48 protein-coding genes and 1 riboswitch (2 of these 49 cut by a window edge) are annotated in these 57,671 nt (G+C 56.9%); of the genes, 19 read left to right on the top strand and 29 right to left on the bottom strand.

Features of this window, described 5'->3' with window-relative positions; all coding sequences use genetic code 11:
- The 7 genes from aroB to QZ534_RS07960 form a co-directional block, all read right to left on the bottom strand.
- A protein-coding gene (aroB, locus tag QZ534_RS07990; RefSeq protein ID WP_296933466.1) for a 3-dehydroquinate synthase crosses the window boundary here: on the bottom strand, positions 1–386 show its beginning. Its footprint begins 703 nt before the window's first position; the window shows 386 of its 1,089 coding nt (coding positions 1–386); its start codon is at positions 384–386; its stop codon lies off the left edge, out of view.
- Entirely contained in the window at positions 379–945 is a 567-nt protein-coding gene (aroK, locus tag QZ534_RS07985; RefSeq protein WP_296933463.1) for a shikimate kinase AroK, read from the bottom strand. Before aroK ends, aroB begins: the two co-directional genes overlap by 8 nt.
- Positions 946–1,082: 137 nt before the next feature.
- On the bottom strand, positions 1,083–3,149 hold the full coding sequence (pilQ, locus tag QZ534_RS07980; protein ID WP_296933461.1) for a type IV pilus secretin PilQ: 2,067 nt from the start codon (positions 3,147–3,149) through the stop codon (positions 1,083–1,085).
- Positions 3,150–3,214: 65 nt separating this feature from the next.
- On the bottom strand, positions 3,215–3,763 hold the full coding sequence (locus QZ534_RS07975; protein ID WP_296933457.1) for a pilus assembly protein PilP: 549 nt from the start codon (positions 3,761–3,763) through the stop codon (positions 3,215–3,217).
- A 2-nt stretch (positions 3,764–3,765) separates the two neighbouring features.
- Complete coding sequence (gene pilO / locus QZ534_RS07970; protein ID WP_296933455.1) at positions 3,766–4,377, bottom strand: type 4a pilus biogenesis protein PilO; 612 nt, start codon at positions 4,375–4,377, stop codon at positions 3,766–3,768.
- A complete protein-coding gene (locus QZ534_RS07965) occupies positions 4,377–4,940 on the bottom strand; it encodes a PilN domain-containing protein (protein WP_296933453.1) in 564 nt (187 codons plus the stop codon). Before QZ534_RS07965 ends, pilO begins: the two co-directional genes overlap by 1 nt.
- Complete coding sequence (locus QZ534_RS07960; protein WP_008170799.1) at positions 4,940–6,001, bottom strand: pilus assembly protein PilM; 1,062 nt, start codon at positions 5,999–6,001, stop codon at positions 4,940–4,942. The genes QZ534_RS07965 and QZ534_RS07960 overlap by 1 nt, the downstream gene beginning before the upstream one ends.
- Positions 6,002–6,196: 195 nt before the next feature.
- Here QZ534_RS07960 and QZ534_RS07955 point away from each other — a divergent pair, with 195 nt between their 5' ends.
- On the top strand, positions 6,197–8,725 hold the full coding sequence (locus QZ534_RS07955; protein ID WP_296933449.1) for a penicillin-binding protein 1A: 2,529 nt from the start codon (positions 6,197–6,199) through the stop codon (positions 8,723–8,725).
- Between the two features lie 68 nt (positions 8,726–8,793).
- Here QZ534_RS07955 and QZ534_RS07950 read toward each other — a convergent pair whose 3' ends face one another.
- Positions 8,794–10,059 (bottom strand): malic enzyme-like NAD(P)-binding protein, encoded by a 1,266-nt coding sequence (locus QZ534_RS07950; protein ID WP_296933446.1) that lies wholly within the window; start codon positions 10,057–10,059, stop codon positions 8,794–8,796.
- A gap of 217 nt (positions 10,060–10,276) precedes the next feature.
- A complete protein-coding gene (gene rpmE, locus QZ534_RS07945; RefSeq protein WP_064230272.1) occupies positions 10,277–10,498 on the bottom strand; it encodes a 50S ribosomal protein L31 in 222 nt (73 codons plus the stop codon).
- 264 nt (positions 10,499–10,762) lie between these two features.
- On the opposite strand from rpmE, the gene QZ534_RS07940 reads away from it, so the two are divergent.
- The 6 genes from QZ534_RS07940 (at position 10,763) to hslU (ending at position 19,268) form a co-directional block, all read left to right on the top strand.
- Positions 10,763–12,937 (top strand): primosomal protein N', encoded by a 2,175-nt coding sequence (locus QZ534_RS07940; RefSeq protein ID WP_296933444.1) that lies wholly within the window; start codon positions 10,763–10,765, stop codon positions 12,935–12,937.
- 157 nt (positions 12,938–13,094) lie between these two features.
- Positions 13,095–14,840, top strand: a complete 1,746-nt coding sequence (locus tag QZ534_RS07935; protein ID WP_296933442.1) for an Ig-like domain-containing protein — start codon at positions 13,095–13,097, stop codon at positions 14,838–14,840.
- A gap of 136 nt (positions 14,841–14,976) precedes the next feature.
- The gene (gene argS / locus QZ534_RS07930) at positions 14,977–16,662 is read left to right on the top strand and encodes an arginine--tRNA ligase (protein ID WP_296933440.1); all 1,686 of its coding nucleotides are present in this window, start codon (positions 14,977–14,979) and stop codon (positions 16,660–16,662) included.
- Between the two features lie 5 nt (positions 16,663–16,667).
- Complete coding sequence (locus tag QZ534_RS07925; protein ID WP_296933438.1) at positions 16,668–17,306, top strand: SPOR domain-containing protein; 639 nt, start codon at positions 16,668–16,670, stop codon at positions 17,304–17,306.
- A gap of 90 nt (positions 17,307–17,396) precedes the next feature.
- The gene (hslV, locus tag QZ534_RS07920; RefSeq protein WP_048497819.1) at positions 17,397–17,927 is read left to right on the top strand and encodes an ATP-dependent protease subunit HslV; all 531 of its coding nucleotides are present in this window, start codon (positions 17,397–17,399) and stop codon (positions 17,925–17,927) included.
- A 12-nt stretch (positions 17,928–17,939) separates the two neighbouring features.
- The gene (gene hslU / locus QZ534_RS07915) at positions 17,940–19,268 is read left to right on the top strand and encodes an ATP-dependent protease ATPase subunit HslU (protein ID WP_296933436.1); all 1,329 of its coding nucleotides are present in this window, start codon (positions 17,940–17,942) and stop codon (positions 19,266–19,268) included.
- Positions 19,269–19,325: 57 nt separating this feature from the next.
- Here the strand turns inward: hslU and QZ534_RS07910 are convergent, their stop codons facing one another.
- From QZ534_RS07910 to QZ534_RS07900, 3 genes are all read right to left on the bottom strand, one after another.
- Positions 19,326–20,567 carry a patatin-like phospholipase family protein gene (locus tag QZ534_RS07910; protein ID WP_296933434.1) on the bottom strand — a complete coding sequence of 414 codons (1,242 nt, stop codon included), beginning with the start codon at positions 20,565–20,567 and terminating at the stop codon, positions 19,326–19,328.
- 121 nt (positions 20,568–20,688) lie between these two features.
- Positions 20,689–22,995, bottom strand: coding sequence for a phosphoenolpyruvate--protein phosphotransferase (ptsP, locus tag QZ534_RS07905; protein ID WP_296933432.1), 2,307 nt, complete (start codon positions 22,993–22,995; stop codon positions 20,689–20,691).
- A 15-nt stretch (positions 22,996–23,010) separates the two neighbouring features.
- Entirely contained in the window at positions 23,011–23,541 is a 531-nt protein-coding gene (locus QZ534_RS07900) for an RNA pyrophosphohydrolase (protein ID WP_104322434.1), read from the bottom strand.
- Between the two features lie 172 nt (positions 23,542–23,713).
- Here QZ534_RS07900 and QZ534_RS07895 point away from each other — a divergent pair, with 172 nt between their 5' ends.
- A complete protein-coding gene (locus QZ534_RS07895; RefSeq protein ID WP_296933429.1) occupies positions 23,714–24,370 on the top strand; it encodes an HAD family phosphatase in 657 nt (218 codons plus the stop codon).
- A 70-nt stretch (positions 24,371–24,440) separates the two neighbouring features.
- On the opposite strand, the gene QZ534_RS07890 is transcribed toward QZ534_RS07895, so the two are convergent.
- The 3 genes from QZ534_RS07890 to QZ534_RS07880 are packed head-to-tail and all read right to left on the bottom strand — an operon-like array spanning position 24,441 to position 26,998.
- The gene (locus tag QZ534_RS07890; RefSeq protein WP_296933427.1) at positions 24,441–25,637 is read right to left on the bottom strand and encodes a class I SAM-dependent rRNA methyltransferase; all 1,197 of its coding nucleotides are present in this window, start codon (positions 25,635–25,637) and stop codon (positions 24,441–24,443) included.
- Positions 25,638–25,668: 31 nt separating this feature from the next.
- Positions 25,669–26,061, bottom strand: coding sequence for a glycine cleavage system protein GcvH (gcvH, locus tag QZ534_RS07885; RefSeq protein ID WP_296933425.1), 393 nt, complete (start codon positions 26,059–26,061; stop codon positions 25,669–25,671).
- Between the two features lie 46 nt (positions 26,062–26,107).
- Positions 26,108–26,998 carry a LysR family transcriptional regulator gene (locus QZ534_RS07880; RefSeq protein ID WP_296933423.1) on the bottom strand — a complete coding sequence of 297 codons (891 nt, stop codon included), beginning with the start codon at positions 26,996–26,998 and terminating at the stop codon, positions 26,108–26,110.
- Between the two features lie 118 nt (positions 26,999–27,116).
- On the opposite strand from QZ534_RS07880, the gene metE reads away from it, so the two are divergent.
- Positions 27,117–29,396, top strand: a complete 2,280-nt coding sequence (gene metE, locus QZ534_RS07875) for a 5-methyltetrahydropteroyltriglutamate--homocysteine S-methyltransferase (RefSeq protein WP_296933422.1) — start codon at positions 27,117–27,119, stop codon at positions 29,394–29,396.
- Here the strand turns inward: metE and cpdA are convergent.
- From cpdA to thiC, 4 genes are all read right to left on the bottom strand, one after another.
- Positions 29,390–30,196, bottom strand: coding sequence for a 3',5'-cyclic-AMP phosphodiesterase (gene cpdA / locus QZ534_RS07870; RefSeq protein ID WP_296933420.1), 807 nt, complete (start codon positions 30,194–30,196; stop codon positions 29,390–29,392). The genes metE and cpdA overlap by 7 nt on opposite strands.
- A 191-nt stretch (positions 30,197–30,387) precedes the next feature.
- On the bottom strand, positions 30,388–30,873 hold the full coding sequence (locus tag QZ534_RS07865; protein ID WP_296933418.1) for a DUF1249 domain-containing protein: 486 nt from the start codon (positions 30,871–30,873) through the stop codon (positions 30,388–30,390).
- Positions 30,873–31,490, bottom strand: a complete 618-nt coding sequence (locus QZ534_RS07860) for an NUDIX domain-containing protein (RefSeq protein ID WP_296933416.1) — start codon at positions 31,488–31,490, stop codon at positions 30,873–30,875. The genes QZ534_RS07865 and QZ534_RS07860 overlap by 1 nt, the downstream gene beginning before the upstream one ends.
- Positions 31,491–31,551: 61 nt before the next feature.
- Entirely contained in the window at positions 31,552–33,429 is a 1,878-nt protein-coding gene (thiC, locus tag QZ534_RS07855; protein WP_296933414.1) for a phosphomethylpyrimidine synthase ThiC, read from the bottom strand.
- Positions 33,430–33,517: 88 nt separating this feature from the next.
- A riboswitch (TPP riboswitch) is annotated at positions 33,518–33,641 on the bottom strand.
- Positions 33,642–33,821: 180 nt separating this feature from the next.
- Between thiC and QZ534_RS07850 the strand changes: the two genes are divergently transcribed.
- Positions 33,822–35,204, top strand: a complete 1,383-nt coding sequence (locus QZ534_RS07850; RefSeq protein WP_296933412.1) for a TolC family outer membrane protein — start codon at positions 33,822–33,824, stop codon at positions 35,202–35,204.
- A 48-nt stretch (positions 35,205–35,252) separates the two neighbouring features.
- Here QZ534_RS07850 and waaA read toward each other — a convergent pair whose 3' ends face one another.
- Positions 35,253–36,506 carry a lipid IV(A) 3-deoxy-D-manno-octulosonic acid transferase gene (waaA, locus tag QZ534_RS07845; RefSeq protein WP_296933410.1) on the bottom strand — a complete coding sequence of 418 codons (1,254 nt, stop codon included), beginning with the start codon at positions 36,504–36,506 and terminating at the stop codon, positions 35,253–35,255.
- 121 nt (positions 36,507–36,627) lie between these two features.
- Between waaA and lpxL the strand changes: the two genes are divergently transcribed.
- From lpxL to QZ534_RS07825, 4 genes are read left to right on the top strand one after another with little or no spacing between them, the layout of a single operon-like run.
- Positions 36,628–37,575, top strand: a complete 948-nt coding sequence (lpxL, locus tag QZ534_RS07840) for an LpxL/LpxP family Kdo(2)-lipid IV(A) lauroyl/palmitoleoyl acyltransferase (RefSeq protein WP_296933408.1) — start codon at positions 36,628–36,630, stop codon at positions 37,573–37,575.
- A 47-nt stretch (positions 37,576–37,622) separates the two neighbouring features.
- Entirely contained in the window at positions 37,623–38,618 is a 996-nt protein-coding gene (locus QZ534_RS07835) for a mitochondrial fission ELM1 family protein (RefSeq protein WP_296933406.1), read from the top strand.
- The gene (locus tag QZ534_RS07830; RefSeq protein WP_296933405.1) at positions 38,615–39,730 is read left to right on the top strand and encodes a glycosyltransferase family 4 protein; all 1,116 of its coding nucleotides are present in this window, start codon (positions 38,615–38,617) and stop codon (positions 39,728–39,730) included. The genes QZ534_RS07835 and QZ534_RS07830 overlap by 4 nt, the downstream gene beginning before the upstream one ends.
- Positions 39,727–40,785 (top strand): glycosyltransferase, encoded by a 1,059-nt coding sequence (locus tag QZ534_RS07825; protein WP_296933403.1) that lies wholly within the window; start codon positions 39,727–39,729, stop codon positions 40,783–40,785. The genes QZ534_RS07830 and QZ534_RS07825 overlap by 4 nt, the downstream gene beginning before the upstream one ends.
- Positions 40,786–40,806: 21 nt before the next feature.
- On the opposite strand, the gene QZ534_RS07820 is transcribed toward QZ534_RS07825, so the two are convergent.
- Positions 40,807–41,601: a glycosyltransferase family 2 protein gene (locus tag QZ534_RS07820; protein ID WP_296933401.1), complete on the bottom strand. Its 795-nt coding sequence runs from the start codon at positions 41,599–41,601 to the stop codon at positions 40,807–40,809.
- A gap of 132 nt (positions 41,602–41,733) precedes the next feature.
- On the opposite strand from QZ534_RS07820, the gene QZ534_RS07815 reads away from it, so the two are divergent.
- From QZ534_RS07815 to QZ534_RS07805, 3 genes are read left to right on the top strand one after another with little or no spacing between them, the layout of a single operon-like run.
- Positions 41,734–43,155: a mannose-1-phosphate guanylyltransferase/mannose-6-phosphate isomerase gene (locus QZ534_RS07815; protein ID WP_296933399.1), complete on the top strand. Its 1,422-nt coding sequence runs from the start codon at positions 41,734–41,736 to the stop codon at positions 43,153–43,155.
- Positions 43,152–44,057: a lysophospholipid acyltransferase family protein gene (locus tag QZ534_RS07810; RefSeq protein ID WP_296933397.1), complete on the top strand. Its 906-nt coding sequence runs from the start codon at positions 43,152–43,154 to the stop codon at positions 44,055–44,057. Before QZ534_RS07815 ends, QZ534_RS07810 begins: the two co-directional genes overlap by 4 nt.
- Positions 44,051–46,060, top strand: a complete 2,010-nt coding sequence (locus QZ534_RS07805; protein WP_296933395.1) for an O-antigen ligase family protein — start codon at positions 44,051–44,053, stop codon at positions 46,058–46,060. Before QZ534_RS07810 ends, QZ534_RS07805 begins: the two co-directional genes overlap by 7 nt.
- Here QZ534_RS07805 and QZ534_RS07800 read toward each other — a convergent pair.
- Genes QZ534_RS07800 through QZ534_RS07785 form a run of 4 tightly spaced genes read right to left on the bottom strand, consistent with a single transcriptional unit; the run spans position 46,019 to position 50,011 of the window.
- On the bottom strand, positions 46,019–47,065 hold the full coding sequence (locus QZ534_RS07800) for a polysialyltransferase family glycosyltransferase (RefSeq protein WP_296933393.1): 1,047 nt from the start codon (positions 47,063–47,065) through the stop codon (positions 46,019–46,021). The genes QZ534_RS07805 and QZ534_RS07800 overlap by 42 nt on opposite strands.
- 34 nt (positions 47,066–47,099) lie before the next feature.
- On the bottom strand, positions 47,100–48,179 hold the full coding sequence (locus QZ534_RS07795; RefSeq protein ID WP_296933392.1) for a CDP-glycerol glycerophosphotransferase family protein: 1,080 nt from the start codon (positions 48,177–48,179) through the stop codon (positions 47,100–47,102).
- Complete coding sequence (locus QZ534_RS07790; RefSeq protein WP_296933390.1) at positions 48,180–49,298, bottom strand: glycosyltransferase family 4 protein; 1,119 nt, start codon at positions 49,296–49,298, stop codon at positions 48,180–48,182. It lies immediately after the preceding gene.
- Positions 49,295–50,011, bottom strand: a complete 717-nt coding sequence (locus QZ534_RS07785; protein ID WP_296933389.1) for a 3-deoxy-D-manno-octulosonic acid kinase — start codon at positions 50,009–50,011, stop codon at positions 49,295–49,297. Before QZ534_RS07785 ends, QZ534_RS07790 begins: the two co-directional genes overlap by 4 nt.
- A 157-nt stretch (positions 50,012–50,168) precedes the next feature.
- Here QZ534_RS07785 and QZ534_RS07780 point away from each other — a divergent pair, with 157 nt between their 5' ends.
- Positions 50,169–51,233, top strand: a complete 1,065-nt coding sequence (locus QZ534_RS07780) for a glycosyltransferase family 9 protein (RefSeq protein WP_296933386.1) — start codon at positions 50,169–50,171, stop codon at positions 51,231–51,233.
- A gap of 126 nt (positions 51,234–51,359) precedes the next feature.
- Here QZ534_RS07780 and QZ534_RS07775 read toward each other — a convergent pair whose 3' ends face one another.
- The 3 genes from QZ534_RS07775 to glnE form a co-directional block, all read right to left on the bottom strand.
- The gene (locus tag QZ534_RS07775) at positions 51,360–51,767 is read right to left on the bottom strand and encodes a DUF6165 family protein (protein ID WP_296933384.1); all 408 of its coding nucleotides are present in this window, start codon (positions 51,765–51,767) and stop codon (positions 51,360–51,362) included.
- 87 nt (positions 51,768–51,854) lie between these two features.
- Entirely contained in the window at positions 51,855–52,781 is a 927-nt protein-coding gene (locus QZ534_RS07770; RefSeq protein WP_296933382.1) for a branched-chain amino acid transaminase, read from the bottom strand.
- A 76-nt stretch (positions 52,782–52,857) separates the two neighbouring features.
- Positions 52,858–55,764 carry a bifunctional [glutamate--ammonia ligase]-adenylyl-L-tyrosine phosphorylase/[glutamate--ammonia-ligase] adenylyltransferase gene (glnE, locus tag QZ534_RS07765; protein ID WP_296933380.1) on the bottom strand — a complete coding sequence of 969 codons (2,907 nt, stop codon included), beginning with the start codon at positions 55,762–55,764 and terminating at the stop codon, positions 52,858–52,860.
- Between the two features lie 80 nt (positions 55,765–55,844).
- Here glnE and QZ534_RS07760 point away from each other — a divergent pair, with 80 nt between their 5' ends.
- Positions 55,845–57,023 (top strand): potassium channel family protein, encoded by a 1,179-nt coding sequence (locus QZ534_RS07760; RefSeq protein WP_296933378.1) that lies wholly within the window; start codon positions 55,845–55,847, stop codon positions 57,021–57,023.
- Between the two features lie 27 nt (positions 57,024–57,050).
- Here QZ534_RS07760 and QZ534_RS07755 read toward each other — a convergent pair whose 3' ends face one another.
- Positions 57,051–57,671, bottom strand: the 3' portion of a protein-coding gene (locus QZ534_RS07755) for a CYTH domain-containing protein (protein WP_296933377.1). Its footprint extends 243 nt past the window's final position; the window shows 621 of its 864 coding nt (coding positions 244–864); its start codon lies beyond the right edge, outside the window; the stop codon is at positions 57,051–57,053.

Here is a 57,671-nt window from a genome sequence, read left to right as displayed (position 1 = left end):
GGAATCTGGATGAACGGAACACCCCGCTGATAGCAAGCTGCTGCAAAACCGGCCATATCGCCAACAACACCGCCGCCGAGCGCGACCAGCGTGGTTTTACGGGAATGTCGCTGCTCGAGAAGACCGTCGAAGATGCTGTTAAGGGTCTGCCAGTCCTTGAACTTCTCACCATCCGGAAGGATGACGGTATCAATTCGTTTCCCCGGGAAGCAGCCCTTCGCCCGTTCAAGATAGAGCGGGGCTACTGTCTCGTTGGTGACGATCATGACCTGGACCCCTGACACATAGGCCGACAGATCCTGAGTGCCGAGAAGGTCCTCGCCGATAAAAATGGGATAGCTACGCTCACCGAGCTCTACCGAGAGTTCGCGATAACGATCAGACATGATTGCGACCTTCCTTCCGGATCTGCCTTTTATGACGGGGTGTTTTCGGATTGAGCCGGTTAACCAACTGGCGAACGACAAGCCTCGGGCTCTTCCTGTCTGTATACATAATGATGTCTGCCAGACTCGAATACAGTGGATCGCGGATCGAGAACAGCCTCCGCAAAACCGCCTCCGGATCATCGTTCTGAAGCAACGGCCGGTTCCGATCCTTGCGTGTTCGCTCTACCTGCTGCTCTATCGAGGTTTTCAGGTAGATCACCATCGCATCCCTTTTCAGGATCGGATGATTTTCCTGACGCATGACGGCCCCGCCCCCGGTGGCCAGCACGGTGTTATCCTCGCGGGACAGCTCATCCAGCATGGCCGTCTCCCGCGCACGAAAGCCATCTTCACCCTCAACGTCGAAAATCCACGGTATATTGGCCCCGCATCGCTCCTCAATGATGCGATCAGAATCGAGAAAACGATAGCCGAGCTCTTTGGCGAGCATCCGGCCAATCGTGCTTTTCCCTGCTCCCATTGGGCCAACTAGGACAACGCGTTTCGGCAAAGACATAACTTCCGCTCAGTTTTGTTCAGGCGGGTGAGAATATCACAGGGCCCGGGAATGCATAAGTTCAGGACCCAACTCGGGCGTGTTTCAGACATAAAAAAAGCCGCCGGTTTTAAGCGGCGGCTTTCGAACTGCACCAATTAACGAAGCAGGTCGTTCTTGATGATCTTCGGGGTAATGAAGATCAGCAGCTCGCTGCGCTCGTCGATGTGCTCGGTTCGCTTGAAGATACGGCCCAGGTAAGGAATGTCTCCAAGGAACGGGGTCTTGGTAGTCTGAGTCGCAACTTCCGACTGGAAGATACCGCCCAGAACCACTGTCTCACCGTTACCAACCAGAACCTGGGTAGTGACTTCGTTGGTATTGATCGAAGGAATACCAGCAGTCACCTCACCTCGGGAGTCCTGATTGACCACCAGATCCATGATGATCTTGTCATCCGGTGTAATCTGCGGCGTTACTTCCAGGGAGAGCACGGCTTCCTTGAAAGAAACGGATGTCGCACCGCTGGAGGACGCTTCCTGATAAGGAATCTCCTCACCAGACTTGATCGACGCTGTCTGACGATCAGCGGTCACGACGCGTGGCTGGGAAACGACTTCGGCCTGACCGTCGCTCTCAAGGGCTGAGAGCTCCAGATCTACCAGGAAGTCGTCGCTGCCCCAACCGATGGCGAAGGATGATGCGCCCTCACCGGTCACGCCGAGGTCAACCGCAAGGGCGCCCGGGAAGGTAATGGTGTTGCTGTTGCCGGCCGCCGCGTCGCGCGCTTCCTGCAGGGATTGCTGCGAACCACCTACCGTAAATACATTATCTCCGCTCACATCGTAAGCCGCGCCACCCCAGCGAACACCGAGGTTCTCGGCAACGTTGGTCTGTGCACGCACGATCCTGGCTTCAATTGAGACCTGACGTACCGGCACATCCCATGTCGATACCAGACGGCGAATTTCATCAAGCTTTTCTGCCGTCTCACGAACACTGATGGTGTTTGTGCGGACGTCTGAGGAGACAAAGCCACGATCAGAGATCAGCTCCTCGTCTTCCTTGATCAATGCGACAATATCGGCCGCCTTGGCATAGTTAACCTGAATGATGTCCAGACGAACCGGAGCCAGCTCGGCAATTTGCTTGTTGGTTTCCAGCTCGAGTTTCTCCCGCGCGGCTATCTCATCCGCAGGCGCTACCAGCAACACATTGCCGATCTGCCGCTTATCCAGCCCCTTAGTCTTGAGAATCAGATCCAGTGCCTGATCCCAGGGGACGTTCTGCAGGCGCAGGGTGATGCTTCCGCCTACCGTATCACTGGCCACCAGGTTCAGACCTGTGAAATCGGCAATCAGCTGGAGAACTGAACGGACTTCAATATCCTGGAAGTTAAGGGACAGCTTGTCACCGGTGTACGGGAATTTCTCTTCCCGGCGGGACTCTGCCTCTTCCTGGCTCAGTTCCTCAACGCTGACAGTAAACTGGCTGCCAGACTGGTAGGCAATGTAGTCGTAATTCCCTTCCGGGGTGATCTCAACCACGGCACTGCCATCCTCAACAAAGGTGTCAATACGGGTCACCGGTGTTGCAAAATCTGTCACGTCGAGCCGGCGCCGCAGATCGGAGGGAACTTCAAGGCCATCCATCGTCAGACGGATCTTGCCGCCACGCTCAGTCAGGTCCACTGGTGTGCTGGAGCTGCCAAGCTCAACAAGAACACGGCCTTCGCCATCCTTGCCCCGACGAAAGTCCACCCCGGCGAGCGCGTTGGAAGACGTTGTGCCTGCAGTGGCGCTGCTTTGAGAGGCAGGAGCCGAGGAGGTTGCGGCAACAGACCCGGCTTGCCCGCCTATGGTCATAACGAGCGAGTTGCCCGAACGAACCGTTTCGTAAGGGACCAGTTCAACAAGGTTGAAAATCAACCGTGTGCGATCCTTGGTTTCCACAACGGTCATGCTCTGGGCATTGCCAGATCCAAGTGGCACGCTGCGACTGTCGAGACCACTAGTTGTGTCCCGAAGATCAACCGCAATCCGAGCAGGGCGCTCAATGGTGTATCCGGAGGGTTCCGGTGGCGCACCATCAAATTGCAGTGTAACTTCAAGCCGCTCGCCCGGTAGCGACGAAAACGACACGTCTTCCAGCGTGACCGCGTTGGCCAGGCCGGATAACAACCCAAAAGCAATCACGCTGACGTATACATTGAGTTTTCTGAACATCGCTAGCCTCGACCCTAAACTTTTTTGTACGTGCATGTTTCTTTCAACTTTCATCCAGCCGCTCCTTAGCCTGCGCCCTCTTCCAGGGTCAGGGAGCGAGGACGCTCAACCCAGCCACCCCGGCCATTGGGAACGATTTCAATAAGCTCGATACGGGTTTCACTGACGCCCACAATGCGACCGTAGTTCTGACCCATGTAATTTCCGGTACGGACCCTGTGGATTCCGCCGGTATCGTCTTCAATAAGGGCAAACAGGTTACCCGATGCCCCCTGAAGCGTGCCGACCATTTCAAGCGTTTTCAGATCGAAGTTCTCAAGAACTTCCCTCGGCCGATCCAGATCGGGCTCAACATCACTGATGGGCTGTTCATCAACCATAGTGAGCTGGACGTCGATAGGCGGCTCGAAAGGCGCGCGCCGGTCTGCCGCAGAGTAACTGAAGGCCTCGTAGGCTTTGAACTCCGGCAAGGGCTCAACATACCCTCTCGGTTTTGCCCGCGTTTCGGCCATGAACTGATCAAGATCTGAAAATCCGCTGCCCTGGGAACAGGCTGTCAGGAGAGACACCAGACAAACACCCAGCCAGGCTTTTACCGCATGCTTTCCTGTCATGCTCATTCTCCAGCCCGGTAGCGGTAGGTACGAGCAACAACCTGCATATCAAGCCGTTCTCCGTCTCCGCCAGTTGGTTTTATGGTCAAGTCGTGCAGCGTCACAATCCGTGGCAGGCTCGCAACACTGCTTACGAAAGACGCCAGCTCATGATAGGAGCCGGACACCCGTATATTGATTGGCAACTCGGAATAGAAGTCCCGGCGCTGCTCCGGTTGAAGAGCCACTTCCTGCAAAGCAAGGCCACTCCCCAAAGCCGTATTCGTAATGTCCTCAAGCAACCCTGGCACTTCCGTCTCACTCGGCAGCTGCCTGACAAGAGCTCCGAACGTCTCTTCCATTTCAGCCATCTGAGCCTTGAAGACTTCAAGATTAGCCACCTGATAGGCTTTCTCTTCGTATGTTTTTCGCAATTCCTGCTCTGTGCGCTCTACACGCTCCAGTTGCGCGTACTGATCCTTGATGAAGAACCAATAGCCACCGCCAGCGATCAGCCCGAAGATAATCAGGACTACGATGAATTTGATGGGGGCAGGCCATATACCCGCGTTATTGACATCAAGGTCGTTGATATCAAATTCATTAAGACTTTTCAGAGAGTCCGCGAGGCTCATTACTTATCCTCCCCTTCGGGCTCGGGCGTTTTCTGTTTAACTGACAGGTTGAACTGACTGTAACCGGCCCGGCGACTATCAGCAGCAGAGACATTTGAGAGGTTAGGATCGGTAAACCACTCGGACTCCTCGAACTGACGCATAAGCGTAGAAACCCGACTATTGGACTCAGCCATACCGACAATATCCACCCGCTCACCGGTTCGCTTGAGGTCGGTGTAGAAAAGACCGTCAGGCAGGGTTCTCACCAACTCGTCAAAGACGCGCACGATGACAGGGCGCTTGCCCTGCAGATCCTGGATAACCTGCATCCTTGCAAGGAGCTCGTCCCGCTGGCGTTTTAGGTTCTCAATCTCTTTTATCTGCTGATCAAGTTTCTTTGTCGCTGTCTCGATGTAGGCATTCCGCGATTGCTGATAAGCAATCCGGCTATCCATATCGGTCTTCCAGAGGAAAACCAGACCGCCGGCTATAATCGCGGCGCCAAGAATCATGACCACAAACTGTTTCTGCTTCTCGGCACGAAGTTCCTCGCGCCATGGTCGAAGGTTAATCTTTGCCATCAGTCGAAGCTCCTCATTGCCAGGCCGCAGGCAATCATCAGAGACGGCGCATCGTTACTCAGTGCGGATGCGTTGACCCGTGACCCAACCGCCATGTCTGCAAAAGGATTGGCGACCATTGTCGGCGTTCCTGTTTTTTCTTCGACCATTTCCGTCAGCCCCTGAATCGAGGCAGTACCTCCCGCGAGAACCACATAGTCGACAGCATTGTACTGGCTGGCACCAAAGAAAAACTGGAGTGCTCGGGCCACTTGCTGCACTACGGCTTCACGGAATGGGGTCAGCACCTCGGATTCGTAGTCATCGGGCAGTCCGCCCTGCTTCTTGGCAAGACCAGCCTCTTCCAGAGACAAGCCGTACCGGCGTTGAATTTCCTCGGTCAGCTGTTTGCCACCAAAAATCTGCTCACGGGTATAGACGGTCTTGCCACCAGCCAGAACGCTCAGCGTGGTCATGGTGGCACCGATATCCACAATCGCCACCACCAGCTCCTCACCCTGCGAATCCAGCTGAGGTTCGATCAATGCGTAGGCGCGCTCCAGGGCGTAGGCCTCAACATCAACCACCTTGGTGGTCAGCGAAGCAATTTCGAGTGCATCTTCTCGAATGTCGACATTTTCTTTTCGGCAAGCTGCCAGAAGCACATCGACCTGGTCGGGATTACTTTCAGAGGGTCCCTGAACTTCGAAATCAATGGCCACTTCATCGAGCGGGTATGGAATATACTGATCGGCCTCAAGGGCAATCTGATCTTCCATTTCAAATTCGTTGAGGCCACCATCCATCTGGATGACCTTGGTAATAACCGCAGAGCCCGACACCGCCACTGCGACCTGCTTGACGCCTGAACGGGACTTCGAAGCAACGCGCTTCATCACTTCGCCCACCGCTTCAACATCGGTAATATTCTTTTCGACCACAGCGTTAGCCGGCAGTGGCTCCACCGCGTAGCTCTCGACCTTGTAACGGTCGCCCTGCTTCGACAGCTCCAGAAGTTTGACCGAGCTGGAGCTTATATCCACGCCCAGCACTGCACTGGATTTCTTTCCTAATCCAAACACGCGCTCACCCTATACCTGGTTAGATGCACCCGGTTACGTAACTTATGTGTTTTTTATTTAAGAGAATTTCTTCACCATTCCGTCTACAATGCGTGTTCTTCTTTAATTGAGAACCATTGCGACGGTGAAGCGACTCTTCCTTCCTAAAGCAATTTCTCAAATGATAGACCTATATCCAACAGTTGTCAGAAAAAAATGTCTCATTTGTTGCGCACATCTCGCCTTTTTGCCTGGTTGTTTCTTACCGGACTGAGTGTCGCCGTTATCGTAACCTCAGGCTTCTATCTTTACCTTCGCCCTGGCCTTCCGCCGGTGCATCAGCTTCTGGACATCAAGCTTCAGACGCCATTACGGGTCTATAGCAAAGACAACAGATTAATAGCAGAATTCGGTGAAAAGAGAAGGGCACCCATCACAATCGAACAGATCCCAACAATTCAGTTACAAGCCTTTATGGCCGCTGAAGATGCGCGTTTTTATGAACACTTTGGGGTCGACATCAAAGGCCTGGCGCGGGCTGCCATCGAACTGGTCTCAACCGGCGAGATCCAGTCAGGGGGCAGTACCATCACAATGCAGGTTGCAAAAAATTACTTTTTGTCACGGGACAGAACCTTTATCCGGAAGTTCAACGAGATACTTCTGGCTCTTCAGATTGAACGTGAACTGGATAAAAACCGCATTCTCGAGCTGTATCTGAACAAGATCTATCTTGGCAATCGAGCCTATGGCATTGCCGCTGCAGCGCAGGTTTATTACAACAAGCCGGTCGCGGAATTATCACTGGCCCAGATGGCCATGCTCGCCGGCCTGCCGAAGGCGCCCTCGGCGTTCAATCCACTGGCCAACCCGGACCGGGCGATGATTCGCCGGAACTGGATTCTCGGGCGCATGAGAGACCTGGGATACATCACTCCGGATGCCCACGAACTTGCGGTTTCGGCGCCCATCACCGCCAGCTACAACAGTACCGAGACGGAAGTCGACGCCGACTATGTAGCTGAAATGGCAAGATCTGAAATGGTTCGGCGGTTTGGCGAAGACGCCTACACCGATGGCTACACCGTTACGCTGACGGTTGACGGCAAAAAGCAGCAGATAGCCACCGAGGCGCTCAGGGACGGCCTGGAAGCCTATGATCGGCGCCACGGCTTCCGCGGCCCCATCGGCCAGATCGATCAGGAGACGCTCGCCACAAGCGAATTATCCGACCTGATCCTGAACTACCCTCGGGTCGAGTCCTTGCTGCCCGCGATCGTCAAGGACGTTAACGATGAATCTGGCGAAGTGAGCGTACACGCACGGCGCATCGGCTCTGCCATCATGCCTTTCGAAACCATGACCTGGGCAAAACGGTACAAAACCGAAAACCTCACTGGCCCGGAGCCCGAAAAGCCTTCAGATGTTGTTTCGCCCGGTGACGTTGTCTATGTGCGCGCCCAGAATCCTGCACTGACTCCTCCAGAAGTTGAGACCGACGAAAGCCGATCAGAGACTGACTTGCCGGAACAGCCGGTAATAGTGAAGGTGGCACTGGCCCAAATCCCAAGAGTGGAGGGCGCGCTGATTTCACTGGAGGCCAAAACCGGTGCCATTGAGGCACTGACAGGTGGCTACAGCTTCGGCCAAAGCAAATACAACCGGGCCATTCAGGCACGGAGACAGCCGGGCTCCACCTTCAAGCCCTTCCTATACCTGAGCGCCCTGGAAAGCGGCATGACACCAGCCACCATTTATAATGATGCGCCAATCGTATTCGACGACTCCGAACTGGAGACCGCATGGCGGCCCCAGAACTCCTCCGGACAGTTCTATGGCCCCACCCGTCTTCGGGAGGCGCTCTATCGCTCACGCAATCTGGTTTCAATCCGGCTCCTGCGCGATCTGGGTATAGAGAAGACGCTCGACTACCTGGCACAGTTGGAAATCCCGACCGAAAACATGCCCGACAACCTATCTTTGTCGCTGGGCAGCGGCCAGCTAACTCCCATGGAACTGGCCAGAGGCATGGCCGTAATCGCCAACGGCGGCTACGATGTTGAACCTTACCTTATCGACACTATCAGCGACTTCAACGGCGAGATCATCTACGAGGCCCCAGAAACCATTCTGTGCGACGAAAACTGCGATGACATCGCAGAACAAGGGATTTCAGAAGGGGAAGAAAGTGATGCAGCCACGGTAGCGAATTCTTCAAAGGGTAATGACGAATCGCCGGAGGTTCGCGTAATGCGCAGGCTGGCAGATGAGCGTGCCGTCTTCATTCTGCACTCGATGATGCAGGATGTAATTCGCCGCGGCACAGGCAGACGAGCACTTGCGCTGGGCCGGGATGACATTGCTGGCAAAACCGGCACCACCAACGAACAGAAAGACACATGGTTCGCCGGCTTCAATCATGAAGTGGCCACAACTACCTGGGTAGGGTTCGACCAACCGGCACCGCTTGGCAGACGTGAGTTTGGCGCCAGCACCGCGCTACCCATCTGGCTGGATTACATGGAAGTGGCCCTTGAGGGCGCCCCCTCCTCCTTGATGCCCCGCCCCAACGGCATCGTAAACATCCGGATCAACCCCGAAACCGGACAAAGGGCGAGGCCCGGAGAAGACGGTGTATTTGAGGTCTTCCGGGAAGAGGATGCACCACCGCCGCTGCCACCAGAAACCGAAGGTGACCGGAATGGCAGCTCCGAGGAAGACGACCTGTCACGCAGAATCTTCTGACACACGGAAAAGACACAAAAAAACCGGCGGGATCACCGCCGGTTTTTCTTACCGCCCTGAACAACAGATCAGATAATGTCATCCATGGACTTGAGCGGGTAGTGCGCAGGGTATGAATTGCGGGCAACCCCGGAATCCACAGCAGCACGGGCAACGGCTGCCGGCACCACCTCTAGCAGGCGCACATCCATTGGCTTGGGAATAATGTACTCTTTCCCGAACTCAAAGCTATCCACACCATAGGCCTCACAGATTTCCTGGGGCACCGGCTCTTTGGCCAGCTCACGAATCGCATTCACTGCCGCCACTTTCATTTCCTCATTGATTGCGGTGGCACGAACGTCCAGCGCTCCACGGAAAATGAACGGAAAGCCCAACACGTTGTTAACCTGATTCGGATAATCGGACCGGCCAGTGGCCATGATCAGATCATCGCGGGTTGCCAGGGCAACTTCCGGACTAATTTCCGGATCGGGGTTGGAGCAGGCAAATACGATAGGCTTCGGAGCCATTTTCTTGAGCTGGTCGGCGGTCAGCAGATCCGGACCGGAGAGGCCAAGGAATACATCCGCGCCATCAATAGCATCATCCAGAGTACGCTTGTCAGTATCGTTGGCGAACATCGCCTTGTACTGATTCAAATCATCACGACCAGAGTGGATCACACCCTTGCGGTCGAGCATAAAGATGTTCTCAGAGCGAATACCGCAGCTGATCAGCAGCTTCATGCAGGCGATGGCAGCGGCACCGGCACCCAGGCACACCACCTTCGCCTCTTCAATCTTTTTACCCTGCAGCTCAAGTGCATTGATCATGCCGGCTGCAGTTACGATAGCAGTACCGTGCTGGTCGTCGTGGAAAATAGGCACGCTGCACTTTTCGATAAGAGCACGCTCAATCTCAAAGCACTCAGGCGCCTTGATGTCTTCCAGATTAATACCACCAAAGGTGTCTGCAATACGCTCAACTGTTTCAATAAACGCCTGCGGGCTTTCGGAATTGACTTCAATATCGAAGACATCAATTCCGGCAAAGCGCTTGAACAGTACGCCCTTGCCTTCCATAACCGGCTTGCTTGCCAGCGGACCCAGGTTACCCAGACCAAGAATCGCAGAACCGTCAGAGATTACCGCCACCAGGTTACCCTTGGCAGTGTATTTGTATGCGTTCTCCGGGTCCTTTGCGATCTCGCGGACCGGTTCGGCAACCCCGGGGCTATACGCCAGGGAAAGGTCGCGGGAAGTCTTGGTTGGCTTGGTGATTTCAACACTCAGCTTACCAGGCCGCGGCTTGGCGTGATATTCAAGGGCTGCTTCTTTCAGATCTTGAGACATTGCCACTGTTCCGTTTGTCACGTTTAAAGGTAATGAACCGCTGGAGCTTGCCCAACGGAGCGCGCCATTATGGCCCGCCAGACCCGAAACGACAAGTGGCACATGAGTATTTTATAAACAGTCAATAGGGCTAATTGCGTATGTATCTTTTGGATACACGCTGTTTTCCAGGCACAAAAAAAGCGCCCGGAGGCGCTTTTTTTCGGAACCAGTGCGATCAGTCTTTCTTGCCGCCAATACGGCCACCGAAACGCTTCTGGAAACGGTCGATACGACCACCGGTATCCATTACTTTCTGCTTGCCAGTGTAGAACGGGTGGCACTGGGAACAAACATCCAGTTGCAGATCATGGGTATAGGTAGAACGGGTCTTGAATGTGTTACCGCAGGAACAGGTTGCGGTAATCTCTTCGTACTTGGGGTGGATACCTTCTTTCATGGTGAACCTCGTTAGGTCATGCCGCTACCTGATCACGGGGCTTCTGATCGGCCCGGGTGCCAGGCACCGCATGTTTGAATCAATTGAGAAGACGGGGCACAATCATGCCCTGCCGGAAACAGACCGCGAATCTTACTTGCAATTATGGCTGCAGGCAAGCACCACCCGGACTTCCAGACGTGCCCACCCCGGATTATGCGGCAGGCTGCCGACTGAGACAGGATAAGGAAAAACCGTGACACCCAATATCCACTGGAGCATTCAGTGCCATTGATCGCACGCATTGCCCTGAATCGTCCTCTGCGTCGGCTTTTCGATTACATCATTCCAGAAGACCTTGAGTTGCGGCCAGGCCAAAGAGTTCGGATTCCCTTTGGGCGGCAGCAGGCAACAGGCCTGGTGGTACAGGTCGGCGTTGAGCCACCCCCGGGCATAAACCTCAAGCCGGTGGCATCGGCCTTGGAGGACTGGCCCGCATTACCGAAAGAAACGTTCAAACTACTGAGCTGGGCGAGCGACTATTACCAGCACCCACTGGGCGAGTGCCTGTTCACTGCCCTGCCCCCAGCCCTCAGACGAGGGCGAATTGCAGAAGAAAAAACGGAACAGTGGTGGAATACACGCGACAACGAAGCGACGCTCCCTGCGAACGCCCATAAACAGAAAGCACTTTTCGATTGGCTACGTCAGCGCCCCAAGGGAGCACCGACAACGGATATCCTGAAAGCCGGGTTCGCCCGGGCGCAACTCTCCGCACTACAGGAGAAACAACTGATCGAGACTGTTTCGCCGCCCACTCGAGACACGTTCAACGATGCGCCCGAACTTCTCTCCCGGAGACCAAAACTTTCCTTGGCGCAGGCTTCAGCCGCTCAACAGCTGGCTGCTCCAGACGAAGGGTTTGGGGCCTTCCTTTTATATGGCATCACTGGCAGCGGAAAAACCGAGATCTACCTGCACTACCTGAAGCAACACCTGGGTGGCCAGGACCAAGCGCTCGTGCTGGTTCCGGAGATCAACCTTACGCCGCAAACCGTTGCCCGATTCCAGCACTACTTCGGTGGCCGGATCGTGGTCTGGCACTCGGCCCTGAACGACAGCGAGCGCCTGTCAACCTGGCTGAAAGTCCGCAACGGTGAACCGGTTATCCTGGTCGGTACCCGATCGGCTGTTTTATTGCCATTCACCAATCTCCGCACCATCATTGTCGATGAAGAGCACGACAGCTCCTACAAGCAGGGAGAAGGTTTCCGTTATTCAGGACGCGACCTGGCGGTCTATCGGGCGCACCTGAACAACTGCCCCGTCATCCTCGGATCGGCAACCCCATCACTGGAGTCTGTGAATAATGCGGAGCAAGCCAAATACCACCTGGTAAAGCTTGAAGAACGAGCAGGGAATGCCGCTCCCCCAATCGTTAGCCTGCTGGATATCCGGAGTCGCCCTCTGGAAGGCGGCTTGTCCCGTCCAGCCCTCAATGCCATCGAGCAGACCCTGGCAAAAGGCGAGCAGGCGCTGGTCTTTGTCAATCGACGGGGATTTGCCCCCGTGATGATGTGCTTCGACTGCGGCCACATGATCGAGTGCCCCCGTTGCGATACCCGCCTGACCTACCACCGCCGGGACCGGGCCATGCGATGCCACCATTGCGACTACCAGACAGCAGCCACCGAGCATTGCCCGAAATGCCACAGCGATGCCTTCAAACCGGTTGGACAGGGCACAGAAAGAACAGAAGACACTCTCGCCACCGCTTTCCCGGACACACCTGTCGTGCGAGTGGATCGAGACAGCACGCAACGCAAAGGCAGTATTCAGGGCATTCTGAAGCAGGTGAACAGCGGCAAGCCGTGCGTACTGGTCGGCACCCAGATGCTGGCCAAGGGACATGACTTCCCCAACGTCACCCTCGTGGTGGTGGTTAATGCCGACGGCGGACTGTTCAGCGTGGACTTCCGCGCCCCCGAAACTCTTGTTCAAACCCTTCTGCAAGTCAGTGGCCGCGCAGGCCGCGGCACAAAGCCCGGCAAAGTCCTTGTACAAACCTGCCACAGCGACCACCCCTTGTTGAAGACACTGTGCGAAGGCCAGTACCTGGATATAGCCGACCAACTACTAAAAGAGCGGGAAGAAGGGCATTTCCCGCCTTTCCGGGCTATGGCCATCTTCAGGGCAGAAGCCGACACTATGGAGAAGAGCCTGCAGGTGCTCGATACAATAAAGCCCCTTGCCAATACCACAGGCATCGAAACCTGGGGGCCACTGCCCGCCATGATTGCCCGGCGCGCCGACAAGCACAGGGCACAACTTATCCTCAACGCCCGGAATCGGAAAAAGCTGAACACTTTGCTGACCGGAATCTGCCAGGAGCTTGACCAGAGAATGCTGCCTGCCGGGGTAAAATGGATGATTGATGTTGATCCACAGGAAACCGGCTAATTTGGGACGTAACCCTCCACCATTTCACAGTATTTCACACAAAACCGGGCTCTGTTAATTTGCATTCGCATGCGCTGTGCTAAGATCCAATTGGCCTATTAAATAATTTTTAATTGCAGAAATCATATATGCGGTTCTCGTGCAGGGAACCCGCTTTATGGATAGCTTTTACAACCAAATGGAAAAATGGAGATTGGAAATGTCAGGGAAATTCCTTGCGCGTGCGTCAGCAATTTCGCTAACGCTTCTTCTCGCGGCCTGTGGTGGCGATGACAACTCAGCGCCCTTAGCGGGAAGTGGCGGGGGTGGAGGCAGCACATCACCTTCAACTGGCGGCGACTCCTCCGGTGATGTAGAGCAGCAGGTAACTTTGGAGCTTGGCACAGGGAGCGGCTCCTCGTTTCAGTCTGGACAAATGAACGTATCAACAACTTCACTTTCAGCAGGCGGCTCGACTCGCCTCGAATTCAATGTGGTCAACGCGAGTGCTGGCAATAGCATTTTCAATGCCACTGAGACCTCAGTTAGCATTACCTCCTTGTGTCAAAGCGCAAATTTTGACAGTTCTGTCACAACATCCTCAGGGTCTTTTACCACGACTTATGAGGCTGGTTGCGCAGGCGATGACACAATCACGGCCAGATTACCAAACGGAGCAACAGCGATTGCCAATATCACTGTTGCAGCGCCAGAAGTAGGCGAACTGGAATTTACCAGCGCCACTCCTGATTCGATTGCACTGAGTGGCAGCTCCAACAGCACTCGCCCCAGCGTTTCAGAAGTGGCCTTCAGATTGACGGATAAAAACGGCAACCCTATCACTTCTGGCGAAGAAATAACTTTCTCACTTTCAACAAGTGTAGGAGGCATCTCACTCTCTCAAAACTCTACACAAACGGATGAACAGGGAGAGGCAACAACCCGAGTTAACGCAGGAACAGTCGCAAGCGTTGTAAGCGTTACCGCCACTTATACTCCTGACTCCGGCACGCCTATTCAGACAACATCAGCGCCAATTTCGATTAGCGCGACCATTCCTGATCAAGACAGTTTCTCTGTTTCGGTTGAAGAAAACTTTCTTCCAAACGCAAGAAATTACGACGGGGTAACCGTTCCTATTTCTATAAGGGCAGCAGATAGGAACAACAACAGAATAAGTGACGCCGTTGTAAACTTTGTGACCAATGCAGGTTCTGTCCAGAGCGAGTGCACTCTCCAAGACGGTGCCTGCGCCGTCCAATGGATTAGCCAAGACCCCAGACCTGAAGACGGAATTATTCTGGTCCTTGCTCGCACTGTAGGAGAAGAGAGCTTTAGAGACCTCAACAGCGACGGAAAGTATACCCAGGCTGATGACGAGTTTGATGTGCAGAATGATGACAAAGGAGAGGCCTTTCTCGATCGTAATCGAAATAACACACGCGATCCGAACGAAGAGTATTTTGATTACAACGATAACGGCCAGTACGACGCAGCAAATTCCATCTATAACGGAACAGCCTGCGACGACACCAATGTTAATTGCACAACCTCACTCTTGGAGATCACTCAAACTGCTGAAATTTTTATGGCGAGTGACAACATTTTAATAAGCTCCACAACTCCTGTGGCTCCAGGTGAAGTGTGCTTTGACATAGCCGGAGTCTTCTCTGACAGCTCGGGTAACGTAGTACAAGGGCCACCACCTGGAGGCACGCAAGTCAGCTTCTCATCAACCAACGGTACAATCGTAGCCCCAACTTCTTTCACGACAACAACCTCATACAGGGAAAGCCCCGTTGAACAATGTGTCGTGGTAGAGGCTGATGACACACCGTCTACCGGGACACTCACCGTCGAGGTGACTCCTCCAACACCATTTACCGGAAACGCCTTTATATTCCGGGCAACTCTTACCGACTAAGACTGATGGTCGCCCTGAATTCTTGCAGGGCGGCCATAAGTTTGAGAAGACTATCCCTTTCCGCGATAATACCGCCTCAATTGCTGGGCCTCCTGCCCCGAATCCAATTCTCCTGTAAACCGAGTCATCTGACAGCATGAAAGAGACCGTTTCCGATCTGCTCCAGTCCGCACTGGCAGCACTCCAAGCCGATGGCACCCTGCCTGCGGATCAGTCCTTCACTCCACAGGTGGGCAATACCAAGGACAAGTCCCATGGCGACTATGCCTGCAATATTGCTCTGGTTGCCTCAAAGGCTGCCGGCTGCCCGCCTCGCAAACTGGCGGAGGCGCTTGTTGAGAATTTGCCGCGGAGCAAGGCGGTGGAGAAAGTGGAGATTGCCGGGCCCGGTTTCATAAACTTCTTCATGAGCACCGCCAGTGCCTTTGAAGTAGTCAACACCATATTGGATGAGGGCGACCGTTTCGGCCGAAACAACCAGGGCCAGTGTGAAAAAGTTCAGGTGGAGTTTGTATCGGCCAACCCAACGGGCCCCCTCCACGTTGGCCACGGCCGTGGCGCGGCGATCGGCGACTGCCTTTGCCGGCTGCTGGAAGCCAATGGTTACGATGTCACCCGGGAGTTCTACTACAACGACGCCGGCGCCCAGATTGATAATCTGGCGCGCTCTGTCCAGGCCCGGGTGAAAGGTCTGACGCCGGACGACGAGAGCTGGCCTGCGGATGGCTACCGGGGCGATTACATCGTTGACGTAGCTAAAGCCTACCTTGCTGGCGACACCGTCACAGCAGACGATCGGGAAGTGACCGCCAAGGCGGACCCGGAAGACCGTGACGCCATCCGCGAATTCGCCGTCGCCTACCTGCGCCGGGAGCAGGATCTGGATCTGAAGGCCTTTGGTGTCCAATTTGATGTCTATTTCCTGGAATCCTCCCTGTACGAGGACGGCAAGGTCGAAGCCACGGTTAAACGCCTGCAGGACAATGGCTACACCTACGAGCAGGATGGTGCCATGTGGCTGAAGACCACGGAGTTCGGTGACGACAAGGACCGGGTCATGCGCAAGAAGGACGGTGGCTACACCTACTTTCTGCCGGATGTTGCCTATCACCTGGACAAGTGGCAACGGGGCTTTACAACCGTTATCAACGAACAGGGTGCCGACCACCACTCTACTGTTACCCGCGTTCGCGCCGGCCTGCAGGCTCTGAAAGCCGGGATTCCGGAAGGCTGGCCGGACTATGTATTGCACCAGATGGTGATGGTGACCCGTTCCGGCCAGGAGGTGAAAATCTCAAAACGCGCCGGCAGCTACGTAACAGTCCGGGACCTCATTGATGAGGTTGGCCGTGATGCGACCCGGTTCTTCCTGGCCGCGCGCCGGGTGGATTCCCAATTGACCTTCGATATCGATCTGGCTCGCTCCCAGACCAATGAAAACCCGGTTTATTACGTTCAGTATGCCCATGCACGCATCTGCAGCGTGCTTCGAAAACTGGCGGATGAAGGCGTGGAGCGTGGCCGCAACGAATGCATCGGCGACCTTTCACTGCTGACGCTGGATGAGGAAAAAGACCTGGCCAACCAGTTAGCCAAGTATCCGGAGCTTATTGCCAACTCTGCCGCGCAACGTGAGCCGCATCATCTCACGCACTACCTGCGGGACCTGGCGGGTCAGTTCCATACGTATTACAACGCCCATAAGGTATTGATTGAAGATACCGCCGTTCGTGATGCCAGGGTCAGCCTCTACCTTGCCGTCCGGCAGGTTATCGCCAATGGTCTGGATTTGCTGGGCGTCAGCGCACCGGAAGAGATGTAAGACGAATGTCCCGAGACTACGCCCGGAAGGACAAGCCCGCCAAAGCGTCGGCCACGTCCCGTAAGAAGCCTGCGAAACAGGCAAAGCCGAAGGCTGCCAGGCCAAAGCCCACCGCCAGTGCCCGCTCACAGCATGGCGGCCTGTCGCTCAAGTGGATTCTGTCCCTGGCGGCCGTAGGCGGCTTTATCGGGTTTATCTTCTATCTCAATTCCCTGCCAACGCCCCCGGGTTCGCAGCAGCAAGCGGTTTCTGAAAAGCCGGCCCAGAAGCCTACCCAGGCGCCCGCGAAGACGGCCAAGGAAGAGGATAAGCCGGGGTTCCGCTTCTACGAGATGCTGCCGGAATCCGAAGTGGTGCCGCCCAAAGTTGAGGAATACACGCCCGGGCCGACACAAACGGATTTCAATTATCTGCTTCAATCCGGCTCTTTCCGCAGCAAGGAAGACGCCGAGCGACAGCGGGCCCAGATTGCCTTCCAGGGTTTGCGGGCAAGCACCCAGCGGATTGACCTCGACAACGGTTCCGTCTGGTACCGGGTCAACGTTGGCCCCTTCACTTCCCGAAGCCAGATGAATTCCGCCATCGATAAACTGGTCTCCCTGAACATCCAGCCACTAGTCCGGAAGATTCCCAAGGAAGGCTGATCTTTCGGGCCGGGAGCGAACACCTTGAATTCGCACCAGAAGCCTCCATAACAACGGGAAACCAATTTCAATCCGGCAATTGGAGCCCAAATGACTACCATTCTTTCCGTCAGGCGCGATGACGAAGTTGCCATGGGTGGCGACGGCCAGGTTTCCCTGGGCAATACCGTAATGAAAGGCAACGCCCGCAAGGTTCGCCGCCTCTACAACGGCAAGGTGATCGCCGGTTTCGCGGGCGGCACCGCCGACGCTTTCACCCTGTTTGAGCGATTCGAAGCCCAGCTCGAGAAACACCAGGGCAACCTCACCAGAGCGGCGGTGGAACTGGCCAAAGACTGGCGAACAGACCGCGCCCTGCGCAGGCTGGAGGCCTTGCTGGCCGTGGCGGACAAGACCGCCTCACTAATCATTACCGGCAACGGCGATGTAATCGAGCCGGAACAGGGCCTGATTGCCATCGGTTCTGGCGGTCCTTTTGCCCAAGCCTCAGCCCGGGCTCTGCTGGAAAATACCGACCTGTCCGCCCACGAGATTGTCGAGAAAGGCCTGGATATCGCCGCCGATATCTGCATCTACACCAACCACAATCGCACCCTTGAAGTGCTCTCCAAAAACGACTGATCCGGAGCGACCATGTCTGCAATGACTCCCCGTGAGATTGTCCACGAGCTCAACAAACACATCGTGGGTCAGGAAGAAGCCAAGCGGGCGGTAGCCATCGCCCTGAGAAATCGCTGGCGCCGGATGCAGCTGGACAGCGGCCTGCGCGAAGAGATCACACCCAAGAACATTCTGATGATCGGTCCCACCGGTGTGGGCAAAACCGAAATTGCCCGGCGCCTCGCCAAACTGGCCGATGCCCCGTTTCTGAAAGTGGAAGCCACAAAGTTCACGGAAGTCGGCTATGTCGGCCGTGACGTGGAATCCATTATCCGCGATCTGGCGGATATGGCCGTCAAGATGCTACGTGAAGCAGAGATGAAGCGCCACGAAGAACGGGCACTGGACGCGGCGGAAGAGCGTATCCTCGATGCACTGATTCCGCCGCCCCGGGATTTCGGTGAGGACAGCCAGCGCAGCTCCGATTCATCCACCCGTCAGCTGTTCCGGAAGAAACTCCGGGAGGGCGAGCTGGATGACAAGGAAATCGAGATCGACCTGCGCAACTCCAGCGCCGGAGTGGAAATCATGGCGCCCCCGGGCATGGAGGAGATGACCAACCAGCTGCAAAGCATGTTCTCGAACCTGTCCTCCGACAAGCGCAAGACCCGGAAGATGAAGGTTGCGGACGCACTCAAGCGCGCCAAGGAAGAAGAGGCTGCGAAACTGGTCAACGAAGAAGAGATCAAGCAGAAGGCCATCCAGGCGGTGGAGCAGAATGGCATCGTGTTCGTGGATGAAATCGACAAGGTGGCCAAGCGATCCGAGAACACCTCGTCAGATGTTTCACGCGAGGGCGTCCAGCGCGATCTGCTCCCACTGATCGAGGGCAGCACCGTGAGCACAAAATACGGCTCTGTGCGCACCGATCATATTCTGTTCATTGCCTCCGGCGCGTTCCATCTGTCCAAGCCCTCGGATCTCATTCCGGAGCTGCAGGGCCGTTTGCCGATCCGCGTCGAGCTTCAGGCTCTTACGCCCGAGGACTTCAAGCGCATCCTGACCGAACCGGATGCCTCACTGGTGCAGCAATACGAAGCGCTAATGCTGACCGAAGGTGTGAAACTGACCTTCCGGGAGGATGCCATTGCGCGCATAGCCGAGGTTGCCTGGAAGGTGAACGAGAGCACTGAGAACATCGGTGCCCGCCGGCTGCATACCGTGCTTGAGCGGCTGCTGGAAACCCTGTCCTTCGATGCCGGTGACAAGGTGACCGATGGCTTCGAGGTTACCGCTGAATACGTGGATGAAAAGCTTGGAGAGTTGTCTGAAGACGAGGATCTGAGCCGGTATATTCTGTAAGCGTGAACTTGGGGTCAGATGAAGTCTCCATCTGACCCCGATTTACTCTCTGTAATGTTATTGCGCCTTTGAGAACAGGTGTGAAACGTTGTCCAGCCCGGTTGCCAACCGACCCCTTTCGGCTTTTTTCTTTCTGCCCTTGGCCACATACAGTGGCAGCATTTCTCCATACAGACTGGTACTGATCGTCCGCTGCTCGTCTTCCAGGCGATCCCGCCTTAGTGTGATGCCGTATTTCGCCAACTTGGGCTCCAGTTGATCGGCACGGCTCAGAAGATCCCGCCGGGTCATCTGGTAGGCATGCTCACACACCATCCTGCGTGACTGGAAGCTGAAGACGTTAGAGAAGAACAACTTGGCGTCGTCCCGGGTAGGCTCGAACAGCAGGATGTCCTTGTCAGGGTAATCCCGTGCGTACTGGGCGATGCCCGACTGCATCCGGGAATAGACCATGGTCCTGAAGGTCTGTGACAGGAGATTGGGCATCCCCGAGCGGGTGAGCTCGCCCGGTTTCATGGAGCCGGCCCGGACCGCAGCGCTGGCATCAATCGGCACCTGGGGATTCACCGCGAAAACCAGGTCGGCACCGTCCTCAAAAGCCACGGAGGCGTGCAATCCCTTGCGCAGCGTGCCGTCGACATAATAACGGCCATCGATTTCCACGGGTACATACAGCCCCGGCGATGCGGTACTGGCCTGAATGGCTTTGGAAATGGGCACGTGGTCAAAGCCGGGAGCGCCAAAGCAAACGGCTTCGGTACTCTCAACATCAGCAGCCACGATGTAGAGGCTGCGCTTGAGCTGACGGAAATCGTTAGTGCGGCCGAGCATGGTAAAGGCTCGCTTGAGATACTCATGCAGGCCCTCGTTATCAAACAATCCGGCCGGCGCAGCCTGGGCCAGGATAGTCAGAGCTTCCAACAGGCTCTGATCGTAGGGGTTATTGACGAAACGACTCACCGCTGTCGAGACCAGGCCCGGAATTGCCAGCAAACGACTGCCGATCTCCCGGAAGGCCGGGCGATAGAACACTTCCGGGTGGAATGGGTGCACTTCCGCCTCATTGCGCACGAAGATCCGGCAAAGTTGCGCAGTAGTCATCTGGTTGGCAAGGTTTGCCGCCACAAAGGAGCCGCCATTAACCCCAACATAAACATCGATGTTGTTGAAATCGAGACCGTCGAGCGCCTCATCCAGTGCCCGGAGCGCTCCGATTTCATAAATTCCGCCCAAGGGGCCACCGCCGCCAAGGGCGAGCCCGATGCGGGGAGCGGATTTATGATCAGTTGGCGAACTCATAGCCTTCCCTATTCCGGATATCGAATGCGGGCCCGCAAGCCGGACCGCCGGATACTTCCACCATCAAGATAACAGCCGTATTTAGAGTGCACACCCTATATTGCCGAAATCTGTTCCGTGATCAGGAAATAGCGGCCTCGGATACCGCCATGGCCGTCGACTTACCGGGACGCAGGTAGCGGCCAAAACCGGCATTTCGTAACGCAAGATCGACACAGCTCTTGATAACGTGAGGCGAATCCAGAAGCAGCACATCTTCCAGCAGCTGGATGGCCCATTCCCGGCTGACACTGCGAATCACCGATTTGACCTTGGGCAGGCTGGCCGCGTTCATGGACAGGGAATCGTAGCCCATGGCCATCAGCAGCAGCGCACCGCCAGGATCACCCGCCAGCTCACCGCAGATGCCAACCGGTTTACCGACCGAATGAGCGTCCTGAGCTATACGTACCAGCGCCTGAAGCACCGCTGGGTGATAGGAGTGATAGAGTTGGGCAACGCGGGGATTGTTACGATCCACCGCCAGCAGATACTGGGTCAGGTCATTGGAACCAACAGAGAGGAAGTCCACCCGGTCCGCCAGTTCCCGAATCTGGTAAACGGCAGCGGGGATTTCGACCATCACGCCAACCTTGGGCATGTGAATGTCGTAACCTTCTTCGCGAACCTCATGATACACCCGGTAAATCAGGTGCAGGGATTCTTCCACTTCCGAGATATTGGAGATCATCGGCAACATGATCTGCAGATTGTTCAGGCCCTCGCTGGCCTTGAGCATGGCCCTGACCTGCACCAGGAAGATCTCCGGATGGTCCAGGGTTACCCGAATCCCCCGCCAGCCGAGGAACGGGTTTTCCTCCTGGATTGGAAAATAGGTCAACGCCTTGTCGCCACCAATATCCAGCGTACGCATGGTTACCGGGCTAGGCGCAAAGGCTTCGAGTTGTTCCCGATAGTACTCACGCTGTTCCTGCTCGGAGGGGAACCGGTCCTTGATCATGAACGGCACTTCGGTCCGGTACAAACCGATACCTTCTGCGCCGTGGGAAAGCGAGCGGACTACGTCAGTCATCAGCCCGGTGTTCACCAGAAGTGAAACCCGATGGTGATCGGTGGTTTCGCAAGGCTTGTCCTTGAGTACCTCAAGGCCCCGGATCAACTCGTCTTCTTCGTCGCAGATTGCCTGATAATAGGAACGCAGATCTGCAGATGGTGAGGCAAATATCTGGCCTTCAAATCCGTCGACAACCAGTTCCTTGCCGTCGAGCTGGTTTACGGGAATGTCCACCAGCCCCATAACCGTAGGAACACCCATGGCACGGGCAAGGATGGCCACGTGTGAGTTACTGGACCCTTTAACCGACACCAGCCCAACCAATTGTCCCTTGGGAACCTCACCCAGCATCGCCGGTGTCAGTTCCTCGCTGACCAGCACCGTCCGCTCGGGGTAGTTCAGGTGTTTCTGCTCACCTTCCTGCAGATGAGACAGCAGGCGGCGGCCGAGATCACGGATGTCAACGGCGCGCTCCTGCAGGTAGTGATCATCCATCATCTCGAAGTGACGGATGTATTGCTGGACCACCTGCTTGAGAGCGCCCTGGGCCCAGATCCCTTCCTTGATCCTGTTAGCCACCTCGCCGGGCATGGCATCATCGCCCAGCATTCTCAGATATACATCGAACAGAGCCTGCTCTTCGGGGCGCAACTGCGATGCCAACCGCTTGGCCACACGCTCGATATCCTCCCTGACCGCTTTGACCGAAGCGCCAAATAGCTCCAGCTCTTTATCGATATCGTCGGTAGGCTTTTCCGGAACCACATCGAGGTCGGCGGAGGGATACACAACAACGCCACTGCCAATGGCAACACCCGGAGCACCTGGCACACCATTGAAGCTGACATCGTGCGCCTCCTCACCGGTAAGGGACAGACCGCTGATCGCTCCGGTAGCTTCACTGTGGGCGATGACTCCCGCCAACTGGGCGGAAACGGTTACCAGGAAGGCCTCTTCACCCTCATCAAAGCACCGGGAACTTTCCCGCTGCTGCACGACCAGTACACCGAGGACCCGGCGATGGTGAATGATCGGAACACCCAGAAACGAGCGGAACCTCTCTTCACCGGTCTCGGGGAAATAACGGTATCTTGGATGCGAAGGGGCGTCTTCCAGGTTAATGGGCTCCTCGCGGGACCCCACAAGACCAACGAGGCCTTCGGAATAAGCCAGACTTACCTGGCCAACAGCCTTGCGGTAAAGACCCTCCGTGGCCATCAGAATGTAGCGGTTGGTGGCCGGGTCAAGCAGATAAACGGAACAGACCTCGGTTCCCATGGCTTTCTGCACCCGCGATACAATGATATCCAGCGCCTCCTGCAGATCGCGGGCGCTGTTTACCTCTTGTACTAGACTTCGCAGAATGCTCAGCATGGCGGTGTCAGTCCGTCATTTCTGGTGTTCCTGTAAACGCTGGTTCTGCTCTGCCCTGTGCCACTGCTCCATATTGTAGAACAGCCGCGGCGCAAGCTCTCTCAGCGCGCGTCGATACACTTCTCGCTTGAATGAGACCACCTGGCCCAACGGATACCAGTAGCTCACCCACTGCCAGCCATCAAACTCCGGTGAATCCGTGCCATCCACGCAAACCTGCGCGTCCGGCGATAACATCCTCAACAGGAACCATTTCTGTTTTTGGCCCACACAAACGGGGTGGGAGTTTTGGCGTACCATCCTCCTCGGGAGTCGATACCTCAGCCAGCCCCGTGTGCAACTGATGATTTCCACATCGTTTGCGCACAGGCCGATTTCCTCTCCAAGCTCCCGGTACAGTGCGTCCTCGGGGGATTCATCATGTTTGATGCCGCCCTGGGGGAACTGCCAGGAGTCCTGCCCTATTCGCCTTGCCCAGAGAACTTCTCCTCTGTGATTGGCCAGAATGATTCCGACGTTGGGTCTGAAACCGTCTGAATCGATCACGGCACAGTCCTCTCAAAAGTCGGTGGACCGGTCAAAAATTCACCGGTCGGATTTGTCCAAGTTGCTCTCATTCTTACAGAATCCCAAGGGTTCGGCAAACGCAGCCGTTGGGGACAGGTCATGGTAGACTTGGCACTTTACTGCAAGCCCTGTGATCACCGGAGGTAACCGCTTGACGCTCGCAATATTTGATCTGGACAACACCCTGCTGGCCGGCGACAGCGACCACGCCTGGGGTGAATTTCTGGTGGAGGAAGGCATTGTCGATGCCGAGGAATACCGCCGGGCCAACGACCGCTTTTACCAGGAATACCTGAACGGCGAGCTGGATATCCTGCACTACCTGGGCTTTGCGCTTCAGCCCCTGGCGAGCCACAACATGGAAGAGCTACTCGCGTGGCGGGAAGCCTTCATGGCAAAAAAGGTACGCCCCATGATGCAAGCCAGTGCGGAGGCGCTGCTGGACCGCCATCGGGAGCAGGGCCACACCCTGATGATTATCACCGCCACCAACCGGTTTGTGACTGAGCCCATTGCCGAAGCCCTCGGGATCGAACATTTGATTGCCACCGAACCTGAGCTGGTCAACGGCCGGTACACAGGCGAAGTGGCCGGGACTCCAAGCTTTCAGGATGGCAAAGTCACACGACTGGATGACTGGCTGGCTGCCCACAACCGGACTCTTGAGGGGGCGTGGTTCTACAGTGATTCCCACAACGACCTGCCGCTGCTGAAGAAAGTGGCTAACCCGGTAGCCGTCGACCCGGACCCGACCCTGGAGCAATTTGCCAGGGATGCCGGCTGGAAAGTGATGTCTCTGCGGGGTTAAGACTTGAACAGGGGGTCAGATGAAAGCGTTCATCTGACCCCGACTTCAGTCTGCCCAGCCTTCACCGGCTTCAGAAAAATCCGGTCAGTGAGCGAACAAAGCAGGACTTGATGTAGTCAGTCTCGGGGATGCCCGGAATCACCGGATGATCCGGGGCCTGATGCCCCTGCTCCAGCAACTGGACAAAGCGGTCGATTTTCCGGCCGCTGCCACGAATGATGTCCACCAGTTTGTCTTGCGAGAGGTGCATGGAACAGGAAGCGGACACGAGAATGCCATCGCGCTCCAGCAATCGCAGACCGAGCTGGTTGAGCCGGGCATAGGCCTCTTCACCCGCCTTCTGATCCCTGCGCCGGGGAATCAGTGCCGGCGGATCCAGCACCACCACATCGAACTTTTCCTTCTCATCCGCCAGGGCCTTTAGGGCCTCGAACGCATCGCCCTCAATGGTTTCCACATTGTCGAGGCCATTGAGCCTGGCGTTGTGGTGAACCGAATCAATGGCACTGGCCGAACTATCCACGCAGGTCACCTGGGTGGCGCCTGCACAAGCGGCCTGAATACCCCAGCCACCGACGTAACTGAACACATCGAGGACCCGTTTACCCGGCGCATATGCCTGCAAACGGGCACGGTTCATCCGATGATCATAGAACCAGCCGGTCTTCTGACCGCCTTCCAAAGGTACCTCGAAGCGGACGCCGTTCTCCTCAACCTCCAGCAGATTGATCTCAGCACCATGGGCCTGCTCCACATAGGTAGCCAGCCCCTCCACCTTGCGCATCTTGCCATCGTTCTTGAGGATGATCGCCTCGGGATGCACCAGCCGCTGAACCGCCCGAACAACCGCTTCCTTCATGGCCTCCATGCCGGCCGTGGAAATCTGCACCACCACCGTGGAATCGAACCGGTCTATCACCAGCCCCGAAAGGCCGTCACTGTCGCCAAACACCCAGCGGTAAAACGGCTTATCAAAAAGCCGCTCCCGCAACGCAAGCGCAGCCTCTACCCGCTGGGTCAACCGCTGCGGCGTCATACCATGGCCCGGGTCCCGACTGATCAGTCGGCCACAAATCAACGCATGGGGATTCACGAACACTGTACCCAGGGGTTTATCATTCGAAGCCCGAAGCTCCGCCTGAACACCGGCCTCGAATTCCGTCAACGGGCTCCGACGGGTGTCCACCTCATTGCTGTAAACCCAGAGATGGCCAGCACGGAGACGGCGCTCTGCGCCTTTTCGAAGATACAGAACCGGAAAATTCATAAAGATGACCTGAGAAAGAAAAAACGAGGGATTATTCCTCGGCAGCCACATGCTCCGCGTAAGCGGTGGAGTCCATCAGGCCATCCAGTTCACCAGCATCCGCCAGCTTCACCTTGTACAGCCAGCCATCCCCATAGGGGTCTTCGTTGACCTTCTCCGGCTCATCCTCGAGGCTCTCATTCACCTCGATAACCTCACCCGTCACAGGGCTGAACACATCCGACGCCGACTTGACCGACTCTGCCACACCGGCCTCCTCGCCACCGTTGACCGTAACGCCCACATCCGGAACACCGATGTAAACCACATCACCCAGTTGCTCCTGGGCAAAATCGGTAATGCCGACCGTCGCCGTCCCGTCATCGGACACGCGAACCCACTGATGGGTCTCAATGTATTTCAGATCTGCGGGTATCTCACTCATAGTCTGGTTTCCTGAACGAATTTTTTGCGCAGTTTAACTGAAGACGTTAACTCCAGCGAACCTCACGTGCCAGCTTCATGAACGAATTCAGGTAATCCACATCCCGATCACGCTCACGAAGGCCCAGGAAAATCTGTTTCGGGATCCCCGCCTCACCCAGTTGCACCGGCCGAACCGGAATCCGGGCCCCGTAATCCTCGACCAGCCAGCGAGGAAGCGCGGCCACCCCACGGCCTGCGGCGACCATTTGCAGCATGATATCGGTGGTCTCAATGGTTTTATGCCGCGCTGGACTGGCATGGGCCGGCAACAGGAAGCTGGTGTAGATATCCAGGCGTTCGATCTCCACCGGGTAGGTAATCAGGGTTTCTTTCTCCAGATCCCCGGGCTCGGCCCAGGCTTTGCTTGCCAGCGCGTGGTCCGCCGCCACCACCAGCACCTGCTCGTAGTCGAACACCGGCTCGAAGACCAGGCCCGGGCGGTGCAAGGGGTCTGGCGTCACCAGCATATCGATGTCATGACCAAACAGGGCGCCAATGCCGCCGAACTGGAATTTCTGCTTCACATCCACATCCACCCCGGGCCAGTCTTCCAGGTAGGGTCCGACCACTTTCAGCAACCATTGATAGCAAGGGTGACACTCCATCCCGATCCGCAGCGTGCCACGCTGGCCCCTGGCAAACTGACCAATCAGCATTTCCGCATGCTCCATCTGCGGCAACAGCCTATTGGCGAGCGAGAGTAAATACTCACCAGACTGTGTGAGCCTGAGCTGCCGCCCTTCCCGCACCCAGATGTCGGTACCCAGCTGCTGTTCCAGCTTACGAACGGAATGGCTGAGGGCAGACTGGGTCAGGTGCAGGCGCTCGGCCGCCGCCGTCAGAGAACCCTGCTGATTGACCGCCCTGAGAATCTCCAGATGGTTTCTCTCGATCATTGACGCCCCATACATGACCAAAATTCATTCTAAATTGAAATAATACCATTATTATTCATTCAGTCAGACGGATACTCTGCCCTTCTTTCAAACCAAAGAACCAGGCAGAGGACACATCATGGTAACCACACACACTCTCGGCTTCCCGCGTATTGGCGCCCGGCGCGAGTTGAAATTTGCCCAGGAAGCCTTCTGGAAAGGCCAGATCAGCGAGGAGGAACTGCAGATTACCGGTGCCGATCTTCGGCGCAGGCATTGGCAGAACCAACACCAACTGGACCAGGTACCCGTGGGCGACTTCTCCTTTTACGATCAGGTATTGGATATGAGTTTTACCCTGGGCAATCTGCCCGAGAGGGTGGGCGACACCGGAGGCAGCGAGCTTGATCGCTATTTTCGGGTGGCCCGGGGCCGCTCCGGCCAGGAATCGTCCTGCTGCGGCGTCCAGGCGGGGGAAATGACCAAGTGGTTCGACACCAATTACCATTACATCGTGCCCGAGTTTCATCAGCATACCCGCTTCCAGCTCAATGCCGACCGGCTTATCGAACAGATCAGAGAGGCCCGGTCTCAGGGGTTCACCCCGAAGCCGGTGATCATTGGACCGGTCACCTATCTCTGGCTGGGCAAGGCCAAAGATCAAAGCAACCGACTCTTGCTGCTGGAGTTGCTGCTGCCTGTTTACTCAGAACTTCTGGACCGGCTCGCCGCACATGGCGTCGACTGGGTCCAGGTAGACGAACCCGCCCTGGTGACCGACCTGGATGCGGACTGGCGCCACGCCTTCATACTGGCCTACCACCACCTTAAAACCAGCGCGCCTAACCTGTTGGTGACCACTTACTTCGGTGAGTTGCGTGAAAACCTGCAATTGGCTTGTGAGTTGCCTGTAGCGGGATTGCATCTGGATGCCATCAGTGCCCCGCAGGAAGTTGCCCGGGTCGCTGACTGGTTGCCTCCGCACAAGCAGCTGTCTCTGGGCGTCATTAATGGCCGGAACATCTGGAGAACGGATCTGGAGAAAACCCTGGATTGGCTGGAACCGGTTTATGAAAAACTGGGAGACCGTCTCTGGCTTGCGCCCTCCTGCTCGCTGCTGCATGTGCCTGTCGATCTCACGAGCGAACAGAAGCTGGACCCGGAAATCCGCAGCTGGCTGGCATTCGCAATTCAAAAGCTGGATGAGCTGAATACGCTCTCCAAGGCGTTGAATCATGGCAGGGCAGCCGTTCGCAAAGAGCTTGCAGAATCGACTCTAGCCGCAAACAGCCGGAAAACGTCTGAACGAGTGCATGATGCCTGCGTCCAGATACGCATCGAGGACATCAGTCCGACGCTGGGTCAGCGGCAAAGCCCTTACCCCGCGCGCATTGCAATTCAACAGGAGAAACTAGGTTTACCACACTTCCCTACTACCACCATCGGGTCTTTTCCCCAGACCCGGGATATCCGCCAGACCCGGCTGCAGTTCCGCAGGGGCGAGCTGACAGAGGCGGATTACACCCGTCGGATTCAGGAGGAAGTGCAGCGCTGCGTCGCGGAGCAGGAGGCCCTCGGGCTCGATGTTCTTGTCCATGGCGAGGCCGAGCGCAACGACATGGTCGAGTATTTCGGCGAACAGCTGGACGGCTATGCTTTCAGCCAGTTTGGCTGGGTCCAGTCTTATGGTTCCCGATGCGTAAAACCACCCATCCTGTTCGGCGATATCTCTCGGCCGAAGGCCATGACCGTCGAGTGGATCCGCTATGCCCAGTCACTCACCGAAAAGCCCATGAAGGGCATGTTGACCGGCCCCGTCACCCTCCTGAACTGGTCGTTTGTGCGGGACGATCAGCCACGGCGGGAGACTTGCCGTCAACTGGCCCTGGCAATTCGGGAGGAAGTGCTTGACCTGGAAGCTGACGGTGTCGGCATTATCCAGATCGATGAAGCCGCCCTGCGAGAGGGCCTGCCACTGCGGCGGTCCGATTGGAACGACTACCTGGAATGGGCCATCGAAGCCTTCCGGATTGCTGCAAATGGCGTTCGCGACGAAACCCAGATCCACACCCACATGTGCTACTCGGAATTCAACGACATTATTGAAGCCATCGCCCGAATGGATGCGGATGTCATCACTATCGAGACCTCACGCTCTGACATGGAGCTTCTCGATGCCTTCCGTGGCTTCCAGTATCCGAACGACATCGGTCCCGGGGTCTATGACATACACTCACCCAACATTCCGGACAGCGAGCAGATCCGATCATTGATGGTGAAAGCAGCAGAGCGGATACCGGCGGAGCGGCTTTGGGTTAATCCTGACTGTGGCCTGAAAACTCGCCAGTGGGAGGAGGTGGTTCCCGCGTTGAGAAGCATGGTCGCTGCGGCTAGGGAACTACGGGCAAGCCTTCAATAGCCCGAGCTGTTCTGATCCAGCTCGAACTGGAAATCTCTGGCCCGGCGGACTTCCGTGGTGAAGTCCCCGGAGTCGTGGAATTCAAGCCAACGGTAGCCAGGAGGAAGATCCTCAACCGAAAACTTGCTGGAACCGGAGGTAAACTGGATACAGGTGGACGGTGTGGCCAGCAGTTGCACGCCGTTACGTTCGCGCTCATGCTCCTGGTGAATATGCCCCCACAACACGATCCGGACCTGAGGGAAACGATCGACCACCTGCCAGAACGCATCCCGGTTGGTAAGCCCTATTTTTTCCATCCAGTCAGAACCGATATCGACCGGATGGTGATGCAAGGCAACGACCGCGGGCACATCCGGGTGCTGCTCCAGGGTCCGGGCAAGGAAATCCAGCTCTGAATCGGGTAAAGCTCCGAAAACCTTACCGGGCACGGAGGAGTCCAGCATAATGAACTGCCAGCCCCCCCTGATAATATGCCGGTCACGGGCATCATACTCGCCAGCGACTTGCACCAGGTTGGCCGCATGATCATGGTTGCCGGCAATCCAGACGGACGGGCAGGGAAATACTTTCAGGCTCTCGCCAAACACACGGTAGGCCTCCACAGAGCCGTCCTGGGCAAGATCCCCGGTAGCCAGAATGAGATCCGGCTGGCCGTGAACCTTCAGCACTTCGGCAATAACCGCCTGCAGGCTTTCCCGGGTTTTGACGCCCAACAGGTCTCCATCGGCACTCGCCATCAGGTGGGGATCAGTCAGCTGCAGTACCCGCAGTGGCCGGGCTTGTTCCTTTATGGTCATGGCTTTCTGGATCTACTCACTGGCAATACGTCGTGTTAAACCAAGTGTACGACGCCGGTTCGCGGATTTATCACTTTGGAATCGAACCGGAGTCACATTCTGGCCAGACGTTGGCGAAATATTGCAATTTTTGACAACTATGGCACATCGTAGAGCCATAGCCACACCACTTTAGTACGGGATGAGCCGTCTCAATCGACGCCTTCACCTGCAGACCAGGCGGCATGCTCCATGGGTAGGTGACCAAACCGAAGACAGTAATCCAGCCAATCGGCAAGGAAACCGTTGACCTGAACCTTCTCGTCGGGATGGTGCATAAAGCGATTGGGGTAATCATTAACCGGGGCTATCTGGCGATCACGGTAACAGCTGATCACTTCTGCCATAGTGGCATCGTGGTAAACCCGCACGGTCATTTGAGGATTATTGAGCCAGCGTCCGGAATTGTGGACCTGCTCAAGCAGCAGGGTTTCAGTGAATCTGGCGGTCTGGAGCACCTGAATCCGAACGCGCCCCAGGTAATGGTTTTCACGGTGGAGCTCGAATTCGCAGACGGGCTTGCCGTCTACTTCCAGTTGCCGCAGCTTCCGAAGCCGCTGATAGTTCCCATCACACAGGGCACCAAGTTGCCTGAGATCCGGAACGTACCGCCTGGGTTTCATGGTCCACTCACCCATCACTGCCACTCTCTCTTCAAACGGGCCCGATTCAGTTCGAGCCATTGGAGGGCAATAATGGCGGCCGCGTTATTGATGCGGCCATCGTGGATCATCGCTATGGCATCGTCCGACGAGACAACATGGGCACGTATGTCCTCGTGCTCATGCTCCATGCCATAGAGCCCGCCAGCGTCTTCGGTACTCACCCGGCCACAGTACAGGTGAATCATCTCGGTGCTGCCGCCCGGGGACACCAGGTAATCGCAGACTTTTTCCAGTGGTTCAAAGGTAAGACCGGCCTCTTCCTGGCCTTCCCGCTGCGCCACCTCTTCCGGACTCTCACCATCTTCGTTCATACCGGCTACGAGCTCCAGCAGCCACGGCGACTGGTCGCGGCCCAGCGCACCAAGGCGGAATTGCTCCAGCAGAACCACTTCGTCCCGTTCCGGATCGTAGGGCAGCACGCAGGTGGCATCACCACGAATGAAGAGCTCACGTGTGAATACGGGCATGTCCCGGCCATCAAAACGCGGGTGGGTCAACCAGAGCTTATCCATGCGGAAGAAGCCCTGGAAGACGGTTTCACGTTTTTCGACTGTTACGTCGTTGGCTTTGAACTGGAACGGTTTGGCCATTTTTTGTCCGGTCGTTGAATCGACTTGGAACGATAGCCTTTACTTGGGTATTACTTCAAGTTCAAACCTTGTCATAAAGCTTACTCCCGGACTCCACGAACTCGCGGGACTTCTCCTGCATACCAGCATCCACCGCGGATATCTCGTCAAGGCCGTGCTCCTTCGCATAATCCCGAACTTCCTGGGAAATCTGCATGGAGCAGAACTTGGGACCGCACATGGAGCAGAAATGCGCCACCTTCGCGGATTCCTTCGGCAATGTCTCGTCGTGATACGCGCGGGCGGTGTCCGGGTCCAGACCGAGGTTGAACTGGTCTTCCCAGCGGAATTCGAAACGGGCCTTGGAGAGGGCATTATCGCGAATCTGGGCGCCGGGGTGCCCCTTTGCCAGATCGGCGGCGTGGGCTGCGATCTTGTAGGTGATGATGCCGGTTTTAACGTCGTCCTTGTTGGGCAGGCCCAGGTGCTCCTTGGGTGTGACATAGCAAAGCATGGCACAGCCGTACCAGCCGATCATGGCGGCGCCGATGCCGGAGGTGATGTGGTCGTATCCCGGGGCGATGTCAGTGATCAGCGGCCCCAGGGTGTAGAAAGGCGCTTCGTCGCAGCATTCGAGCTGCTTGTCCATGTTCTCTTTCACCAGGTGCATGGGCACGTGGCCCGGCCCTTCAATCATACACTGCACATCGTGTTTCCAGGCGATCTTGGTCAGCTCACCCAGGGTTTCCAGCTCGCCGAACTGGGCTGCGTCGTTGGCATCGGCAATGGAGCCGGGGCGCAGGCCATCGCCAAGACTGAAGGATACGTCGTACGCCTTCATGATTTCGCAAATGTCTTCAAAATGCTCGTAGAGGAAGCTTTCCTTGTGGTGAGCCAGACACCACTTGGCCATGATTGAGCCGCCCCGTGAGACGATGCCGGTGGTGCGCTTCGCGGTCATGGGCACATGATGCAGGCGCACACCTGCGTGGATCGTGAAGTAATCCACGCCCTGTTCGGCCTGTTCAATCAGTGTGTCTCGGAAGATTTCCCAGGTCAGGTCTTCTGCCACGCCGCCCACTTTTTCCAGAGCCTGATATATCGGCACGGTACCAATGGGCACCGGTGAGTTGCGGATGATCCACTCCCGGGTTTCATGGATATTCTTGCCGGTGGACAGATCCATGATGGTGTCGGCACCCCAGCGGATGCCCCAGGTCAGCTTCTCCACCTCCTCTTCGATAGACGAGCTGACGGCCGAGTTGCCGATGTTTCCGTTAATTTTCACCAGGAAATTGCGACCGATGATCATCGGCTCGATTTCAGGGTGGTTGATATTGGCGGGGATAATTGCGCGTCCGCGGGCCACCTCATCGCGAACAAACTCAGGCGTAATTTCCGGCGGCAGATTGGCGCCGAAGGACTGACCAGGATGCTGATCTTTCAGCAACCCCTGTTCCCGGGCTTCCTGCAGTTTCATATTCTCCCGGATGGCGATGTACTCCATCTCCGGCGTGATAATGCCCTGGCGGGCGTAATGCATCTGGGAGACGTTATGGCCCGCTTTGGCACGCAGCGGTTTGCGCTCATCCATAAACCGCAGCGGGTCGAGCTGCGGATCTTTCATGCGGCGGCGGGTGAATTCCGAAGAATAGCCGGGCAGTTGCTCCACATCACCCCGTTCGGCAATCCACTCTGCCCTCAGAGGCTTGAGGCCCTTGCGCAGGTCAATGGTGGCTTCCGGATCGGTGTAGGGGCCCGATGTGTCGTACACCGCCACCGGCGGATTCTTTTCCCCGCCCATCTCAGTGGGCGTGTCCTGCACGGTAATTTCCCGCATGGGCACCCGTAGATCGGGTCGGCTACCCTGTACGTAGATTTTGCGTGAACTTGGCAGGGGCTTAATGGCGGCGGAATCCACCTGGGCGGAATCACTGAGGTAATCAGGCAAGTCGGTCATCATTCGCTCCCGGAACAATTTTTGGATTTCGGGTCGCGTATGACGGAGCTCTCGACACGGATTCCCTCTGGGGAGAACACTGGTCAGTCAGCACTGTGGTCTTAAATCCCTACGCCGGTATTATCCGGATCAGGTCGCGGGTTCTGCGATGCAATCTCAGCCGGTTGCTTCCAGTTTTATCGGAAAGCAGACCAGCACCCCGTCAAGACGCGAATCTGTAAAGCATGACACCCAGAATGGGTGCCATTTGCAAGTGTAGAGCTGCGGGCAATTATTGTCCATAATGGCCAACCAGACCCGTCGGCCCATCAAACGGGGCAAAGCTGCGTGTGCGCCAGTCACGCGCGCCCCGACTACCGGGCAACGATGCGTAACTGTATTCAGGAGATAGAATGAAGAAGCAATTGCTTTCCGGACTAATTGGCCTCATGGCGGCACAGCCCGCTCTTTCCATGGATCTGGTCGAGACCTATGAGAAAGCACTTTCCTACGACTCCGGTATTGCCGCAGCCCGGGCAAGCTTTGAAGCCCAACAGGCGGCAAGCGATGTCAGCCAGAGCGCATTGCTTCCCCAGATCGGTGCCTTTGGTGAGGGCAATTACATTGATGTGGACGGTCCCAACCAGGACACCAGCTACCGGGAGCTGAATTACGGTGTTCAGCTTACCCAGCCACTGTTCCGGGCCGACGCCTGGTTCCGCTACGATGCCAGCAAGTTCCAGACGGAGTCTGCCAGGGCAGAATACAACCTGGCCCAGCAGCAGTTGATCCTGGATGTGGCAACCGCCTACTTCAACGTGCTGAGAGCCAGAGATACCGTCACCACCGCACGGGCAACAGAGGCCGCTATCCAGCGCCAGTACGAACAAGCCCAGGAACGCTTTGATGTGGGTCTGATTGCCATTACCGAAGTCTACGAGGCGCGGGCCAGCTACGACGACAGCAAGAGCCAGCGGATTGCTGCCGAAAACCAGCTCAACGTAGCCCGGGAGCAATTGGCCCGACTGACCGGCGAGTACGCGGAGGAATTGGACAACCTGCGCCAGAACTTCCCCCTTGGTCGCCCGGATCCGATGGACCCGTCAGCCTGGGAAGCAACTGCTTTGGAGCAGAACTGGTCCATCCAGTCCGCCCTGTACGAGCTGAATGCGAACGAGGCCGGACTTCGTGAAGCCAAGGCCGGCCACTACCCGACGGTGGACTTGAACGCATCCTATGGGAAAACGGACCTCAGCGGCATTGACGCCGCCAACGCGCCCATCACCAGTCAGCAGGATGGCACCACCACACGCGGGACCATCGGCCTCACCTTGAATGTGCCGCTGTACAGTGGTGGTGGCACACAGGCAGGCGTCCGCCAGCAGCGCTCGCTGGTAACCGTTGCCGAGCAGTCGCTAAACACCGTTCGCCGCGATGTTCGCGTAAATACGAGAAGCCTGTTCCTGACGGTAAACAATAACGTTGAAACCGCCTCGGCACTGGAGCAGACCATCGTTTCCCGCCGCAGCGCACTGGACGCCACCCGGGCCGGATACGAAGTAGGAACCCGGAACATCGTGGAAGTGCTGGATGCGGAGCGAGCCTATTATGTTGCGCTGAGAGATTACGCTAACGCTCGCTACGACTATGTGATCAACTCCCTTCAGCTGAAACAGGCAGCCGGCACCCTGAGCCCCCAGGACTTGATCGAGCTGAACAACTGGCTGAGCGCCGCCGCCCCGGGCATCGAGGCGCTGGCAAACGAAGAAGAAACACTGGACGACCCGACCCAGTGACAGTAAGGGCGGGCCTGCGGGCTCGCGCTCACCTTTCCCCAGAGCCGGTCAGACCCGTTCGATAATACCGTCGACCACCTTGTCGAGAGCGCCCCGGTTCTTGTTCACAACCTCCAGCGCCCTGCGGCCAATCGCTTCACGCTCTTGTTCGTCACTAAACAGCGAAGACACGTGGGCGGCCAGCTCATCCGCATCGGCAACCAGCTTTACGCCCCGGTCGTCCAGCAGACGCTGGTAGATTGTCTCGAAATTGAAAATGTAAGGGCCTGAAAATACCGGAATCCCCCACCCGGCGGGTTCGAGGGGGTTGTGACCACCGCGCTCGATCAACGAGCCGCCAACGAAGGCCAGATCACTCGCTCCGTAAAGCATCATTAACTCCCCCATGGTGTCGCCCAGATACACCTGGGCCTGTGCGGGGTCGTCTCCTCGGGAGCGACGGGCCAGTGTAAGCCCTTCCTTCACCGCTTTTTCTGCCACTGGCTCAAAACGGTCGGGGTGTCTCGGCACCAGGATAAGCAGCGCATCCGGGTGTTCTTGCAACACTTGTTCATGAGCCACAAGTAGTTGATCGTTCTCGCTGCCGTGGGTGCTTCCCGCAATCCAGACCGGCCGGCCCGCCAGCTTTCGCCGAAGCGTCAAGGCCGATGCCCGCACATCCTCCGGGATATCCACGTCAAACTTTACGCTACCCGTGACGGCTACTTTGGCAGGTGCAACGCCTATTCGTCGGAACCGCTCAGCGTCTTTTTCGGCCTGGGCGGCAACCCAGCTGATACTGCGCATGATAGGAGCGGCAAGGCCGCGAATACGCTCGTACCCTCTGGCGGATCGCTCAGACAGGCGGGCGTTGATCAGAAACACAGGAACCCGACGGGCCCGACACTGGCGAATCATGTTCGGCCAGATTTCCGTCTCCATGATAACCAGTATCCGGGGATTGGCCCTGTCCAGGAAGCGTCGGATAGCACCTGGAGTGTCATAGGGTGCATAGGCGTATTGCACCTGATCACCGAACATTTTGCGCGCCTGGGCCAGGCCGGTGTCGGTCATGGCTGTCATGAGGATAGTGATACCCGGGTTCCGGGCCAGCAGGCGCCGCACCATGGGGGCAGCCGCTATGGTTTCACCGACCGAAACGGCATGAACCCACACAACCGTGCCGCTCGCCCGAGGCACAATGCCCAGACGCTGGTACCAGTTACGCCTGAGATCCGGAGCTCGACGTCCGTTCCACCACAAACGCAGCAGGATGAACGGCAGAATCAAGCGAATAAGCTGGGAATAGATAAATTGCAGCACACAGGACTCCGGGCAAAACAGTGCGCTATCATATCGCAAAACCTATTGATTTGCTTCCGATTGATCGCTTGGGCCATTGTGCCTCCGTCGATCAATTCCGACTTGGCAGGACCCGCTTTACGTGAAAAAGAAATACCGCAAATTACCGCGAAATACGGATTACTCGGCCTACCGCCATCCCCGCTGGTGGCCCACCTGGCTGGGAATTACCTTGATGTGGTGCGTGTCCCGGCTGCCCATACGCCTTCAGTGGTGGCTGGGCAAGCTGGCCGGATTGCTGGCATTCCACCTGGCGAGCAGTCGGCGGCACATTGCCGAGGTGAACATTCGCCTGTGCTTCCCGGAACTCACGGCCGCCCAGCAGTCTGCGCTGGTTCGGAAAGCGTTTATTGCCAATGGCATTGGTCTACTGGAACTGGGCATTGCCTGGTTTCGTGATCCGGCCAAGCTGACAGGCATCACGCAAGTGCACGGCCTTGAGCACTTCGAACAGGCCCTGGCCGGCGGCAAAGGCGTCTTATTACTGGGAGGCCACTACAGCACTCTGGATCTGGGCGGGAGCCTTGTAACCCAGTTCATCGAAGCAGATGTCATGCAGCGGGATCATAACAACCCGCTGATGAACGCGGTAATGACGAGAGCCCGGGAGCGCCGCTATGGCACCGTGCTGGGCGCCAGAGACCTGCGGGGTCTTTTTCGCAGCCTGAAGAAAAACCGCGCAGTCTGGTATGCCACCGATCAGGATTACGGTCGCAAGGACATTGTGTTTGCGCCCTTCTTCGGAATACCGGCGGGCACGATTACCGCCACGTCCAGAATTGCAGAGCGCAGCGGCTGCAAGGTGGTTCCGTTCAGTCATTTCCGGCGTGACGATGGACCAGGTTACGACATTTACTTCCACCCTGCGCTTGAGAACTTTCCCAGTGGCGATGATCTTCAGGATGCAACACTGATCAATCAGACTATCGAGCGGGAAGTGCGGCGCGCTCCGGATCAATATCTGTGGATGCATCGGCGCTTCAAGACCCGACCGGATGAGAACGACCCGGGATTCTACAAACGCCGGTAACGAAGAATTCAGGCAACACGGAGGCCGGCTGTCCATGCCGGAACACCATGGTCAAACCTGACCCCAGAACGCAGGATGCATCCACACCCGTGGTGTGGCTTCTGACCGACAACAAGCCGGGCCACAGGAACCAGTTGAAGGGGCTGGGCAACCGGCTTCGCGTCCTGGCCGGAGCAAGCACCTACTGGATCGACGCCACCGGTATGAAAATACCATTCTGGCGTGCACTGCTGGGTTCTTCACCGAGAATGGAGCCGTCACTGCCACGCCCGGACCTGGTTATCGCCGCCGGGTCTGGCACGCATCGCCTTCTCCTGTCGCTGCGAAAATTTCGTGGAACCCGGACACTGGTCATAATGAAGCCCGCGTTCCCTCTGTCTCTGGTCAGCGGCGCCCTGATTCCGGCCCATGATCGCGTGCAGCCAGGTCCGCGCGTTCTGCTAACCGAGGGCGTTCTGAATACCATCACCCCCCTGGCCAGAATCACCGAGAAACGAGAAGCACTGTTACTTATTGGCGGGCCCTCACCGCATTTCGACTGGGACGACGATGTCGTCCTGGGTCAGATATCGCACCTGATCGGTCATTACCCCGACTGGCGCTGGACCATCAGCACCTCCCGGCGAACACCGGAGCCCATGCAGGAGCGCCTCGACGACATGGCCGGGCTCCGGATTACCGTTGTTCACCCTGAGCAGACCCACGAGGACTGGCTAAGCCATCAACTTTCCGCCTCACGGGCGGTGTGGGTAACACCGGACAGCATGTCCATGGTCTGTGAAGCGGCGACCTCAGGAGTCCCCACAGGACTTTTCGAACTACCGGCCAGATCCGGTAGCCGGGTTGTGGATGGCGTGGAACGGCTGCTCCGGGAAGGGTATGTCGCCAGGTGGACGGACCACGCCAGTGTCATGGCAGGGAGGGCCGACCATGACCAGCCCCTTTGGGAAGCCAACCGCGCAGCACGTTGGGTGATAGAAAAAGGGTTGCTGCCAAAAAGCCAGAAAGCCAACCAACGCCTGCACAAGGGGGGCAAACCGTGAGAATTCTCCAGGCACTTCCGGCGCTGTACAGCGGCGGTGTAGAGAGAGGCACCGTAGAGTTCGCCGCCGACCTCGTCAAACGCGGCCACGAATCCTTTGTCGTCTCCAAGGGCGGCCCCATGGCCGAGCAACTGCGGGGGCAGGGTTCAAAGCACATTTTCATGCCGATACACCGGAAGAGCCCGGCCTCCTTCGGGCAAATCCTGCCGATGCGGAAGCTGCTTCTTGAGCTGAAACCGGACATCGTTCACGTTCGCTCACGCATGCCCGCCTGGATTATCTTCCTGGCCCTGAAGAGCATCCCGAGACGCGAACGCCCGGCGGTTGTCTCAACCTTCCATGGCATGTATTCGGTCACACCCTACAGCGCCATCATGACCCGCGCCGATCACATAATCGCAGTCTCCCAATGCGTGCGGGATTACGTGATGAATAACTACCCGGTTCCCGAGGACAAGCTGACCGTCATCCAGCGGGGTGTCGATGTGGATGCCTTTCATCAGCGGGAGCTTCCACAGCAATGGCTGGACCGCTGGTTCCGACAGTATCCACAGCTTGCCGGCAAGAAAATCATCATGATGCCCGGGCGGATTTCCCGCTGGAAAGGACAGCTGGATTTCCTGGCCATGATGGCGAAACTGGTGCGGGAGCGGCCCGATTGCCACGGTATTATTGTGGGTGGTGCGGAGCCCGGCAAGGAGCATTTCCTGGATGAACTGGAGAAAGAGCGGTCTCGCCTGGACCTGACCGAAAAGGTCAGCTTTCTGGGCCAGCGCAACGACATGACCAACCTGTACCTGCTCTCCGATGTGGTCTGCCACATGAGCACTAAACCGGAACCTTTTGGCCGGACGGTGACCGAAGCCCTGGCCTCCGGAACACCGGTCGTGGCCTATAATCGCGGCGGAGCGGCGGAAACCCTGCAGGCGTGCTTCCGGGATGGCCTGGTGGCACCGGACGACGTCGAAGCATTTGCCGCAACTGTTTCCCGGCTGATGGAGGCCAAACCTTCCGCCATCGAGATCCCCTATCGGTTCCGGTTGGAAGCGCAAACCGAGGCGACCTTGCAGGTCTATGAGAAGGTACTGAAAAGCGCCGACGGCCGATCATGACCTCCCCAGCCCGATTGACCATTGCCCTACTGGTCGCCACACCCGGAACCACCTGGGGCGGCATGGAACAGCACACCGCGGATCTTGCGGGCGCGCTGGCGGAACGCGGGCACAGCGTCCATGTTCTCGGCCATAAAAGCTACCGTGACAGGTTTCCTGCCGTGGTCCACTTTCATCCGCTGCCCGCTCAACTCGGGCGACGGAACCTCTGGCTCCAACTCGCCCTCCGCCGGCGACTTCGCGACATAACGCCGGCTATTCTGCATGCGCAGGGCAACAAGGCTGCGCAACTTGTGTCTAGAACCGGAAAACTTGCCCGTGCGCGCATCGGCACGGTGCACGGCACAAAATCCAGCCACAAAGCCTTCGACCGCCTCGACGCGGTCATAGCTGTAAGCCCTCGGATTCTCGCAACTCTGCGACACCCCCGGAAACAGCTTATCTATAACGGTGTGGAGACCAGGAACCGGCGACTGAAAACAGACGACGGCCCGGAACTGCCGACAGGAGTCACCAATGTCATCGCTGTCGGGCGACTGGAGTCCGTCAAAGGTTTTGATACGTTGATCAGAGCCTGGGCCACGCTCGGCGAATCGGTAAGTAACTGCCATCTGACCATTTTCGGCGAAGGCAGCCAACGGTCACAGCTGGAGCAGCTAATCCGCCGTCTCGAACTGGAACACTCGGTCACCCTGGCAGGGTTCAGAGACAATCTGGAGTCAGTCTACAGCAGGGCTGAATTGACGGTGATCAGTTCCGAACGGGAAGGTTTTCCCTACGCACTGGCGGAGTCCCTACTCAGTGGCTGCCCGGTTGTCTCCACTCCGGTGTCGGGGCCACGGGATCTTCTTCCGGAAACGTCTCTCAGCAAAGGCCATCGGGATCGGGACCTTGCGGACCTGATAGGGCGAGCGCTCGCTGATCTGGAGACACTGAAGGTAAGGCAGCAACCCGCCATGGCGTTTGCGCGCGAAACACTCACGATCCAGGCCATGGCAGAACAAACAGAAGCTTTGTACTTGAGTGCAGTAGGCGGTCACCGGGACAACTTATGACGGTCGTGCCTGACCGCAAACCTACCGGATATCCTCCTTCTCAAACTCGGACAGCATCTGCATCTCTCGGGCCTTCGCCAGACGCATAAAGTTCCTGTTGGCCGCAGTGATCGCAACACTCAGGCCAAACCAGCCGTTCAGAATCTGTCGGTGAAGCAGGTAATACTTCAGGAACTTCAGGGGGAACTCCGCGAACAACCGGGCACTGGAGATTCGACGGCCCTTTGCGGCCATGAAGCGGGCCTGCTCCGTCGACAACTGGCAGTACTTGCGCTCCATCTGCTCCAGGGAAATCAGCGTGCGATGCAACACATCGCCCTTTAGATCCAGAACCCGGCCAGTTTTCACTTGGGGGCGGTCATTGTTGCTGTCTTTTTCGGGCTCAATTACCGCTTTGTTGCGATTGTAGAGCCTGAGGATTTTCTTTGATTTGTCATGACGGAACGGATGCCGGGGGTCCGGCTGGGACAGCACCCATCGCATCCTAAACCCGGCAATGTCGGGGTCGACCGGCTCTGAAAACAGGGCCTTGATATTGGCCACAAGTTCGTCCGACAGCACCTCATCTGCATCGAGATCCAGAACCCAGTCATTGCGGCACAGGCTAGCGGCGAAGGCTTTCTGACAGGCAAAACCCCGCCAGTCGTTATGCACGAACTTTGCACCGGCAGCTTCGGCAATTTCGCGGGTTCGGTCAGTGCTCCCGGAATCAACTACGATAATCTCATCAACCCAGCCGGAAACCTTCGCCAGGGACTCTGGCAATCGCACTTCTTCGTTCTGGGTGATGTAATAAACGGACAACGGCAGCTTCATCACAATTCCTGGTGTCAGGGCAATCAGTTTACGGACGGGTCAGAACAATATCATGGTTGCCTTATGATAAGATGACGCGCCTGATTTTGATGTTTTTCTTGGCATTCTTTAACTCAAGCCCGGAGTGTGCAGATGATTCACCCCGTCATTATGGCTGGCGGTACCGGCTCGCGCCTTTGGCCGATGTCGCGCCAGCTGAATCCGAAACAGTTCCTGAAACTGACCAACGGCCCCCTGTCGATGCTGCAGGCCACCGTTGCGCGGCTTGAGGGCATGGATGCAGCCAACCCTCTCCTGATCTGCAACGAGGAACACCGGTTCCTGGCTGCTGAACAAATGCGGCAATCCGGCCACGAAGATACGCGGATCATTCTGGAGCCCTACGGCCGGAACACGGCGCCCGCCATTGCATTGGCAGCACTGCAGCTGACCGAGGCCGCGGAAAACAACGCCGAGGATCCACTCATGCTGGTCCTGGCAGCCGACCACCTGATCAAGGACGTGACCGCCTTTCAGGAAGGGGTGAAGAAAGCCATTCCGCTCGCACGGGAAGGCAAACTGGTCACCTTCGGCATTGTCCCGAACCATCCGGAAACCGGCTACGGCTATATTCATCGTGGCACGGAACTGGGCCCCGACAGCTATCTGGTGGACAAGTTCGTCGAAAAGCCGGACCAGGCGACGGCCAATGGCTACCTGGATTCCGGCGAATACCTCTGGAACAGCGGGATGTTCCTGTTTGGTGCCCGCCAATACCTTGAAGAACTGGAGACTCATCGCCCGGATATCCTGGCCGCCTGCCGTGCTGCCATCGCAGATACCGCCGATGACCTTCACTTCACCCGGATCAATGCCGAGCGCTTCGCGGAATGCCCCTCGGACTCGGTGGACTACGCCGTCATGGAGAAGACCGACAAGGCCGCCGTGGTTTCCCTCGATGCCGGCTGGAGCGATATCGGCTCCTGGTCCGCGCTCTGGGAAGTGAGTGACAAGGACGCAGATGGCAACAGCCTGACCGGCGACGTGATTACCCACAACACCGCCAACACCCTGGTCCGTGCGGATAGCCGGCTGGTGGCCACCGTTGGCGTGGACAACCTGGTGGTTATTGAAACCAAAGATGCCCTGCTGGTTGCCCACAAAGACAGCGTCCAGGACGTCAAAACCGTGGTGGAACGGATCAAAACCGATGGCCGCCACGAACACATGAACCACCGGGAAGTATACCGGCCCTGGGGTGTGTACGATTCCATCGACAACGGGGCCCGCTACCAGGTCAAACGTATCACCGTAAAACCCGGCGCCAAGCTCTCAGTGCAGATGCATCACCATCGAGCAGAGCACTGGATTGTGGTCAGCGGCACCGCCCGGGTTACCAACGGTGAGAAAACCTACCTGGTCACCGAGAACCAGTCCACCTACATCCCGGTTGGCCAGGTGCATTCGCTGGAGAATCCGGGGGTCATCGACCTGGAGCTGATCGAAGTCCAGTCGGGCTCTTACCTGGGTGAGGACGATATTGTCCGTTACGAGGATCGGTACGGCCGCAAATGAGCAAGCTCAAGTATTTCGTCATTGCCGGGCTGCTCAGGATTGCCGGCTGGCTATCTCTTGCCGGCGCCCAGCGCGTGGGTCGTCTCGTAGGTTACCTGGTGTGGCGACTGCCTACCAAGTCCCGCCAGGTAACCGACACAAATCTCGCCATATGTCTCCCCGAGCTTTCCGACACCGAACGTGCGGTTATGTCCAGGAGATCCCTGGCCCAGACCGGTATGACCTTGCTCGAGGTGCCCCTGATGTGGGAGTGGCCGGTGGAAAAATGCCTTGGTTTGATCCGGGAGACCGAGGGACTGGAACTGATCGACGAGGCGATGGCTGGCGACAAGGGGCTGATTCTCCTCGCGCCGCACCTCGGCAACTGGGAACTGGCGGGCCTGTTCTTTTCTTCTCGCTACAAGATGGCAGCGCTCTACAGTCCGCCGAACATGCCCGAATTTGAAGATTATATGATCAAGGTGCGTGGACGCCTTGGCTCTGAGCTGGTCCGGGGCGACCGTCGGGGTCTGGCCCGACTCGCCTCGATTCTGCGGGAAGGCGGTGTTGCCGGGATCCTGCCGGATCAGTCACCCCGGGGCAAAGGCAATGCTTTCGCGCCTTTCTTTGGCATGGAAGTGAAAACCATGACCCTCGTGTCCAAGCTGATCCAGCGTACCGGCGCCAACGTTCTGATCACCTATGCGGAGCGTCTGCCGGATGCGTCCGGGTTCCGGATTGTCGTTCGCGAAACCGGCCCGGGCCTCGGCGACAAAGACCCGGTGGCCGCAACCACGGCCATGAATCGGGCCATTGAGCAATGCGTGCGAGGAATCCCCGAGCAGTATCAATGGGAGTACAAGCGCATGCGCCATCGGCCACCCGGCGAAATCAACCCCTACAACCCGGACCGCGTATGTTGAATCCCGTACTGGCCCTCCATGCACTGCTGATCATCGGCCTTGGCGGCGCGCTCCTGTCGTCAAGCATCCTGGCCGGCGCCACCCTTTTGATCGCCGTTGCCGGAATGGTGCTCAGCGCCCGTAAATCTTTGTATAAAGCCGGTTGGGACAAGCCCAAAGAACTCAGGTTACTGCACTTTTCCTTCTGGTTCTTCGTTCTGGTGAGCCTCATGTCCTGGGCCCTGGAGGGCTTTGACTACGAGGGCGGAAAAACGTTTGGCACGCACGCCCGGTTTATCCTGTTCTGGCCTCTGATCATTGCCATCAGCTATGCGAGGATTGGCGCCCGAACGACTTTTGCTGCCATCGGCTTGATGGCCGTGTCCGTCATCGGGATTTTTGTCGTCACCATTGCTGCCCGTCAGGGCGCCCTTGGTCAGGTTTTGAATTCCCGTTTTGGCGGCGGTATTAACCCCATCAGCTTTGGCAACCTCGCCCTCCTGGCAGGTATGTTGACGATCGTTGCCGGAATGTTCTTTATTCGGGACAAACGAGTGGGCCTAGCGATACTGTTTTTCCTCGGTGGAACGGGGGCCGTCCTGATTTCCATGCTGTCGGAAACCCGTAGTAATCTGGTAGCCCTGCCATTCCTTCTGGTTGCACTGCTGCCACTACTCAGCAAAAAGCTCAGAATTGCCGGATTAATCGCTGTCCCTATTCTGGTCGCCGGCGCAATCATCACCAGCGACCGTATGTCCAGCTCACTCAATGGCTTGCTTCACAACGGTCATCTGGATTCCGGCATGGAAATCCGCCTCGAAGTCTGGGGGCAGGCTGTGAAGATGTTCAGCGAAAACCCCTGGTCGGGGGCTGGCCTTGGCGGCTATACCCAGCGCATAGAGTCAGAAGTGGCCGCGGGCAATCTGCCACAACATTTCCTGGACTGTTGCACGGGACATGCCCATAACGATTTACTCAATAGCGCTGCCACCAGCGGTATTCCAGGCATTCTCAGCTGGGCACTGCTGATATTCATCCCTCTGGCCATTTTTGCCAGAAATCTGTCCAGCCGCCACACAGCGACGGCCCACCTGGCGGTAGCGGGGTGCATGATTTCCATTGGCTACTTCTTATTTGGACTCACCGAAGCCACCTTCAATCGGACGCTGTTCCTTACCTTCTATCTGCTTGCGGTCGCATCAATTGCCTCCGCTATGTTCACAGAGCTGAGCGCCTCGTACGTTCGAAACAGGGCCCGGAAGGTTTCCGCGACCATTATCACAAAAAACGAAGAAGACCATATTACCGACTGTCTCAAGTCAGCGAGGCTGGTGGCAGACGAGATCATCGTTCTGGACAGCGGCAGCACTGACAGGACTGTGGAACTGGCCAGAGAACTGGCCGATGTTGTTGAAGTTACCGACTGGCCCGGTTTTGGCATTCAGAAGCAGCGCGCACTTGAGAAAGCGACCGGAGAGTGGGTGCTGTCACTGGATGCCGATGAGCGTGTCACACCAGAGCTGGCACGGGAGATCAACGATCACCTGGCAGATCCGGACGCGGACGCTTACAAGCTTCCCTGGGCGGTAACGATATACGGCAGCCGGCTGGATTTCGGACGCAGCGGCCGAGCCCCGCTCCGGCTGTTCCGTCGCGAGGGCGTCAGCTTTTCAGACGCCCTGGTGCACGAGCGGATACTGATCCCGTCCGGACGCAAAATCAAAACCCTCAGGGGCCGCCTCACTCACTATACACACCGGGATTTCGGTCATTCCCTGGAAAAAAGCGCAAAGTATGCCTGGCTTGGTTCTCTGGAGAAGCATCGCAGGGGCAAAAAAACCCGCACCATGATCTACCCAACTCTGCGGGGCCTGATGACGTTTGTGCAGGTGTACTTCATCCGTTTCGGCTTTCTGGACGGCGCTGTGGGTTATCTGACGGCGGTCACCTACGCGCAGGTGACCTTCAACAAGTATGCCGGGTTATGGACTCTGGACCGGCCGGCCCGCTTCGAAAAGTCGTGACCCCCGAAGGAGCGTCGTTTCCACGCCGACGCTCCTGAACATACGCCTTATTTCATCATAGTAGGGCAGCCGGGCGCCCAGGGCGGCATCATCGATCTGGAACACCCGGATTTCCGGGAATATCTTTTTCAGCGTAAACAGAGCGGTTGAAGCAAAGCTGTAAAAAGCCAGGTAGGTTTCTCCTGACAGAGCCACTTCTACCTCTATGGGGCGACCGGCCTGTCGTATCTCGAGCGGAAATTCTGCAAGCAACCTCTCAAGCTCTTCCCTGCTCTCCTTTCGATGCATGAAGTACACAACACGGCTATCGGGATGACGCTCTACGACGTGCTGAATTTGCAGCTTCAGTTGCTGAAGCCGATCTTCCCCACCAAAAGGCTGGCCCAGGAACCCGACCGTGGGCATCTGACTGCTGTTACGGGCGGATATTTTGAAGGTTCTGCGAAACACCGGAAAATCATGAACCTGAACCTGGACAAGTTCGGAGCTCTGTAACGGAAAGAACGTAAAGAACGCGATCACCTCCGGAACAACGCGATGAATCCGTATTCCCATGGTTCTCAGAAGCCGTTTTTTTGCCGCTGAAATCCGGGAGGCGATACCCTCGTTGTGAATGGCGTGGTAGTAGGTCACGGTGGCCAGGCCATCATCGACGAAAATCAGCTGTTTGCTGTCGAATCCCCGATAAAAGACTTCATGAATCCAGCTGGATTTGTTGCCGATAAACAACCGTTCAATGCGGCGTCGTGAAAGGCTCTTGGCGACAGCTCCCAGACGAAGGTAAAAGGAACTTTTTTTCAGATAGATGGTTTCGATGCCTTGCCAGCCCAGGGCCTCGGCCAGGAAGGCCATTTGTCCCTCGGTCTCCCGGTTATCCGGTCGCGCAATGACGAGAAGGGTAGTTTCAGCACTGCAGCCGTAATGGTGGCGAGCCTCGGAGCAACTGATCAGTTGAAGGGGCGTACTCGCGATAAAGACATTGATAGGGCTGGGGATGCTGCTCAAATCATTCGTTTCCCGATCTGGACCTTCGAGGACTCTATCCTGAGCTTTCCGGTGCCATACGTGCAAGCTCCTTACGCAAGCGGCGCCTGACTTTCAGCTTACGTAACAGGTTCATCGGCTTGGGCTTGAGTTCGCTACGTTTGTTGATCAGGAAATCCTCAACCGCATCCAGAACCCGCCCGCTGGAGCGACCATCCCTGAAGCTGTGCAACTGGTCGCAAAGGGCTCTCGTTTCTTTCATCAGGGTATCGGGATACTGCACAGCCTGCTCCAGGGCTGACTCAACATCCTCCACTTCGTGGACATCGATCAGATATGGCCCCGGCATTTTCGTTCTGAAGGTCACTACCGGGCGATCAAGGAACATGAATTCAAACATAATGGACGAGGTATCGCAGAGCATCACATCTGCCTGCGGCAGCAGAGGCAACAGATCCTCATCACTCTCGACAAAACGCAGGTTATCGCCGCTCAACTGGCGGTATTGATCCACGACCGTGGGATCCATCTTCGGATGCAGGGTTACAATGAATTTCCAGCGACCATTCCTGGAGAGCTCGCCGATTTTCTCTACAAGATCCGGCGCGGAGGTAACGGACCGGCTGAACGTTGAGGCGTAAAACACAACGGGCAACTCGTCTTCCGAGCGGCCTCTTTTACCCTCCTCAGGCTGCGACAGCAGAGGATCCAGCTTGGGCCAGCCGGTATGGGCAACCCCGAAATGCTGGTATTGGGCCGCCAGCTCACGGAACTTTTCCGTATCTTTCACCGCATGCGTACAGTAAAGATCAAACCAACCTCGAATGCGGTAGTGATCGCTTTCATCCTCGCTGCTATGGCCACGCTTGTTGCGAGCCATGCCGTGAAATACCTCAACTTTGATTCCCGGAAAGAAATACGGAACCCAGTCCCCGGGGACAAAGGTCGCATCGGCGTTGTATTCCATAACCTCTTTGACACTGCCAAGACGGCGCTCTTCGGGCCGAAGCGGCGCCGTTGAGCAACCCGCGACAAACCAGGCTGCTTCGTCGCCCCGGCGCAGTATCTCTTCCTGCAGCGGTCGCAGAATCGAATAGGAATAGGGTTGATTGACAAAAAACAGATACCGCCGCATTCAGGCCCTGCCCGTCAGTGCTTTGTATAGCTCACCCGTCTCCCTGACGGTTTGTGAGGTGTGAAAATCCCGGGCTATCCTTTGCCGCGCCGCCTGCCCAAGCGAGGCCGCCAGTTCTCTGTCGCGGTAAAGCCGCTCGATGGCCGCTGACAACTCGGAGGCATTCTTCGGTGCAACCACAATACCACTGACACCATCTTCCACCAGTTCGGGCATGCCGCCGACACTGGTTACCACTGGCGTCACACCATAGACCATGGCCTCGATAACCGCTCGGGGCAGCCCCTCCCTTTCCTTCGACGGGAGCACAAACACATCACTGGCCGCCGCTATCGCCGGGGCGTCGTTGCGGTACCCGGTGAAGTGGATCCGTTCCGGGTGAGAGGCCGCAGCGGCCTGCGCCTGAATCTCTTCGTTATCAATGACGTCTCCCACCAGCAGCAAATGTACGTTCACATCCGCAGGCAGCTTGTCGACAGCTTCTATCAGATCATCGAAGCCTTTTCTTGGGGTATTCCGTCCGGTGCAGCACACCACGAATGCACCTTCCGGAACATCAAACTGGGTCAGATCGGCCTTGGGCGACTGATACCAGTCCAGGTCATGCCCCTTGTAGATTCTTTGAAGCTTCCGCTCAGGAATGTGCATCCACAAAAACCGCAGACTGGCCAGGTAATCCTTGATGGCATCGGCAACACAGACGATCTTGCTGACACGCGGGTGCAGGAAAGTAATCCAGGACTCCGGATTGAGGAAACTGATATTACCGATCACACCACGATAGGCGACGATCTTGATATCGGTGCCCCGGGAAGCCCTTAAGCCGCAGGCAAGGGCTCGGGGATTATAGGCGTGGATGACCTCGTATTTTTTCTTCGCCAGTTGTTGCCGGATGGCCTCGGTGCCTTCCTTGTCGAAACGATTCTTCAAGGCCATTGGGCAGGCAACCATGCCCTCGTCAACGAGGCGCTGATAGTTCCGGCCTTTGGGATTACACATGACGTCGACGTCGAACCCGGCCTTTCTGAGCCCGATAAAGAGTTCCGTCTCCGGACGATCGCAGGCATCCGTAAGACAAAGTATCGACGGAAGCGATCCGCCCTGCTGTGGATGGGTCAAGTGGCCATTCCCCTGTTATATCCGTTCATAAAATAACTCCAGACCTTCGCCCGGGCTTCTTCTCCGCCCACCTTCACCAACGAGCGTGAGAAGCGATCAAGATTGGCCTCTTTCCAGCGCGCGGGAGCTTTGCTGGTAATCAACCGGCTCTTGTCAAAATCGATCAGGAAGTACTCATCACCTCGAACCAGTACATTGAAGCAGTTCAGATCTGCATGCATGACGCCGGCGTCGTGAAATCGACGAACGGTTTCTCCGATAGATGCCCAGGCTTCACCATTCAGCTGGGAAATAAGATCAGCCAGCGGTAACGTGTTTTCCAATCGCTCAATGATGATGGCGGCCCGATACTGGATCGGCGAAAGCTTACGGTACCAGGCGGCAACCGGCCGGGGTACGGGAAGTCCCTGGTTGACCAGTTTGTTCAGCAAGCGGAATTCTGCAAAGGATCGCACATCCGCCTCGCGCGTGAAGGCATAGGCGTATCGGGCAAATTTCGCCATCAACCCGCCCCGGCGATACTCCCGAAGTACCAGCCTGTTTTCTCCGGCCCGCAAAAACCAGGCTCCGCCACGGCCACCGCTGCTTACCGGACGGGCGTTATCGCCCCAGGCGGCAGCGTTGAACCAGTCTTCGGTAACTCTGCCCTCGTAATCCGGGTGAATCAGCATCGCTGAAGCCCTTTCCCGAATACAGATTTCAGACTCCACCATGCTGGGTTCCCGGTCACCGAAATTGAAAGAAGACACGCCTGCCCCGCTCGCGCCGGGACGGACACGCCTGAGTGCGTTAGAATGGCCGCCAGTTTACCAATGATTGCTGACAAAGCTCCACAGCCCCAGGCCACAACCTGAACCGGATCAAACTCTGATGAACTCCATCTGCATTCTCCGCCTGTCCGCCATCGGCGACGTGACCCACGTGATACCCGTTGTACTGAGCCTTCAGGAGCAGCTTCCCGGCGTTAAGATCACCTGGGTTATCGGCAAGATCGAAGCCAAGCTGATTGGCGATCTGCCCGGTGTTGAGTTCATTGTTTTCGACAAGAAGGCCGGCCGCAAAGGCTACGCCGAGCTTCGCAGACAGATGCGGGGGCGCAGATTCGATGCCCTGCTTCATATGCAGGTAGCATTCAGAGCCAACCTTGCAGCCGCCTGTATTCCTGCCCGCATCAGGATTGGCTATGACAAGGCCCGCAGCAAGGATCTTCACAGCCTGTTCATCAATCGCCGAATCAAGCCGTCTCCCCAACAGCATGTTCGCGACTGCCTCGCCAGTTTCCTGGAGCCTCTGGGACTCAAGGCAGCCCCACCGCAATGGCAGATCCCTTTAAGCGACTCGGACCATGAGTTTGCCAGCGCGCAACTGGCAACCGATCGCAGAAACCTGGTAATCAGCCCGTGCGCCAGCCATACCCTTCGTAACTGGCCGGCCGAGCGCTACGCACAGCTGGCCGACCATGCCGTACAGAAGCACGGTATGAGGGTGATCCTGGTGGGCAGCCCCGCCCCATTCGAGGCCGAGTATTGCGCGGCTATAGAAGCTGCCATGAAAGAGAAAGCCCACAATATTTGCGGCAAGGACACCCTGAAGCAGCTGACGGCACTGATGACCCATGCCGACCTGGTCGTAGCGCCCGATACCGGCCCGGCCCATATCGCCAGTGCGGTGGGCACCGATGTGCTTGGATTGTTTGCGGCGAGCAATCCTTACCGCTCGGGCCCCTACAATTCTCTGGATTGGTGTGTAAACCGGTATCCAGAAGCTCTGGAGAAGTTCACTGGCAAAACAGTGGAACAGGCCCGCTGGGGGGCAAAAGCCGAGTTCGAGGGAGCGATGGAAATGATTACGGTGGAGGATGCAACGGGGATGCTGGATCGGTGGGTTGAAGCTCACCCGGCGCCAGGAACACAAACGGCGCCGAAGTCGGGCTGACTTGGGCGCCGTTTGAGAGCTTTGTCGGATTATGCTTTGCTAATCCGACCTACTGCCACTAATCCGATCTACCGGTACTACCGGTACTGAAAAAGACAGATAACGGCGTTTATCTGGCCCGGATCTTTACTTTCGGGCCGTGTAATCCTGGTAGGACTTTTCTTCGACGAAGCGAGACCCCAAGGCCAGGTTGACCTCTTTCTTGATGGCGGCGCGCTTGTCATTGGTGACGTACACGGCGCGGGCCAGCTCGATGAACCTCGGACCAAAGTCTTGGGCGGCTTCCTGATCACGAATGTCGTCTTCGATCACCCACAGTTCTTCATTTACCGCTTTCAGCTGTTTGCGAAGGTCGGCGATTTCAGCAGCCTTGTCCTTCACCGCCTCGTCCCAGGTGGCACTCAGTTCATCCAGTTCAAGCCGAACGTTCCTGACCTTCGCTTCATCCTTGATCCGCTCGGACTTGATTTCGAGAATGGTGATTTTGTCCAGCACCTCGCCGAAGGATACCGGTACCTTGATAACGTCTGCCATTTGCTCGTCCCGCCAGTAAACAGGGTGTGTTAAACAACAAAGCCGCCGGGCTGCAACAGTCAACGGCGGCTTGAGTGTGCTCTGTAATCAGCCTTTAACGTGGGTCAGCCAACCACTGTGTTCCGCCAGCTTGCCCTTGACCGCATCAAAATACATGGCCTGAAGCTTCTCGGTGACCGGTCCGCGCTTGCCGGCACCGATCACGCGCCCATCAAGCTCGCGGATCGGCAGTACTTCCGCCGCCGTGCCGGTGAAGAAGGCCTCCTCGGCAACATAGACCTCATCGCGGGTAATCCTGCGCTCTTTCACGGGAATATTCAGATCGCGGGCAAAATCCAGGATGGTGGCACGGGTGATCCCTTCCAGGCAGGAGGTAAGCTCTGGTGTGTGCAGTACACCATCACGAATGATAAAGATGTTTTCCCCGGAACCTTCAGCGACGTAACCTTCGTTGTCCAGCAACAGCGCTTCCTCGGCCCCACCGGAAATGGCCTCGTTCAGGGCCAGCATCGAGTTGATGTAGTTGCCGTTGGCCTTGGCCTTACACATGGTGATGTTCACATGGTGGCGCGTGTAGGACGAGGTGCGCACCTTGATCCCCATTTCTTTTGCTTCCGGGGACATGTAGGAGGGCCAGCTCCAGGCCGCCACCATTACGTGGACCTTGAGGTTATCGGCCCTGAGCCCCATGCCCTCGGAACCGAGAAACGCCATCGGGCGCAGGTAGGCTTCATCCAGATTGTTTTCCCGTACCGCTGCCCGCTGGGCCTCGTTGATCTCGTCCTTACTGAACGGCATTTTCATGTTCAGGATGTGGGCGGAACGGAAAAGACGGTCCGTGTGCTCTTTCAGGCGGAAAATGGCCGGGCCATTCGCGGTGTTGTAGGCCCGCACACCTTCAAAACAGCCAAGGCCGTAGTGCAGGGTGTGAGTCAGGACGTGCGTCTTGGCTTCCCGCCAGGGAACCATTTCACCATCCAGCCAGATAACGCCATCGCGATCAGCCATCGACATTCTTCATTGCTCCTAAAAAAGCGTTTTTCGGGGAACCGGCATTCTAGCAGGAAAATCTGCCGGAATTGAATTTGCCTCAGGCATCAATCATCACTTTTTTCCACATGGCGCGGATGTAGTCACGCTCCTCGGTAAAGGCATCGCCCTCCACCTGGCTATTGAGGTTCTGGAGCGCCCGCCTATGGATGGTGGAGCGTAGGGCGATAAAGGTTTCTCTGAGTTTCTCGGCATCCTCCACAGCCATTACACCTGCGCGCCCCAACTCTTCCATCTGGCGAATGTTGTCGGACCACTGGGTCAGCTCCGGGTGTTCGGCACACCAGGCCAACATCAGGTACTGCACCATGAACTCGATATCCACGATGCCACCGGTATCATGCTTGATATGGAACACCTCGGCCTGCCGGCTCTCCGGTGTGGCGAGACTGGCTCGCATCTTCTCCCGCATCTCAACCACCTCACTACGAAGCTTTTCACGGTCACGGGGGTGACAGAGGATGTCGTGGCGGATGGATTCAAAGGCTTCGAGAGTTTCACTGCATCCGGCAACGCCCCGGGCCCGGGCCAGCGCCTGATGCTCCCAGGTCCAGGCATCTTCACGCTGGTATTTTTCGAAAGCCTGCAGTGTACTCACCAGCAGGCCTGAGTTGCCGGAGGGCCGCAGGCGCATATCTACCTCGTAGAGTTGTCCTGAGGGCGTCTGGGTGTTGAGAATGTGGACAATCCGTTGTCCCAACCGGGTGTAGAAAACCGCATTGTCGATGGGCTTTTCACCATCGGTAGCCAGCTCCGGATCGGCCTTGTGCACAAACACCAGATCAAGGTCGGAGGTATAGCCAAGCTCGATCCCGCCCAGCTTGCCATAGCCAATAATCGCGAAATCGGTCTCGCAGGCGGATCCATCCTGCCTGCGCGGATAGCCATGGCGACTGACCAGGTTGGCGAAGGCCACGTCTACCACGTGATCCAGAACCACCTCGGCGATCCAGGTCAGGTAATCACTGACCTTCATCAACGGTAATGTGCCTTTCAGTTCGGACGCCGCAACCCGCAGGATATGGGCTTTCTTGAAATGCCGCAGGGACTCCATCTGCTCTTCCAGATCCTCAAACGGAATCCGAAGCATCTGCTGGCGCAAATCATCCTGCAATTCTGCTTTCGCGGGTGGGCTGTACAGGCTCTCGGCGTTCAACAACTCATCCAGCAGGAGCGGTGTTTCCGCCAGCTGCCTGGCAATCCAGGGGCTCTCACTGCACAACCGCACCAGTTGGGTGCAGGCGCCCGGGTTCTCGAGCAGCAACACCATGTAGGCCGTTCGCCGCAGAATGGCCTCTACCAATTGCAACACCCTCGACAGTGTCTCGGAAGGGTTATCAACCTGAGTGAGTGCCTCCAGCAGCATCGGCATGAACTGATTAAGCCGCCTCCGCCCCTGGGTCTGGAGATTCTGTACGGTCCGGTTTTCCCGCAGCTCGGCCAGCTCCGACAACGTCTTTTCAGGGTCTTCATAGCCCCGGGCTTTCAGCCAGTCGGCGGCTGCGCCCTCTTCCATCTCAGCGAGCCAGAGTTCAAACCAGCCCTCTTCAAGCGCTTCCGGGCCCTCATCCTCCTCATCCTCGGTGGCGATAATATTGGCAAAATGGGTGGCAACGCGTTCCCTGTGCTCGGCGAGGCTTTGCTCACAAGCCTGCCAGGTTTCGAACCCCATGATGGTGGCTACCCGGGCCTGGGACAGCTCATCCTCCGGAAGCAGTTGGGTCTGCTTGTCTTCCATGCCCTGAAGCGCATGCTCCAGGTTTCGCAGGAACACATAGGCGTCCCGCAGCTCACGAACCACTGGTGAGGGCAACAGCTCCAATTCCTCAAGCTCCTTCAAAATCACCAGCAGCTCGCGCTGCTGTAGCTCCCGGTCCCGCCCCCCGCGGATGAGCTGGAACGCCTGAACCACGAACTCGATTTCACGGATGCCGCCACTGCCCAGCTTGATATTGTTTTCGAGACCCTTTCGACGAACCTCACGACCGATCATGGCCTTCATGCTGCGAAGGGACTCGAAGGCACTGAAATCGATGTACTTGCGATAGACAAAGGGGCGCAAACTCTCCATCAGAACCTTGCCCGCTCTCTGGTCGCCGGCCACCACACGGGCCTTGACCATGGCATAGCGCTCCCAGTCGCGCCCCTGATCCTGGTAATAAGTTTCCAGGGCGGCAAAACTCAACGCCAGGGCACCACTCTGCCCGTATGGCCGCAGGCGCATGTCCACTCGGAACACAAAGCCGTCTGCCGTTATCTGGTCCAGAGCCTGAATCAACCGCTGCCCCAGCCGGACAAAAAACTGCTGATTGTCCAGCGAGCGACGCCCGCCAACGGTTTCCCCTTTGCTCGGGAAGGCAAAAATCAGGTCGATGTCCGAGGACACGTTCAGTTCCCGACCACCCAGCTTACCCATGCCCAGGACCACCATTTTCTGGTTTGCTTCCTGACCGGTAACCGGATCAGCACCGCGAGGGGTGCCATACTGCTCACAGGCGTCACGGTACAACCAGTTAAGCGCTCCATCGATGCAGATATCCGCAAACGCACTCGTAGCCGCCATGGTTTCAGACAGGTCCGCCCATCGCATCAGATCCCGCCAGATAATTCGAAATTGGGATTCCATGCGGAATCGCCGAAGCGCCGAATGCAGTGCAGGCTCTCCATCCACTTCGGACAGGTACTCCTGCCAGCGTTTTTCGAGGGACTCAGGGGTAGTCGGTTCTGCCAACGAACGGGCGGTTAACAGGGCCTGAATCTGCCCTGGATGGCGCTCCAGAGTCTGGCGCAGAAACAGGCTTCGGGAAATTGCGGTCGCCAACACAGTGTCATCCATGCCCTCCGATGAGCTCAGCCAGGTCGGAACGCCCTCCGGAAACACCGATCCCCAACACCCGGCGACATCATCCGCCAGCAGTTTCGGAAGGCTGTGCCATGGCTCGGACATAATGCAAACCCCTGTCTCTCTGTTATATTTCCGGTACTGTATAACGAACTTCCCCGCAACTGAACAGGCCGCCGACACGGATGCAACGAAACCGCCGCCCACTGAATCCGGAGCACCAGGAAACCCACCTGCCCATGGGTGGACTGATTCGGAGCCGGATGAAGCGCCTGTTCGCGATACTGGGCGTGCTGCTTTCAGTACAGGTTCTGATTATCTGGGCGGTCGAGGACCTCTCCCTGTTTGAAGCCGCCTGGCTGACCATGACCACGCTGGTGACGGTGGGTTACGGCGATTACGCGCCCCAAACCATGATCGGCCGATTCAGCACGATTGTTCTGATGTTTATCACCTCAATTACGTTGCTGACACTGATCGTAAGCGACTATATCGAGTATCGGTTTTATCGACGGGAACGGATTCTGACAGGAAGGTGGATCTATAAAATGAATGACCACATTATTATTGTTAACACGCCGCAGCATGGGGGCGACCAGTATTTCATGAGGTTTGCTTCCCAGATACGTGAGATCCCTGGCTACGAAACCATTCCAATCATGATTCTGACTCGCCAGTTTCCGATGGGACTACCCACAGAGCTCTCCGACATCGGAGTGGTGCACCATCACGGTGCAGGATTTGACCCCGAGGCGTTAAAGGCCGTCCACGCCGGCAGTGCGAGGCATATCATTGTGCTAGCGGCTGACGAAGCCGACCCCTATTCCGATAGCCTGACGTTCGACATTGCTCATCGATTGACGGAGCTGAATCTCGGCAGTCACACCATCGTCGAGTGCGTCAACGACCAGAACCGGGGGCGTTTCAAAGCTCTCGGTATTCGCACCGTTCTCCGTCCGGTTCGGACCTACCCTGAAATCATGGTGCGTTCGGTTGTTGCGCCCGGCTCGGAAAAGGTTCTGGAGGATCTTTTCAACTACGAACACGATCATCCCCATCGGTATGACCTGAAGCTGGACGACCTCAACTGGGCCGACATCGTAAGCGCATTGGTCCGCCACGGCATAGGCACCGCTCTGGCCTATATCGATAAAGATGGCGAGGTTGTCTGCCATCCACCAACCAACGAAGAGATTGAAGGTAAGGGACTGATTGTACTGGTTAAATCCGCGGAAACCCCGGAAGTCTCCGTGGTGGAGGAGGCCCTGGAGAGATACCGGATATTTCTGAAGCAGTGGCGCGCCCATTCCGCCGCACAGGAAACCGGCGAAGCAGAGCCGGAAAAGAACAACTCACCGGGTTAGAGAGCACCAGTCTCCATGAGCAACCAGCTACTGCCCTGCAGTGGCAAGCTGCAACTGGAGAACACCCAACTGCGTGGAGTTTTCGGAGAAATCACGAATCTTTACGCCGCGGATCAGCTCAACGATAACGCGCTCCCATAGTTCGCCACACCCTGCTGTATACGCTGCGCTTGCTACACGCGAGAGCTCACACTGGCCTGCAGGAAATGGCGTGTCGAGCAGCCAACAGACGCTCAACGCCTGAAGGAATTCAGTCACGGTAAGCGGCTCACCAGTGTCAATAATCTCCGGACAGTAAAGGCCCGCGAGAAAATAGCCCTGCTCGGCCTTACTGACGAGATTCAGGAAAACGGGAACTTCCCGGGCCAGCTCAAGCGCACACGTCGCCAGGTGGCCACCTTCCCCGCCTTTCAGTTCAAATTCCACTTCGTGCAGTGGCAATCTGGCATTATTGCCCGCCACACTGCCGGAATCGACGGCGATCTCGATAACACTCTGCCCTCGTTCCAGCCAGAGCACCTGACGCTGAAAGTTGGTTTCAAACACCACCTGAAGTCTGCTCAGGTCAAGCTCGGCACTCAGAGGTGTATCCAGCAATAACGACAGATCAAGATCCGGACCGGATACCGGCCACTCCCACTCTTCACG

Source organism: uncultured Marinobacter sp. (assembly GCF_913055835.1).
Classification (GTDB): Bacteria; Pseudomonadota; Gammaproteobacteria; order Pseudomonadales; family Oleiphilaceae; genus Marinobacter.
Note: the sequence above shows the minus strand (reverse complement) of the source record. Positions and strands in the feature narration are given on the sequence as shown.

Excerpts from the sequence above, each read along its gene's own strand:
- aroK (WP_296933463.1), bottom strand. The coding sequence starts at position 945 with ATGTCTTTGCCGAAACGCGTTGTCCTAGTTGGCCCAATGGGAGCAGGG.
- pilQ (WP_296933461.1), bottom strand. The coding sequence starts at position 3,149 with ATGTTCAGAAAACTCAATGTATACGTCAGCGTGATTGCTTTTGGGTTG.
- QZ534_RS07975 (WP_296933457.1), bottom strand. The coding sequence starts at position 3,763 with ATGACAGGAAAGCATGCGGTAAAAGCCTGGCTGGGTGTTTGTCTGGTG.
- pilO (WP_296933455.1), bottom strand. The coding sequence starts at position 4,377 with ATGAGCCTCGCGGACTCTCTGAAAAGTCTTAATGAATTTGATATCAAC.
- QZ534_RS07965 (WP_296933453.1), bottom strand. The coding sequence starts at position 4,940 with ATGGCAAAGATTAACCTTCGACCATGGCGCGAGGAACTTCGTGCCGAG.
- QZ534_RS07955 (WP_296933449.1), top strand. The coding sequence starts at position 6,197 with ATGTCTCATTTGTTGCGCACATCTCGCCTTTTTGCCTGGTTGTTTCTT.
- QZ534_RS07950 (WP_296933446.1), bottom strand. The coding sequence starts at position 10,059 with ATGTCTCAAGATCTGAAAGAAGCAGCCCTTGAATATCACGCCAAGCCG.
- rpmE (WP_064230272.1), bottom strand. The coding sequence starts at position 10,498 with ATGAAAGAAGGTATCCACCCCAAGTACGAAGAGATTACCGCAACCTGT.
- QZ534_RS07935 (WP_296933442.1), top strand. The coding sequence starts at position 13,095 with ATGGATAGCTTTTACAACCAAATGGAAAAATGGAGATTGGAAATGTCA.
- argS (WP_296933440.1), top strand. The coding sequence starts at position 14,977 with ATGAAAGAGACCGTTTCCGATCTGCTCCAGTCCGCACTGGCAGCACTC.
- QZ534_RS07925 (WP_296933438.1), top strand. The coding sequence starts at position 16,668 with ATGTCCCGAGACTACGCCCGGAAGGACAAGCCCGCCAAAGCGTCGGCC.
- hslV (WP_048497819.1), top strand. The coding sequence starts at position 17,397 with ATGACTACCATTCTTTCCGTCAGGCGCGATGACGAAGTTGCCATGGGT.
- hslU (WP_296933436.1), top strand. The coding sequence starts at position 17,940 with ATGTCTGCAATGACTCCCCGTGAGATTGTCCACGAGCTCAACAAACAC.
- QZ534_RS07910 (WP_296933434.1), bottom strand. The coding sequence starts at position 20,567 with ATGAGTTCGCCAACTGATCATAAATCCGCTCCCCGCATCGGGCTCGCC.
- ptsP (WP_296933432.1), bottom strand. The coding sequence starts at position 22,995 with ATGCTGAGCATTCTGCGAAGTCTAGTACAAGAGGTAAACAGCGCCCGC.
- QZ534_RS07890 (WP_296933427.1), bottom strand. The coding sequence starts at position 25,637 with ATGAATTTTCCGGTTCTGTATCTTCGAAAAGGCGCAGAGCGCCGTCTC.
- gcvH (WP_296933425.1), bottom strand. The coding sequence starts at position 26,061 with ATGAGTGAGATACCCGCAGATCTGAAATACATTGAGACCCATCAGTGG.
- QZ534_RS07880 (WP_296933423.1), bottom strand. The coding sequence starts at position 26,998 with ATGATCGAGAGAAACCATCTGGAGATTCTCAGGGCGGTCAATCAGCAG.
- metE (WP_296933422.1), top strand. The coding sequence starts at position 27,117 with ATGGTAACCACACACACTCTCGGCTTCCCGCGTATTGGCGCCCGGCGC.
- cpdA (WP_296933420.1), bottom strand. The coding sequence starts at position 30,196 with ATGACCATAAAGGAACAAGCCCGGCCACTGCGGGTACTGCAGCTGACT.
- QZ534_RS07865 (WP_296933418.1), bottom strand. The coding sequence starts at position 30,873 with ATGGGTGAGTGGACCATGAAACCCAGGCGGTACGTTCCGGATCTCAGG.
- QZ534_RS07860 (WP_296933416.1), bottom strand. The coding sequence starts at position 31,490 with ATGGCCAAACCGTTCCAGTTCAAAGCCAACGACGTAACAGTCGAAAAA.
- thiC (WP_296933414.1), bottom strand. The coding sequence starts at position 33,429 with ATGACCGACTTGCCTGATTACCTCAGTGATTCCGCCCAGGTGGATTCC.
- QZ534_RS07850 (WP_296933412.1), top strand. The coding sequence starts at position 33,822 with ATGAAGAAGCAATTGCTTTCCGGACTAATTGGCCTCATGGCGGCACAG.
- QZ534_RS07835 (WP_296933406.1), top strand. The coding sequence starts at position 37,623 with ATGGTCAAACCTGACCCCAGAACGCAGGATGCATCCACACCCGTGGTG.
- QZ534_RS07825 (WP_296933403.1), top strand. The coding sequence starts at position 39,727 with ATGACCTCCCCAGCCCGATTGACCATTGCCCTACTGGTCGCCACACCC.
- QZ534_RS07820 (WP_296933401.1), bottom strand. The coding sequence starts at position 41,601 with ATGAAGCTGCCGTTGTCCGTTTATTACATCACCCAGAACGAAGAAGTG.
- QZ534_RS07815 (WP_296933399.1), top strand. The coding sequence starts at position 41,734 with ATGATTCACCCCGTCATTATGGCTGGCGGTACCGGCTCGCGCCTTTGG.
- QZ534_RS07810 (WP_296933397.1), top strand. The coding sequence starts at position 43,152 with ATGAGCAAGCTCAAGTATTTCGTCATTGCCGGGCTGCTCAGGATTGCC.
- QZ534_RS07805 (WP_296933395.1), top strand. The coding sequence starts at position 44,051 with ATGTTGAATCCCGTACTGGCCCTCCATGCACTGCTGATCATCGGCCTT.
- QZ534_RS07795 (WP_296933392.1), bottom strand. The coding sequence starts at position 48,179 with ATGCGGCGGTATCTGTTTTTTGTCAATCAACCCTATTCCTATTCGATT.
- QZ534_RS07785 (WP_296933389.1), bottom strand. The coding sequence starts at position 50,011 with ATGGTGGAGTCTGAAATCTGTATTCGGGAAAGGGCTTCAGCGATGCTG.
- QZ534_RS07780 (WP_296933386.1), top strand. The coding sequence starts at position 50,169 with ATGAACTCCATCTGCATTCTCCGCCTGTCCGCCATCGGCGACGTGACC.
- QZ534_RS07775 (WP_296933384.1), bottom strand. The coding sequence starts at position 51,767 with ATGGCAGACGTTATCAAGGTACCGGTATCCTTCGGCGAGGTGCTGGAC.
- QZ534_RS07770 (WP_296933382.1), bottom strand. The coding sequence starts at position 52,781 with ATGTCGATGGCTGATCGCGATGGCGTTATCTGGCTGGATGGTGAAATG.
- glnE (WP_296933380.1), bottom strand. The coding sequence starts at position 55,764 with ATGTCCGAGCCATGGCACAGCCTTCCGAAACTGCTGGCGGATGATGTC.
- QZ534_RS07760 (WP_296933378.1), top strand. The coding sequence starts at position 55,845 with ATGCAACGAAACCGCCGCCCACTGAATCCGGAGCACCAGGAAACCCAC.